This is a genomic window from Nocardia canadensis (genome assembly GCF_032656385.1).
Lineage (GTDB): Bacteria > Actinomycetota > Actinomycetes > Mycobacteriales > Mycobacteriaceae > Nocardia > Nocardia canadensis.
Genome location: NZ_JAVCWB010000010.1, coordinates 2,058,724 through 2,106,583 on the forward strand (window position 1 = coordinate 2,058,724; position 47,860 = coordinate 2,106,583).

Annotated in this window: 54 protein-coding genes, 1 pseudogene and 1 riboswitch (1 of these 56 cut by a window edge); of the genes and pseudogenes, 26 read left to right on the top strand and 29 right to left on the bottom strand. The window is 69.5% G+C overall.

Translation table 11 applies throughout. The features are described from left to right. The 4 genes from Q7X29_RS32745 to Q7X29_RS32760 form a co-directional block, all read left to right on the top strand. Positions 1–37 carry the 3' end of an HAD-IIA family hydrolase gene (locus tag Q7X29_RS32745; RefSeq protein ID WP_255588796.1) on the top strand. Its footprint begins 722 nt before the window's first position, so only the last 37 of its 759 coding nucleotides appear in the window; its start codon lies beyond the left edge, outside the window; its stop codon occupies positions 35–37. A gap of 88 nt (positions 38–125) precedes the next feature. Further along, positions 126–1,217, top strand: a complete 1,092-nt coding sequence (locus tag Q7X29_RS32750) for an LLM class flavin-dependent oxidoreductase (protein ID WP_218722178.1) — start codon at positions 126–128, stop codon at positions 1,215–1,217. Next, a complete protein-coding gene (locus Q7X29_RS32755; RefSeq protein ID WP_218722179.1) occupies positions 1,214–1,834 on the top strand; it encodes an FMN reductase in 621 nt (206 codons plus the stop codon). The genes Q7X29_RS32750 and Q7X29_RS32755 overlap by 4 nt, the downstream gene beginning before the upstream one ends. A gap of 25 nt (positions 1,835–1,859) precedes the next feature. Next, the gene (locus tag Q7X29_RS32760) at positions 1,860–2,408 is read left to right on the top strand and encodes a YceI family protein (protein ID WP_218722180.1); all 549 of its coding nucleotides are present in this window, start codon (positions 1,860–1,862) and stop codon (positions 2,406–2,408) included. Positions 2,409–2,483: 75 nt separating this feature from the next. Here the strand turns inward: Q7X29_RS32760 and Q7X29_RS32765 are convergent, their stop codons facing one another. Together Q7X29_RS32765 and Q7X29_RS32770 are read right to left on the bottom strand one after the other, a co-directional pair. Further along, a complete protein-coding gene (locus tag Q7X29_RS32765; RefSeq protein ID WP_218722181.1) occupies positions 2,484–2,936 on the bottom strand; it encodes a MarR family winged helix-turn-helix transcriptional regulator in 453 nt (150 codons plus the stop codon). After that, the gene (locus Q7X29_RS32770) at positions 2,933–3,556 is read right to left on the bottom strand and encodes a DJ-1/PfpI family protein (RefSeq protein ID WP_374104931.1); all 624 of its coding nucleotides are present in this window, start codon (positions 3,554–3,556) and stop codon (positions 2,933–2,935) included. Before Q7X29_RS32770 ends, Q7X29_RS32765 begins: the two co-directional genes overlap by 4 nt. A gap of 120 nt (positions 3,557–3,676) precedes the next feature. Here Q7X29_RS32770 and Q7X29_RS32775 point away from each other — a divergent pair, with 120 nt between their 5' ends. The 3 genes from Q7X29_RS32775 (at position 3,677) to Q7X29_RS32785 (ending at position 5,436) form a co-directional block, all read left to right on the top strand. Continuing rightward, positions 3,677–3,898 carry a hypothetical protein gene (locus Q7X29_RS32775; protein ID WP_218722183.1) on the top strand — a complete coding sequence of 74 codons (222 nt, stop codon included), beginning with the start codon at positions 3,677–3,679 and terminating at the stop codon, positions 3,896–3,898. A 2-nt stretch (positions 3,899–3,900) separates the two neighbouring features. Beyond that, a complete protein-coding gene (locus Q7X29_RS32780) occupies positions 3,901–4,998 on the top strand; it encodes an SPFH domain-containing protein (RefSeq protein ID WP_218722184.1) in 1,098 nt (365 codons plus the stop codon). A gap of 90 nt (positions 4,999–5,088) precedes the next feature. Next, the gene (locus Q7X29_RS32785) at positions 5,089–5,436 is read left to right on the top strand and encodes a hypothetical protein (protein WP_218722185.1); all 348 of its coding nucleotides are present in this window, start codon (positions 5,089–5,091) and stop codon (positions 5,434–5,436) included. Positions 5,437–5,448: 12 nt separating this feature from the next. On the opposite strand, the gene Q7X29_RS32790 is transcribed toward Q7X29_RS32785, so the two are convergent. Beyond that, positions 5,449–5,988 (bottom strand): hypothetical protein, encoded by a 540-nt coding sequence (locus tag Q7X29_RS32790; protein WP_316576315.1) that lies wholly within the window; start codon positions 5,986–5,988, stop codon positions 5,449–5,451. 38 nt (positions 5,989–6,026) lie between these two features. Here Q7X29_RS32790 and Q7X29_RS32795 point away from each other — a divergent pair, with 38 nt between their 5' ends. The 3 genes from Q7X29_RS32795 to Q7X29_RS32805 all read left to right on the top strand — a co-directional run bounded on the left by Q7X29_RS32795 (position 6,027) and on the right by Q7X29_RS32805 (position 7,790). Continuing rightward, positions 6,027–6,467, top strand: a complete 441-nt coding sequence (locus Q7X29_RS32795) for a hypothetical protein (protein ID WP_316576316.1) — start codon at positions 6,027–6,029, stop codon at positions 6,465–6,467. Positions 6,468–6,570: 103 nt separating this feature from the next. After that, positions 6,571–7,278: a hypothetical protein gene (locus tag Q7X29_RS32800; RefSeq protein ID WP_316576317.1), complete on the top strand. Its 708-nt coding sequence runs from the start codon at positions 6,571–6,573 to the stop codon at positions 7,276–7,278. Then, positions 7,275–7,790 carry a hypothetical protein gene (locus tag Q7X29_RS32805; protein WP_316576318.1) on the top strand — a complete coding sequence of 172 codons (516 nt, stop codon included), beginning with the start codon at positions 7,275–7,277 and terminating at the stop codon, positions 7,788–7,790. The genes Q7X29_RS32800 and Q7X29_RS32805 overlap by 4 nt, the downstream gene beginning before the upstream one ends. Positions 7,791–7,861: 71 nt before the next feature. Here Q7X29_RS32805 and Q7X29_RS32810 read toward each other — a convergent pair whose 3' ends face one another. From Q7X29_RS32810 to Q7X29_RS32820, 3 genes are all read right to left on the bottom strand, one after another. Further along, the gene (locus Q7X29_RS32810) at positions 7,862–9,070 is read right to left on the bottom strand and encodes an O-succinylhomoserine sulfhydrylase (protein WP_218722191.1); all 1,209 of its coding nucleotides are present in this window, start codon (positions 9,068–9,070) and stop codon (positions 7,862–7,864) included. 10 nt (positions 9,071–9,080) lie between these two features. Next, positions 9,081–9,497, bottom strand: a complete 417-nt coding sequence (locus Q7X29_RS32815) for a rhodanese-like domain-containing protein (RefSeq protein ID WP_218722192.1) — start codon at positions 9,495–9,497, stop codon at positions 9,081–9,083. 18 nt (positions 9,498–9,515) lie between these two features. Continuing rightward, positions 9,516–9,633, bottom strand: a riboswitch (SAM riboswitch). 46 nt (positions 9,634–9,679) lie between these two features. Continuing rightward, on the bottom strand, positions 9,680–10,138 hold the full coding sequence (locus Q7X29_RS32820; RefSeq protein ID WP_218722193.1) for an Rv0361 family membrane protein: 459 nt from the start codon (positions 10,136–10,138) through the stop codon (positions 9,680–9,682). A 189-nt stretch (positions 10,139–10,327) separates the two neighbouring features. On the opposite strand from Q7X29_RS32820, the gene Q7X29_RS32825 reads away from it, so the two are divergent. Beyond that, on the top strand, positions 10,328–11,716 hold the full coding sequence (locus Q7X29_RS32825) for an FAD-dependent oxidoreductase (RefSeq protein WP_316576319.1): 1,389 nt from the start codon (positions 10,328–10,330) through the stop codon (positions 11,714–11,716). 57 nt (positions 11,717–11,773) lie between these two features. Beyond that, positions 11,774–12,640 carry an amidohydrolase family protein gene (locus Q7X29_RS32830; RefSeq protein ID WP_218715886.1) on the top strand — a complete coding sequence of 289 codons (867 nt, stop codon included), beginning with the start codon at positions 11,774–11,776 and terminating at the stop codon, positions 12,638–12,640. A 1-nt stretch (position 12,641) separates the two neighbouring features. On the opposite strand, the gene Q7X29_RS32835 is transcribed toward Q7X29_RS32830, so the two are convergent. Further along, entirely contained in the window at positions 12,642–13,124 is a 483-nt protein-coding gene (locus Q7X29_RS32835) for a DUF456 domain-containing protein (protein WP_218715887.1), read from the bottom strand. A 208-nt stretch (positions 13,125–13,332) separates the two neighbouring features. Between Q7X29_RS32835 and Q7X29_RS32840 the strand changes: the two genes are divergently transcribed. Then, positions 13,333–14,427, top strand: coding sequence for a CaiB/BaiF CoA transferase family protein (locus tag Q7X29_RS32840; RefSeq protein ID WP_218715888.1), 1,095 nt, complete (start codon positions 13,333–13,335; stop codon positions 14,425–14,427). A 90-nt stretch (positions 14,428–14,517) separates the two neighbouring features. After that, positions 14,518–14,862, top strand: a complete 345-nt coding sequence (locus tag Q7X29_RS32845) for a hypothetical protein (RefSeq protein WP_316576320.1) — start codon at positions 14,518–14,520, stop codon at positions 14,860–14,862. Between the two features lies 1 nt (position 14,863). Here the strand turns inward: Q7X29_RS32845 and yczR are convergent, their stop codons facing one another. After that, entirely contained in the window at positions 14,864–16,366 is a 1,503-nt protein-coding gene (gene yczR / locus Q7X29_RS32850; protein ID WP_218715890.1) for a MocR-like transcription factor YczR, read from the bottom strand. A gap of 61 nt (positions 16,367–16,427) precedes the next feature. Here yczR and Q7X29_RS32855 point away from each other — a divergent pair, with 61 nt between their 5' ends. The 3 genes from Q7X29_RS32855 (at position 16,428) to Q7X29_RS32865 (ending at position 18,288) form a co-directional block, all read left to right on the top strand. Continuing rightward, a complete protein-coding gene (locus Q7X29_RS32855) occupies positions 16,428–16,712 on the top strand; it encodes a hypothetical protein (protein WP_218715891.1) in 285 nt (94 codons plus the stop codon). 47 nt (positions 16,713–16,759) lie between these two features. Next, positions 16,760–17,323 (top strand): methylated-DNA--[protein]-cysteine S-methyltransferase, encoded by a 564-nt coding sequence (locus Q7X29_RS32860; protein WP_218715892.1) that lies wholly within the window; start codon positions 16,760–16,762, stop codon positions 17,321–17,323. 146 nt (positions 17,324–17,469) lie between these two features. Next, positions 17,470–18,288 carry an alpha/beta fold hydrolase gene (locus Q7X29_RS32865; RefSeq protein ID WP_316576321.1) on the top strand — a complete coding sequence of 273 codons (819 nt, stop codon included), beginning with the start codon at positions 17,470–17,472 and terminating at the stop codon, positions 18,286–18,288. A 74-nt stretch (positions 18,289–18,362) separates the two neighbouring features. On the opposite strand, the gene Q7X29_RS32870 is transcribed toward Q7X29_RS32865, so the two are convergent. The 3 genes from Q7X29_RS32870 to Q7X29_RS32880 all read right to left on the bottom strand — a co-directional run bounded on the left by Q7X29_RS32870 (position 18,363) and on the right by Q7X29_RS32880 (position 21,073). After that, a complete protein-coding gene (locus Q7X29_RS32870; RefSeq protein ID WP_218715894.1) occupies positions 18,363–18,656 on the bottom strand; it encodes a hypothetical protein in 294 nt (97 codons plus the stop codon). Positions 18,657–18,756: 100 nt separating this feature from the next. Then, positions 18,757–19,629, bottom strand: a complete 873-nt coding sequence (locus tag Q7X29_RS32875; protein WP_316576322.1) for a hypothetical protein — start codon at positions 19,627–19,629, stop codon at positions 18,757–18,759. 154 nt (positions 19,630–19,783) lie between these two features. After that, entirely contained in the window at positions 19,784–21,073 is a 1,290-nt protein-coding gene (locus Q7X29_RS32880; protein ID WP_218715864.1) for an adenylosuccinate synthase, read from the bottom strand. Positions 21,074–21,346: 273 nt separating this feature from the next. On the opposite strand from Q7X29_RS32880, the gene Q7X29_RS32885 reads away from it, so the two are divergent. The 3 genes from Q7X29_RS32885 to Q7X29_RS32895 are packed head-to-tail and all read left to right on the top strand — an operon-like array spanning position 21,347 to position 23,659. Further along, the gene (locus Q7X29_RS32885; RefSeq protein WP_218715865.1) at positions 21,347–21,976 is read left to right on the top strand and encodes a hypothetical protein; all 630 of its coding nucleotides are present in this window, start codon (positions 21,347–21,349) and stop codon (positions 21,974–21,976) included. Next, a complete protein-coding gene (locus Q7X29_RS32890) occupies positions 21,973–22,761 on the top strand; it encodes a site-2 protease family protein (protein ID WP_218715866.1) in 789 nt (262 codons plus the stop codon). Before Q7X29_RS32885 ends, Q7X29_RS32890 begins: the two co-directional genes overlap by 4 nt. Before the next feature lie 43 nt (positions 22,762–22,804). Continuing rightward, positions 22,805–23,659, top strand: a complete 855-nt coding sequence (locus tag Q7X29_RS32895; protein ID WP_218715867.1) for a glycosyltransferase family 2 protein — start codon at positions 22,805–22,807, stop codon at positions 23,657–23,659. Positions 23,660–23,663: 4 nt separating this feature from the next. Here Q7X29_RS32895 and Q7X29_RS32900 read toward each other — a convergent pair whose 3' ends face one another. The 3 genes from Q7X29_RS32900 to Q7X29_RS32910 form a co-directional block, all read right to left on the bottom strand. Then, positions 23,664–24,830, bottom strand: a complete 1,167-nt coding sequence (locus tag Q7X29_RS32900) for an FUSC family protein (protein WP_218715868.1) — start codon at positions 24,828–24,830, stop codon at positions 23,664–23,666. 25 nt (positions 24,831–24,855) lie between these two features. After that, complete coding sequence (locus Q7X29_RS32905; protein ID WP_218715869.1) at positions 24,856–25,290, bottom strand: DUF3151 domain-containing protein; 435 nt, start codon at positions 25,288–25,290, stop codon at positions 24,856–24,858. A 127-nt stretch (positions 25,291–25,417) separates the two neighbouring features. Then, positions 25,418–25,606 (bottom strand): hypothetical protein, encoded by a 189-nt coding sequence (locus tag Q7X29_RS32910; RefSeq protein ID WP_316576323.1) that lies wholly within the window; start codon positions 25,604–25,606, stop codon positions 25,418–25,420. A gap of 847 nt (positions 25,607–26,453) precedes the next feature. Between Q7X29_RS32910 and Q7X29_RS32915 the strand changes: the two genes are divergently transcribed. Continuing rightward, on the top strand, positions 26,454–28,634 hold the full coding sequence (locus tag Q7X29_RS32915) for an Rv0361 family membrane protein (RefSeq protein ID WP_316576324.1): 2,181 nt from the start codon (positions 26,454–26,456) through the stop codon (positions 28,632–28,634). Between the two features lie 98 nt (positions 28,635–28,732). After that, positions 28,733–29,791 (top strand): fused (3R)-hydroxyacyl-ACP dehydratase subunits HadA/HadB, encoded by a 1,059-nt coding sequence (locus Q7X29_RS32920; protein ID WP_218716176.1) that lies wholly within the window; start codon positions 28,733–28,735, stop codon positions 29,789–29,791. A gap of 31 nt (positions 29,792–29,822) precedes the next feature. Here the strand turns inward: Q7X29_RS32920 and Q7X29_RS32925 are convergent, their stop codons facing one another. Both Q7X29_RS32925 and fbaA read right to left on the bottom strand, forming a co-directional pair. Continuing rightward, the gene (locus Q7X29_RS32925; protein ID WP_218716177.1) at positions 29,823–30,941 is read right to left on the bottom strand and encodes a BTAD domain-containing putative transcriptional regulator; all 1,119 of its coding nucleotides are present in this window, start codon (positions 30,939–30,941) and stop codon (positions 29,823–29,825) included. 36 nt (positions 30,942–30,977) lie between these two features. After that, on the bottom strand, positions 30,978–32,015 hold the full coding sequence (gene fbaA / locus Q7X29_RS32930; RefSeq protein ID WP_218716178.1) for a class II fructose-bisphosphate aldolase: 1,038 nt from the start codon (positions 32,013–32,015) through the stop codon (positions 30,978–30,980). A gap of 167 nt (positions 32,016–32,182) precedes the next feature. Between fbaA and Q7X29_RS32935 the strand changes: the two genes are divergently transcribed. Both Q7X29_RS32935 and Q7X29_RS32940 read left to right on the top strand, forming a co-directional pair. Beyond that, positions 32,183–32,845: a DedA family protein gene (locus tag Q7X29_RS32935; protein ID WP_255586704.1), complete on the top strand. Its 663-nt coding sequence runs from the start codon at positions 32,183–32,185 to the stop codon at positions 32,843–32,845. Between the two features lie 4 nt (positions 32,846–32,849). After that, positions 32,850–33,548, top strand: a complete 699-nt coding sequence (locus Q7X29_RS32940) for a DedA family protein (RefSeq protein ID WP_218716179.1) — start codon at positions 32,850–32,852, stop codon at positions 33,546–33,548. A 4-nt stretch (positions 33,549–33,552) separates the two neighbouring features. On the opposite strand, the gene Q7X29_RS32945 is transcribed toward Q7X29_RS32940, so the two are convergent. The 3 genes from Q7X29_RS32945 to Q7X29_RS32955 all read right to left on the bottom strand — a co-directional run bounded on the left by Q7X29_RS32945 (position 33,553) and on the right by Q7X29_RS32955 (position 35,871). Next, positions 33,553–34,644 carry a glycoside hydrolase family 76 protein gene (locus Q7X29_RS32945; RefSeq protein ID WP_218716194.1) on the bottom strand — a complete coding sequence of 364 codons (1,092 nt, stop codon included), beginning with the start codon at positions 34,642–34,644 and terminating at the stop codon, positions 33,553–33,555. A gap of 200 nt (positions 34,645–34,844) precedes the next feature. After that, positions 34,845–35,528: a TrmH family RNA methyltransferase gene (locus Q7X29_RS32950; protein WP_218716180.1), complete on the bottom strand. Its 684-nt coding sequence runs from the start codon at positions 35,526–35,528 to the stop codon at positions 34,845–34,847. A 25-nt stretch (positions 35,529–35,553) separates the two neighbouring features. Then, the gene (locus tag Q7X29_RS32955; protein WP_218716181.1) at positions 35,554–35,871 is read right to left on the bottom strand and encodes a DUF4190 domain-containing protein; all 318 of its coding nucleotides are present in this window, start codon (positions 35,869–35,871) and stop codon (positions 35,554–35,556) included. Between the two features lie 85 nt (positions 35,872–35,956). On the opposite strand from Q7X29_RS32955, the gene Q7X29_RS32960 reads away from it, so the two are divergent. Then, entirely contained in the window at positions 35,957–36,427 is a 471-nt protein-coding gene (locus tag Q7X29_RS32960) for a hypothetical protein (protein WP_218716182.1), read from the top strand. Positions 36,428–36,506: 79 nt separating this feature from the next. On the opposite strand, the gene Q7X29_RS32965 is transcribed toward Q7X29_RS32960, so the two are convergent. From Q7X29_RS32965 to clpB, 8 genes are all read right to left on the bottom strand, one after another. Then, the gene (locus tag Q7X29_RS32965; protein WP_218716183.1) at positions 36,507–37,445 is read right to left on the bottom strand and encodes an alpha/beta fold hydrolase; all 939 of its coding nucleotides are present in this window, start codon (positions 37,443–37,445) and stop codon (positions 36,507–36,509) included. A 68-nt stretch (positions 37,446–37,513) separates the two neighbouring features. Further along, positions 37,514–38,212, bottom strand: a complete 699-nt coding sequence (locus Q7X29_RS32970; protein WP_316576325.1) for a lysoplasmalogenase — start codon at positions 38,210–38,212, stop codon at positions 37,514–37,516. A 1-nt stretch (position 38,213) separates the two neighbouring features. After that, a complete protein-coding gene (locus Q7X29_RS32975; RefSeq protein ID WP_218716185.1) occupies positions 38,214–39,272 on the bottom strand; it encodes a beta-ketoacyl-ACP synthase 3 in 1,059 nt (352 codons plus the stop codon). 68 nt (positions 39,273–39,340) lie between these two features. Then, a complete protein-coding gene (gene pyrE, locus Q7X29_RS32980; protein WP_316576326.1) occupies positions 39,341–39,904 on the bottom strand; it encodes an orotate phosphoribosyltransferase in 564 nt (187 codons plus the stop codon). A 76-nt stretch (positions 39,905–39,980) separates the two neighbouring features. Beyond that, positions 39,981–40,787: an SDR family NAD(P)-dependent oxidoreductase gene (locus Q7X29_RS32985; protein ID WP_218716186.1), complete on the bottom strand. Its 807-nt coding sequence runs from the start codon at positions 40,785–40,787 to the stop codon at positions 39,981–39,983. A gap of 60 nt (positions 40,788–40,847) precedes the next feature. Continuing rightward, positions 40,848–41,999: a type III secretion system chaperone family protein gene (locus Q7X29_RS32990; protein ID WP_316576327.1), complete on the bottom strand. Its 1,152-nt coding sequence runs from the start codon at positions 41,997–41,999 to the stop codon at positions 40,848–40,850. Positions 42,000–42,067: 68 nt separating this feature from the next. After that, positions 42,068–42,850 (bottom strand): DUF5666 domain-containing protein, encoded by a 783-nt coding sequence (locus Q7X29_RS32995; RefSeq protein ID WP_218716188.1) that lies wholly within the window; start codon positions 42,848–42,850, stop codon positions 42,068–42,070. Between the two features lie 62 nt (positions 42,851–42,912). Further along, on the bottom strand, positions 42,913–45,486 hold the full coding sequence (gene clpB, locus Q7X29_RS33000; RefSeq protein WP_218716189.1) for an ATP-dependent chaperone ClpB: 2,574 nt from the start codon (positions 45,484–45,486) through the stop codon (positions 42,913–42,915). Positions 45,487–45,693: 207 nt separating this feature from the next. On the opposite strand from clpB, the gene Q7X29_RS33005 reads away from it, so the two are divergent. Beyond that, the gene (locus Q7X29_RS33005; protein WP_316576328.1) at positions 45,694–46,683 is read left to right on the top strand and encodes an NADP-dependent oxidoreductase; all 990 of its coding nucleotides are present in this window, start codon (positions 45,694–45,696) and stop codon (positions 46,681–46,683) included. 97 nt (positions 46,684–46,780) lie between these two features. Here the strand turns inward: Q7X29_RS33005 and Q7X29_RS33010 are convergent, their stop codons facing one another. Then, positions 46,781–47,539: an ESX secretion-associated protein EspG gene (locus Q7X29_RS33010; RefSeq protein ID WP_316576329.1), complete on the bottom strand. Its 759-nt coding sequence runs from the start codon at positions 47,537–47,539 to the stop codon at positions 46,781–46,783. Positions 47,540–47,573: 34 nt separating this feature from the next. Further along, positions 47,574–47,860, bottom strand: a pseudogene (locus Q7X29_RS33015) (WXG100 family type VII secretion target); the annotation flags it as partial.

Here is a 47,860-nt window from a genome sequence, read left to right on the forward strand (position 1 = left end):
CCTGATCGGCCGCACCCGCTCCCCCTTCCCGGAGTAGCTGCATGTGAGCTGCCTCACAGTGGAATAGGTTCCCGCCCTCGCCGGTTATAGTTGCCATGGCAACCAAAGCGAGTCGAGGAGGGCCCGTGCAGTTCGGAATCTTCACCGTGGGCGATGTGACCACCGACCCCACGAACGGCCGCACCCCCACCGAGGCCGAGCGGATCAAGGCGATGGTCGCGATCGCGCAGAAGGCCGAGGAGGTGGGACTCGACGTGTTCGCGATGGGCGAGCACCACAATCCGCCCTTCGTGCCGTCCTCGCCGACCACCATGCTCGGCTACATCGCGGGCCGCACCGACAAGATCCTGCTGTCCACCTCCACCACGCTGATCACCACGAACGACCCGGTCAAGATCGCCGAGGACTTCGCGATGTTGCAGCACCTGGCCGACGGCCGGGTCGACCTGATGCTCGGCCGCGGCAACACCGGCCCGGTCTACCCGTGGTTCGGCAAGGACATCCGCGACGGCATCCCGCTGGCCATCGAGAACTACCACCTGCTGCACCGCCTGTGGCGCGAGGACGTCGTGGACTGGGAGGGCAAGTTCCGCACGCCGCTACAGTCGTTCACCTCCACCCCGCGCCCGCTCGACGACGTCCCGCCGTTCGTCTGGCACGGCTCCATCCGTAGCCCGGAGATCGCCGAGCAGGCCGCCTACTACGGCGACGGCTTCTTCGCCAACCACATCTTCTGGCCCACCGACCACTTCCAGCGGCTGATCGAGCTGTACCGCCGCCGCTACGAGCACTACGGCCACGGCAGCGCCGACCAGGCCATCGTCGGCCTCGGCGGCCAGGTGTTCGTGCGCAAGAACTCCCAGGACGCGATCCGCGAGTTCCGCCCGTACTTCGACAACGCGCCCGTCTACGGACACGGCCCGTCGCTGGAGGAATTCACCGAGCAGACCCCGCTCACCGTGGGCAGCCCGGAGCAGGTCATCGAGAAGACGCTCACCTTCCGCGAGCACTTCGGCGACTACCAGCGTCAGCTGTTCCTGGTCGACCACGCCGGCCTGCCGCTGAAGACGGTGCTCGAACAGCTCGACCTGCTCGGCGAGGAAGTGATTCCGGTGCTGCGCAAGGAATTCGCCGCCGGGCGTCCCGCGCACGTGCCGGACGCGCCGACCCACGCCTCGCTGCTCGCCGCCGAGACCACCACGGAGGTGACCGCATGACCACTCGCATCGCGGTGGTGTCGGCCGGGCTGTCGCAGCCCTCGTCGACCCGGCTGCTGGCCGACCGGCTGGCCACCGCCACCGCACGAGAGCTGCGCGCCGGCGGCGCCGAGGTCGAACTCGACTTCGTCGACCTGCGCGATCACGCCCGCGAACTCGCCGACAACCTGATCACCGGATTCCCCGCGCCGTCGCTGCGCTCGGCGATCGACCAGGTCGTCACCGCTGACGGGCTCATCGCGGTGACGCCGATCTTCAGCGCCTCCTACAGCGGTCTGTTCAAGACCTTCTTCGATGTGCTGGAACCGGATTCGCTCGCGGGCAAGCCGGTGCTGGCCGGTGCCACCGGCGGCACCGAACGGCACTCGCTGGCCCTCGAACACGCGGTGCGTCCGCTGTTCGCCTACCTGCGCTCGATCGTCGTACCCACCGCCGTGTACGCCGCGTCGTCGGACTGGGGCGCCCACGGTGCCGACCAGGCGCTGAACAACCGGATAGACCGCGCCGCAAGCGAATTCGCCACCCAGATCCTCGGCAGGCCCAGCGCCGGACCCGCCGACCCGTACGACGAGCCGACCCCGTTCGCGGATCTGCTCGCCGCCAACCTCCCACGCTAGAACCCCACCCCCACAAGGAGTTCCCATGACCACCGCCATCGCCAACGGCCTCACCGCGGGCACCTGGGCCATCGACCCCGCCCACTCCACCGTCGGCTTCTCCGTACGCCACCTCATGGTGAGCAAGGTCCGCGGCCGCTTCACCGACTTCGACGGCGCACTCGTCATCGGCGAGGACGGCACCGCCTCCGCGCACGCCGAGATCCGGGTCGACTCGCTGACCACCGACAACGCCCAGCGCGACGGCCACCTGCGCACCGCCGACTTCTTCCACGCCGAACAGTTTCCTGTGATGACCTTCAAGTCCACCGGGTTCCGCGGCGAGGGCAGCGACTTCGTCGTCGACGGCGAGTTCACCGTGCGCGGCAACACCAAGCCGGTCTCCCTCGAGGTCGAGTTCCTCGGCGTCAACGAGGGCATGGGCAACGGCCCGGTCGCCGGTTTCGAAGCCAAGACCGTGGTCTCGCGCCGTGACTTCGGCCTCGACATCGACATGCCGCTGCCCGACGGCGGCGCCGTCATCGGCGACAAGATCACCCTCACCCTCGAGATCGAGGTCGGCCTCCAGAGCTGAGCTCCGACCGCACAGTCCGACGCCCCCGTCGCCACTTCGGCGACGGGGGCGTCGGTGTGCCGGCTGCCGACGACCTCACTCCTCGGCGACGGTGATCGCCTCGACCGCGGCGGACAGCCGGGTCAGCGCGGCCACGATCGCCGCGAACTCCACCGGACCGAGCTCGTCGGCGAGGCGGCGAGCGATTCTCGCGTGCTGCGGATTGATGCGCTGAACCGCCGCGCGGCCCGATTCCGTCGCCGCGACCAGCTTCGCCCGCTTGTGCGCGGGGTTGGGCCGGTATTCGCACAGCCCCTTGTCGACGAGCAGGTCGGCGATGCGCTGCACACTCTGCCGGGTGATGCCCATCGCGCGGGCGATGCCCGCGACCGGCAGCGGTTCGGCGAGCACCGCGCCGAGCACCTGCCACCAGGCCGCGGTGAGACCGGCCGGGGCGGCCAATTCCTCGGCGATGGCGAGGAATTGGCCGTTGAGCTTGAACGAGGTGATCGCCGCGGTCGAGAACAGTTCCTGCTCGCCGGCTGTCACGCGTTGGCGGCTTCGTACTCGGCGAGCACCGCGTAGGCCGCCGGGTCGCGGTGCGCGAACAGGGCGTACCAGGCGTCGATGACGTGCGGCTCGGACACCTCGAGGCGGGTGAAGATCTCCCTGGCGAACTCGAACGGCGACATGGCGTCGGCGGTGATCACGTCGCGGTCGGTGACCGCCTGCGCCTCCACATAGTGTTCGGCACCCGAATATCCGCTGTAGACCAGGTATTCGGCCGCGTTGGAGGTGTGCGCGCGATCATCGAGCAGGCCCGCCTTGGCCAATCCGAAGGTGGCGCCGCAGATTCCGGCGACCGGCACGCCCGCGTCGAGGAACTGACGCGCCTTCTCCGCGAACGGCACCAGCTCCTCACCCTCCCACAGATCCGCGCCGGGCAGGATCAGCATCACGCTGTCGGCCGGGTCGAGATCGGCCAGCGCGAGGTCCGGGGTGACCCGCAGTCGGCCCATCGTGGTGATCGGTTCGGTGCTGAGCCCGACCGTCTTCACCTCGAACGTGCCCGGCTCGCGATGCCAACCACCGTTGGCGATGTGCGCGGTGGCGGCGCCCACCTCCCAGTCGGCGAGAGTGTCGTACACGGCCATGTGAACTGTTCGCATCGTCATGACAGTATCCTGTCATAATTGACAGCAAGCTGTCAATAAGAATATTGAAACCCATCGGCAGGCCGCGCATCGTACGCTGACGTCATTCGATGCGAGACAAGGAGACTCAGCGCGATGACCGACCCGGTGCACGGCCTCACGGGCACGCTCACGTCACCGATCCGGGCCGCGGGCGCGCTGGGCGAAGTACTCGTGGCGATCCGCGGGGGAACCGAGACCTACCTCGCGCGGGCCGACGAGCCCCTCCCGGCCGGTGCCACCGTTCTGATCGTCGCGGTGCATCCCGGCCGGCTGGTCGACGTCGTCGCCTGGATTCCGCTCACCAAGGAGGACTGAACATGCTGGGTTATCACGTTCCCGATCCCGACGAGGCGATGCTGGTCAGCGGCGCCAAGACCAAGGACAACGCCCCCTTCAAGGTGGTCATCGGCCGCGGCACCTGGGTGGTGCCGCTGTTCCGCAAGGTCCGCTACCTGTCGCTGGCCATGTTCGAGTCCGAGATCAGGGAACGCTGCGTCACCAAGCAGGCCATCCAGCTCGATGTGCGCGCGGTGATCGCGTTCAAGGTCGCCAACGACACCTCCTCGATCGTCAACGCGGCCCAGCGCTTCCTGTCCGAGCAGGAGCAGGAGATGTCGGTGCTCACCGGCCGCATCTTCTCCGGTCACCTGCGCTCCATCGTCGGCTCGATGACAGTCGAGGAGATCATCCGCGAACGCCAGAAGCTGGCCGACGAGGTGCTGCTCGCCTCGAAGGTGGAGATGAGCAATATCGGCCTGTGGGTCGACTCGTTCCAGATCCAGTCCATCGACGACGGCAACCTGGGCTACATCAATGCCCTGGCCGCACCGCACAACGCCGCCGTGCAGCGCGATGCCCAGATCGCCCAGGCTCAGGCCGCCCAGCGCGCCGCCGAGGCCGAACAGGAATCGCTGCGCCGCCGCGCCGAGTACGAGCGGGAGACCGCGATCCTCAAGGCGCAGTACCAGCGCGACATCGACAAGGCCAATGCCGAAGCGGCCCAGGCGGGTCCGCTCGCCGACGCCATCGCCCGCCAGGAAGTCCTCACCGCCCAGGCCGAGCAGGCCCGCAAGAACGCCGAACTGCGCGAGCAGGAACTCCAGGCCGAGGTCGTGAAACCCGCGCTGGCCGAAGCGGAACGCGTCCGCATCCTCGCCGAGGCCGAAGCCGACCGCACCCGCATCCAGGCCGAGGCCGCCGCCTCCAACAACCGGATCGCCCTGGACCAGTTGCTCATCGAGCAACTGCCCGAAATCGTCAAGCAGGCCTCCAACGGCCTCGCCAACGCCAACCTCACCGTCCTCAACGGGCCCGACGGCGTCGGCGAACTGGTCAACGGCATGGTCGGCCAGGGCCTGACCGTCTTCAACTCCTTGCAGAAGGCGTTGTCCAACGGCGAGGTCGACAAGGTCTGAATCCCGGCATCCGGCCGGGCGCCATTAACGGTGCCCGACCGGATGTCGATTCTCTGGCACGAACGCCGGGATCGACGCAAGGAATGACTGATGGGATTGTGGATCGGTAACCCCGAGCTGGGCGCCGCCGAGAAGGTGATCTGGCAGCAGCTCGCCAATCGAACGCAGGGTGGCCGGGCCGTCGGCGGACGCCTCTCCCTGACCGACACCCGCCTGCTCTTCGTGCCCAATCATCTGGACGCGCTCACCGGTGGCAAGCGCTGGGAGATACCGCTGAGCCGGGTGCGTGCCATCGGCCGACAGAGTCCGGACGGTGGACTGTTCAGCGGTGGCCTGCGCACTCGCCTGCGCATCGAGACCGACACCGGCACCGAACTCTTCGTCATAGGAAAGCTCGACGAGGTGCTCGCTGTCCTCGACGCCGCAGTGCCCTCGTAGCGCCGAAGACCGTCACCCCCGCCAGTTCGACGGGGCCTGCCGGAAACCCGGCCGTGGGCTGGCGAAGGTGGCGATCACCGCACGCACGACCCGCACCGCGGCATCGGGCCCGACCTCGGGCCATCGCTCGATCGCCGCGAACTTCACCGCCGCGCTGGCGTAGACGATGAGCTCGTCGGTACGGGCGGGATAGAAGCCGTAGCCGATGCCGTCGGTGGTCTCGTAGTACTCGTGCCGGGTCGAGTAGGCCGAATCGATCCGACCCGGTTCGGGCAGCCGCACGATCCCGTCGGCCACCGCGCGATCGAGAATCTTCCCCATGACCCCGGTGAGGCCGATGGCCGTGGCGTAACCGACCTCCGCGGACCACGGACCCCGGTGCTCCTCGCGCAGTGGCAGCTCGGTGGCGGGTCCGGTGTAGGTGCGGCCTGCCCACGCCTCGATCGAGTCGTCGATCGGGAAGTGCCAGGTCCGCTCGTCGAAGAGCTGTTGCGCCCGCTGCCTGCGGCGATCGTTCTCGGCATAGTAGGCCGCGCGCTCCTCGGCGTTCATCACCCGAAACTAACAGCGCGCCAAGCCATCCGGTAACGATGGCTGTTGACAGCCCGGCACCACGACAAGATCTCGGGGGACGTGTTAGGTTCCCGGACAAGAACGTGATCGAGGCCGGGGGCGGGCGGCTGTTGCAGGCCGATATCGATGAATTGGGCAAGCTGGTGACGGTCCTCGATGACGTCGGTCGAGAGATCGACCAACGGGACGTCCGTTGCGAATCCGATCATCTCGGTACGGCGGTAGCCGGAACCGACGTGGTGGCGGCGTGCGTACAGCTGGGTGAGTTCATCGAAGGCGCCTATTGGCGGGTGACCAATCGGTTGCACGAGATCTCGACGGCGGTGACCGCCACTGCGTCGAGTATTCAGGCCACAGATGAGGACTTCGCGCAGACGGTGCCGCGCTCGCCGCCGCGCTGCGGCGCGGTGATTACACCGAGGCCGCCGCCATCATGGCGCACCGGCCCAAGGGACTGACCACCCAGGAGATCCAGGACCTCGCGGCGGGCAAGAACGTCGCCGGCGTGCCCGCCGATCTGCAGCAGGCGCGGAACGGCGGGGCGTGTCACCGGAGACCATCGTGGAGATCGCCGGCACGCACGGCATCACCCCGGAGGACTTCACCGTGCTCGACGGAATGGAGCCGGTCACCGACAAAGACGGCAAGACCTACTTCATCATGCCTTCCGGCACCAGCGGCGACGATGCGCAGAAGGCGGTGCTCATGACCTACATCCTCAACGCGGGCACCGACTACGACAAGGCCGGCCTGGTACCGGGTGTCGTCAACGACTTCGAGGAAACGCCGTACTCCAGTGCGGAAGTACAGCGGATCATCGACCGGCAGGACAAGAACGACTGGAGCTACGACCAAGACGTAGCGTTCATCGATAGCAACGGTGGGCGGCTCGCAACCACACCCAACGGCATGCTCATGGGACTCGGGGGCAACGAGCTACAGGATTTGTACAGCCAAAAGGGTGGCACCACCTACGGCGACATCTTCATGATGAATCTCGATGACCTCGACGACCCGGCCGGCCAGCTGCGCGAGATCGCCGAATCCGGAAGTAAGTGGTTCGACAACGGGAGCGGACCACAGCAGAGTTCGACCGATCTGGATCGCCTGTTGCACCACGAGGAACGGCACTCCCAGCAGTGGGCGGAGAAGGGATACGCAGGCATGATCGGGTCGGTGGCCTGGTCCGGTCTGAAGGCGTGGTGGACCGACAGTGACGACGAGATCGAAGAAGACGCGGGCCTGCACGACGGGGGATACAAGAAATGATTCGCCGGCCCGCCGTACTCGTCGCCATCGCTGCGCTGCTGACCTCCTGCGGCATATTCGGCAAAGACCAAGTGGACCTGCGGCCAGGACTACCGGATGCCTTCGGCGCGCGGATCACCGATAGTGAATTGCGGATCTGGACCGGATCGCGGTGCCTTGGCGCCGAACGGGCCGTTCTCGCCTTCGAGCCGAGCCACTCCGCGCTCATTCTGGTTCCCGCGAGCGGAGCGGGAACCGATATCGAGTATTTGACAGTCGGACCGAACCCCGGCTGGAAGATCGCGGAGCCGCTCCCTCCTGGCTTCGAGTGGAGAAACGAGAGAAAGCTCTACCTCACGCAGATCGACGCGGGTTCGGGCGTGGCCGCCGACATCGAGACCATTGTGCGGGACTCCGCGGCGCACCCCGCCGATACCTACTGGTTCCAGGGAGTGGGCTGGCTGAACGCGGCCGATGTCGCCGCGCAGGACGGGAAGACCTTCCGCTCCTTCTGCAGTCCCCACCCGCTGTAACAACCGATCGAAAGCCCCAGGACGGCCGGCCGAGTCTCGTTTCGAGAGGCTGACCCGGGGCATTCGCGGACTCAGCGCAGGGCGTGGTCGAGGTCGCCGAGGAGGTCCTCGATGTCCTCGAGGCCGATCGAGATGCGGACCACGCCGTCGGAGAGGCCGATCGAGGCGCGGCCTTCGGGGCCCATCGCACGGTGGGTCGTCGTGGCGGGGTGGGTGATCAGGGTCTTCGCGTCACCGAGGTTGTTGGAGATATCGATGATGCGCAGGCGGTTGAGGACCTCGAAGGCGCGCTTCTTGCCGTCGTCGCCGGCCAGTTCGAAGGTGACGACCGTGCCGCCGCCGGACATCTGGGCGGTGGCGAGGGCGTGCTGCGGGTGGGACTCGAGGAAGGGGTATTTCACCCAGTTGACCGACTTGTTCGTCTCCAGGAACCGGGCGACCCGCAGCGCCGACTCGGTGGACTGGCGCACACGCAGCGGCATCGTCTCCAGGCCCTTGAGCAGGGTCCAGGCGTTGAACGGGCTCAGCGCGGGGCCGGTGTGGCGCATCAGGTTCTTGACCGGGCCGTCGATGTAGTCCTGGGCGCCGAGGATTGCGCCGCCGAGCACGCGGCCCTGGCCGTCGATGTGCTTGGTGCCGGAGTAGACCACCACGTCGGCGCCGAGTTCGAAGCCGCGCTGCAACAGCGGGGTGGCGAAGACGTTGTCCAGCACCACCTTCGCGCCCGCGGCGTGCGCGAGCTCGGTGACCTTGCGGACATCGACGAGGGTCTGCATCGGGTTGGCCGGGGTCTCGAAGAACACGGCCTGGGTGGGGACCGAGAGCGCCTGCTCCCACTGCTCGAGGTCGTCACCGTCGACGAAGACGGTCTCCACGCCCCAGCGCGGCAGGATCTCGTTGCACACCACGAAGCACGAGCCGAACAGGCTGCGGGCCGCGACGAGGCGATCGCCCGCCTTCAGCAGCGCGCCCAGCGCGGTGAACACCGCGGACATGCCGGAGGCGGTGGCGAACGCGGCCTCGGCGCCGTCGAGCAGCCGGATGCGCTCCTCGAACATGGCCACGGTCGGGTTGCCGTAACGCGAGTAGACGAAGTGCTCGACCTCGCCGGTGAAGGACGCCTCGGCGGCCTCGGCGCTCTCGTAGACGAAACCCGAGGTCAGGTACAGCGCCTCGGAGGTCTCCTCGAAGCCGGAGCGGCGCAGGCCGCCGCGGACGCCGAGAGTGGCCGGGCCGACGCCCTCGGGCAGTGGCTTGTCGAACGAACCACCGGTGATCATGCTGTTCTCCTTATGCCTGACGCCACGGCAGGCCGACCGCGCGCCAGCCGACGCTGCCGCGCTGCCCGAACGCGTCGGGACCGCCCTCGAAACCGTCCAGCACGTTGTAGGACGGGGTGATGCCCGCCGCGGTCGCCACGGTCGCCGCCCCGATGGAGCGCTGGCCGGAGCGACACAGGAACACCACCGGCGCGCCGTCCGGCCGATCACCCAGCGCCTGCTCGAGCTGCGCGCCGAAGTTCGGATTGCGGGTTCCGGTGCCGTCGACCCACTCGATGAAGTGGGCCGGGCGCTCGATCGAACTGGTGTCGGGGATACCGATCTGCGCCCACTCGCCTTCGGTGCGCACGTCGACCAGCACCGCGTCGGGGTGCTCGGTCAGGATCTCCCACGCCTTCTCAGGGGTGATGTCGCCGGCGTAAGTCATGTCGAAACCTCCTGCGTGAATCCGCTCTTGCCGTGCCGGTTGTCCGGGCACACGGCCAGGTCGTCACCCGGAGCACCCCACCGCGGAGGAGGGTTGCCGACCAGCGAGCCGGGGCTTGGCGCTGGTACTCATGACCTTGCGATCTGAGATTGCCCCGGCACAGGTCACCGTGTCAAACAGTGCTACGGAGTGCAGACCAGCCAGGTGCCGTCCACCCTGGTCAGGTTCCAGGTGCTGGTGGCGGACGTGTCGCCGATCTGCACGGTGGCGTCGATCTTGGCCCGGTCGCCGTTCACCGTCGCCTTGTCGAAACTCTTCTTGTCGATCGTCACTGCCGATTTCGGGCCGCCGAGCCGCTCCGACAGGCCGGATTTCTCCTCGTCGAAGCCGGGGCAGGCGACACCGGCCGGCGGACGCAGCTCGCTGCGCGAGCGCGCGTCGATATAGTTGGTGACAGCGGCGGCGAGACGGTCGGCCTCTGTGACATTTTTCTCAGCGGGCGAGAGCAGACCGCCGAGCACGATGCCGATGAGCACGATGACCGCGATCACCGCGGCCGCGACGAACGGGACGATGGAACGCTTGTCGGTCTGATCCACCACGATGGGCTGGTCGTCCGAGCCTGTCTGCTCCTCGTTCATGCTGTAATCCTGACAGACCCGGTGCGGGCAACCACACCGCACGCCGGGTGGCCACAACGCCGCAGATAGAATCGCCAGAATGCGGTGCGCTGCCGACTCGGAAGGCAGCTGCCAGCAGCCGGATCGTCAACTTAGCCTAAGCTAAATCGACGCCGTCAACAGTTCTCGACCAAAGGGTGCGCGTAGAAAATGACCGAACAGAGTGCAGCGACCCGCCCGCTCCGCATTGCGATCGTGGGCGCAGGACCGGCCGGTATCTACGCCGCCGACGCATTGATGAAGTCCGATGCCGATGTCAGCATCGACCTCTACGAGCGCATGCCCGCGCCCTTCGGCCTGATCCGCTACGGCGTCGCCCCCGACCACCCGCGCATCAAGGGCATCATCACCGCCCTGCACAAGGTCCTCGACAAAGACCAGGTCCGCCTGCTCGGCAACATCGACTACGGCACCGACATCACCCTCGACGACCTGCGTCAGTTCTACGACGCGGTCATCTTCTCCACCGGCGCCAACGCCGACCGCGCCCTGCCCATCCCCGGCATCGACCTCGACGGTTCCTACGGTGCCGCCGACTTCGTGTCCTGGTACGACGGGCACCCCGACGTGCCGCGCTCGTGGCCGCTGGACGCGGAGAAGGTCGCCGTGCTCGGTGTCGGCAACGTCGCCCTCGACGTGGCGCGCGTGCTGGCCAAGACCGGTGACGAGCTGCTGCCGACCGAGATCCCGCCGAACGTCTACAAGGGGCTCAAGGCCAACAAGGCCGTCGAGGTCCACGTCTTCGGGCGCCGTGGCCCCGCCCAGGCCAAGTTCACCCCGCTCGAGCTGCGTGAACTCGACCACTCGCCGACGATCGAGGTCATCGTCGATCCCGAGGACATCGACTACGACGAGGGCTCCGAAGCCGCCCGCCGCAACTCCAAGCAGGTCGACATGGTCGCCAACACCCTCGAGCAGTGGGCGATCCGCGACCAGGGCAACCGCCCGCACAAGCTGTTCCTGCACTTCTTCGAGTCCCCGGCCGAGGTCATCGGCGAAAACGGCAAGGTCGTCGGTCTCAAGACCGAACGCACCCAACTCGACGGCACCGGCAACGTCAAGGGCACCGGCGAGTTCAAGCAGTGGGACGTGCAGGCCATCTACCGCGCCGTGGGGTACCTGTCGCAGAACATCACCCAGCTGCCGTTCGACGACCAGGCGGGCACCGTGCCCAACGAGGCAGGCCGCGTGATCTCCGACGAGACCGCCGAAGGCTCGGCCCGCTTCATGCCCGCCACCTACGTGACCGGCTGGATCAAGCGCGGCCCGGTCGGCCTCATCGGCCACACCAAGGGCGACGCCAACGAGACCATCGCCTGCCTGCTCGACGACGCCAAGGACTTCACCCCGGCGCCGCAGCCCGAGCTGGACGCGGTCACCACGTTCCTCGAGGGCAAGGGCATCCCGTTCACCACGTGGGCGGGCTGGTACCGCCTCGACGCGCACGAGCGCGCGCTGGGCGAGCCGGAAGGCCGTGAGCGCGTGAAGGTCGTGGAGCGCGAGGACATGCTGCGCGCTTCCGAGCCCAACAAGGTCTAGCCTCGGACGTCGGAGCCGAACTGTTCCATTCCGCCGAACTCGAGGCATTCTGTACAAGTGTTCGATGCCCACGTCCACATCATCGATCCGCGGTTCCCGCTGATCGAGAACGAAGGCTACCTGCCTGACCCCTACACCATCGCGGACTATCGAAAGCGTATGGAGCACTTCCATGTTCGCGGTGGTGCGGTGGTCAGCGCGTCGTTCCAGGGGTCCGACCAGTCGTATCTGAAGGCCGCGCTGGCGGCCCTCGGGGACGGCTGGGTGGGGGTCACCCGACTGGATCTGGATGCCACCGACGACGAGATCATCGAATTGGATCGCGCCGGCGTGCGCGCGCTGCGGTTCAACCTCAAGCGCGCCGCCGCCGACATCACCGAGATGACGTTGCAGGCGCTGCGCGCGCACGAGCTGGCCGGCTGGCACGTGGAGCTCTACATCGACGGCCAGATGCTGGCCTCGCTGCAACCGGTGATCTCCAAGCTGCCCGCGCTCTCGATCGACCACCTCGGCATGTCCGAGGAGGGCCTGCCCTACCTGCTGGACCTGGTCGATCGGGGCGCGCGGGTGAAGGCCACCGGTTTCGGCCGGGTCGACATGGACGTGGCCGAGACGCTGCGCCGGATCCACGCCGTCAACCCGGGCGCGCTGATGTTCGGCTCCGATCTGCCCGGCACCAGGGCGGGCAGGCCGTTCCGGGACGCCGACGTGGAACTGATCTGGCAGGTGGTCGGCGCCGACCTGCACGCCGTGCTCGAGGACAACGCCAGGGAGTTCTACCGGCTGCCGGTCGCGGACCGGCCCGCGGCCGATCCCCTGCCGACCACGCCGATCCCGCGCACCGACAACCCGACGGTGCCGATCCCCCGCGACGAACTGCCCGGCGCGGGCGAGCACACCCGCCCGCTGCCGGTCATCGAATAGCTCAGGCCAGGATCGCGCCGGTGAACCAGACACCGGCGGCGATCAGCGCGCCGAACAGCTCGACCAGCATCGACAGGCCGACGCCCTTGAGCGCGTGTAGCGTCGCGGGCCAGGCCAGGTCGTTGGTCTTGAGCCGGTACAGCTCGGCCAGGTACACACCGAGCACGAAGCCGATGAACAGGCCGACGATCGGGATGACGAAGAACCCGGCCACGCCGAGGATCGCGCCGCACAGCAGCGCCTTGTTCGACACCCCCGCGTCCCGCATCCGCCTGCCGGGCCAGGTGTACTTCACGACGCCGGAGATGACCAGCGCCACCGTGGCGATCGCGAGCACCGTCCATGCGGCGCTACCGCCGGTCATGAAGGCCCACACCGCGATTGCCGCGAAAATCAGGATGACGCCTGGCAGGATCGGAACGATCACACCGACGAGGCCGACCAGAATGACGAGGCCTACGATGACCTCACCCCACACGCTCACTACCGGGTTCCTCCCATTGTGACGCCGAGTCGCGCCACCCGGGATTCTCGCCCATGCCCTACCCGGCTCGCCATCCCGACGCTATTGTCGGAGTGTCAATACCGTTCGACGATGAACAGAGGTCAGGTGTGAGCGAGCCTTGGCGAGCGAACCAGAAGCACAGCGCGCGATCGCGCATGACGAAGCCGAGCGCCGGCGAGGTGCAGTCGTGAGCGAGTCCACCGCCAAGCAGGGGCCCCTCGCGGGTATCAAGGTCATCGAGCTGGCCGGCATCGGGCCGGGTCCGCATGCCGCGCTACTGCTGGCCGACCTCGGCGCCGATGTGGTCCGCGTGCAGCGTCCCGGCATGATGCCCGGATTCATGGAGCGCCCGCAGTGGCGTGGCCGCACCATCGTCGAGGCGAATCTGAAGGATCCCGCCGACGTCGCCAAGATCCTCGACCTGGTCGAGCGGGCCGATGTGCTGCTGGAAGGCTTCCGCCCCGGCGTCACCGAGCGCATGGGCCTCGGCCCCGACGACGCGCTTGCCCGCAACCCGCGCCTGGTCTACGGCCGGATGACCGGCTGGGGCCAGTACGGTCCGCTCGCCGATCGCGCGGGCCACGACATCAACTACATCTCGCTGACCGGCGTGCTCAACGCCATCGGCCGCAAGGGTGAGCGGCCGGTGCCGCCGCTGAACATGGTCGGCGACTTCGGTGGCGGCTCGATGTTCCTGGTGTTCGGCGTGCTCGCCGCGCTGGTCGAGCGGCAGAGCTCCGGGCAGGGCCAGGTGATCGACGCCGCGATGATCGATGGCGCGCTCGCCCTGTCGCACATGATGTGGGGCATGCGCGGGGTCGGTCTGTGGTCCGACGAGCGCGGCACCAACCTGCTCGACACCGGCATGGCCTTCTACGACACCTACGAGACCTCCGACGGCAAGTACATGGCCGTCGGCGCGATCGAGCCGCAGTTCTACGCCCAGCTGCTGGCCGGGCTGGAGATCGACCCGGAGGGTCTGCCGATGCAGCTCGACCCGAACGGGCAGGACCAGCTGCGCAAGCTGTTCGCGGACAAGTTCAAGACCAAGACCCGCGACGAGTGGGCGGCGATCTTCGACGGTACCGACGCCTGCACCACCCCGGTGCTCACCTTCACCGAGGCTACCGAGAATCCGCACATCGCGGCCCGTACCGGCCTGATCGAGATCGAGGGCGTCGTCCAGCACGCGCCCGCGCCGCGCTTCTCCCGCACCCCCGGTGGCGTGCCGACGCCGCCGCCGTCGGAGACGACACCGATCGAATCGGTCTGGGCTGACTGATTTCCCGGCCTGTCGTCGGTAGTCTCACCGACTATCGACGACAGGCCACGGATCCGAACCGGCCACCGGCCACCGAAGGTGCTCACCGCGTTGATCGCGGTCACCACCTTCGGCGCCGCGCTGCTCGCCTTCGCGGTGGCCGAGGCGCTGCTCGACGATCGCCAGGCGCAGCTCGCCGAATCCCGTTGCCGCAGTGACGCGCCGGTCCCCATCACGGTCAGTCTGCTCAACGGCCTGGCGGCCGGGCTGCTGGCGGCCACCACGATCGCGCTGGTGTGCCTGCTGATGCTGCTGTTCCGCTATCCGTCCCCGCGCGCCGCCGCCGTGCCGCTCACCACCGTCGCGATCGTGATCTCGACGCTGTTCATGCTCGGTGCCGGGTACGAGACGGTGCGTCCGCATCCGGCCACATACTACTCGTGCGGGTTCGGCTGACTCAGTAGCAGGTGAGCGGCTGTAGCGGATCGGCGGCGCGCGGGGTCAGCGCGTCGTAGGCGGCGGCGATCGACTTCACCGCCAGGCGCAGTTCGGCCTCGGGATGGGTGAAGGGCAGGCGCAGGAACCGCTCGAACGCGCCCTGGACGCCGAAACGCGGTCCGGCGGCGAGCAATACACCGTGATTGGGCGCGGTGGCCGCCAGGGCCGTGGAGACCGGGCTCGGCAGCTGCGCCCACACCGACATGCCACCGGCGCCGGGCACGATGTGCCAGCCGGGAAGATCCTCGGCGACCGCGTCCAGCAGGGCGGTGCGCTGGGCGCGCAACTGCTCGCGCCGCCGCTCCAGGATGGGCTCGGCGTGTCCGAGCAGGTGAACGGTGGCCAGCTGGTCCATCACCGGCGTGCCGAGGTCGACGGTGGCGCGGATGCCGAGCAGCTTGGTGATCAGCGCCTGGTTGGTGCGGATCCAGCCGACCCGCAGACCGCCCCAGAACGACTTCGACGCCGATCCGATGGTGATGATCTCCGAGCCCTTCGCGAACGCGGCGACCGGCGGCGGCATGGCGTCGTCGGACAGGTTCAGCTCGCTCATCGACTCGTCGACGACGATGGTCATCCTGGTGTCGCGCGCGATGGCGGCCAGTTCGGCGCGGCCGTCGGCGTCGAGCAACAGGCCGGTGGGGTTGTTGAAGTCGGGGACCAGGTAGGCCAGCGTCGCCGCGGTCTGCCGGGCGGTGCTGCGCAGCCCGTCGAGATCCCACCCGGCGTGCGGCAACTCGGGCCGCAGCGGCACCGGGATCGGGCGGGCGCCGACATCGCGGATGGCTTCGATGGCGTTCGGGTAGCTGGGGTGCTCGATCAGCACGCGCGCGGCGGGCGAGGTGAGGACGTTGAGCAGCAGCCGCAGGCCGTGCTGGGCGCCGAGGGTCACCAGGATCTGGTCGGGCTCGGTGGGCAGGCCGCGGGCGGTATAGCGGCGGGCCAGCGCCTCGCGCAGCGCCAGCACGCCGACCGGGTCCATGCCGTGCGTGCCGAGAAAGGCCGGAATGCCTTGCAGCGCGGCCGAATACGCGTCGTGCAGCTCCGGCGGCGCCGACATCGCCGCGTAGGTCATGTCGATGGTCGGCAGTTCGGGCTGCGCCATCAGCGCCATGATGCCCCGGGTCGGCTTGGAGCCGTCGTGCTGGATGGCGGGCGGCAGCGCCACCGTGCTGCGCGAGCCCTGTCGGCTGATCAGGTAACCGTGCTCGCGCAGCAGCGAGTACGTGGAGGTGATGGTGGTGCGGCTGACGCCCAGGGTGGCGGCCAGATCCCGCTCGCTGGGCAGCGCGACGCCGAGCGGGGCGCGGCCGTCGTGGATCAGCAGCCGGATGGCCTCGGCCAGGGCCAGATAGGCGGGCCGGTGCGGACGGCGCTCGGGAGCGTCGCCGTCGGTTTCGGGGTCACGCCACCGCCCGAGGTCGCGGGCCAGGCCGGACGCGCCGATCACTCTTGTCGCCATGAAGTCCAGTATTCCGTAAGTGGATATTTCTCGGCAAGGCCAGTCGGAGGATTCTTACGTCATGACCACTTTCCTCGCCCTCGCCGTCGCCGCAGCCTTCGGGTACGCGGTCTACCACTTCTCCCCGAAACGCGGCGAACTGCCCTTCTGGCCCTTCCAGTACCTGCCGCACGACAGAGCCTTCGGCACCTACGATGAGCAGCGACTTTTCCGCGATCTGGACGCCGCGCGCGTGCACGAGGAGGAGCCGGTCGTCGAGGCGGCCGAGGCCACCGACGCCGATCCAGTCCAGTTGCCGAAAACTGGCCTTCTCTCCTCCGGTGAGCGCGGGCCACTCGCCGCGTGACCGGGGGCAGCCCCGAATCTGTCACCGGGTCGGCGCACACTGTGCTCATGAGTTCCGGAACCCGGACCGAACCGGTGGCCGCGGCACTGTTCGACACCGCGATCGGCCTGTGCGCCATCGCCTGGCACGGCGACACCGTCGTGAGGTTCCAGCTGCCCGAGGCGAGCGAGGAGGAGACGCTCGCCCGGATCACCAGACCGCTGGCCGGCGAGCCGGTCGTCGAGGACGAACCGGGACCCGTGATCACCGCGGCGATCACGGGTATCCGCGCGCATCTGGCCGGCACCCTGGACGCGCTGCGCTGGATCGACGTCGACCTGGGCGGAGTCCCCGAGTTCTACCGGGGCGTCTACGCCATCACCCGCGACATCGACCCCGGTCACACCCTCAGCTACGGCGACATCGCCACCCGTCTCGGCGCCCCCGGCTCGGCCCAGGCCGTCGGACAGGCGTTGGGCCGCAATCCCATTCCGCTGATCATCCCCTGCCATCGGGTCCTCGCCGCCGACCACGCGCTGCACGGCTTCTCCGCACCCGGCGGCATCGGCACCAAGGCCCGCCTGCTGGAGATCGAGCGCACGCCCGGCTTCGGCGAGCCGATGCTGTTCTGAACCGATGACTTCCTGAGTCCCGCCCCGTCTGCATGATCGGTGCCGCAACGCTCGGCACCCGGGGAAACCCGTGCCGACCTGCGATGGACCCGATCGCGTACCGTCGAGTCCGGTGGTCACACGGCCCGAATGCGAGAGGAACCACGATGCAGACTGTGACGTCGGCCGACGGCACCACGATTGCCTACGACCGGGTCGGGGACGGCACGGCGGGCACCGTCATCCTGATCGGCGGCGCGTTCAGCTTCCGCGAGTACTCGACGATGGTCGAGCTCGCGCAGACGCTGGCGACCGACTTCGATCTCACGGTGCTCAACTACGACCGGCGCGGGCGCGGTGACAGCGCCGACTCCCCCGGCGTGTACGACGTGGCCAACGAGATCGCCGACATCGCCGCGCTGGTCGAGGTCGCGGGCGGGAAGGCGGCGCTGTTCGGCTGGTCCTCGGGTGCCGCGCTGGCGCTGCTGGCCGCGCGCGAGGTGCCGGGGGTGACCGAGGTGGTCGCGTTCGAGCCGCCGTTCGTCGTCGATCCGAAAGACCATGTGCCGCCGAAGGATCTGGCGGGCAAGCTGCATCCGATGATCGCCGCGGACAAGCGGAACAAGACAGTGCGGTACTACATGACCAAGGCGATGGGCATGCCGTGGCTGATGGTCGGCGCGATGCGGATGACGCCCTTCTGGAAAAACCTTGCCGCGACATCGAACTCGACGGCCCACGACTGGGCGGTGATGCAGCCGTACATGCGCGGCAAGTCGCTCGATCCCGCGGACTGGAGCGACGTGCGGGTCCCGGTCCTCGTCCTGGCCGGCGACCGCACCTCCCCGATGCTCACCCGGGGCGCCAAGGCGGCCGCCGCGGCGCTGCCCTCCGCGACCTTCGCCGAACTGCCCGGCGTGAGCCACAATCCGAAGGTCTCGATCCTCGCCCCGGCCATCGGCGAGTTCCTCACCACCGCCCGCTGAGCGCGATCACGTCTCGATGCGGGTGTCGCGCGAGAGCGCACCCGCACCACCGCGTGGTGATCAGCCGTGGCTGATCACGGTGGCGGCGGGTGGTCGCGGTAGAACTGGCACGGCTCGCCGGTGAGGTAGCCGTCCATACAGGCGAAGTAGGTCTGGACGCAGGCGTTGCTGGTGCAGCCCGCGGTGTACAGCATTCCCCGGATGCGCTCGTTGCGTTGCTGCGAGGGGGCCAGGGTCTGGGCGGGCGGGAGTACCGAACTCACGGGCGCGGGACTGGGTGGCGGGGTGGTTTCGCTCGGCGACGCACAGCCGGACAGCACGGCGATCGTCAGCAGCGCCGACGAGGCCAGACCCGCGCGCACCGTCATCCGTCACCTCCGTCCGAACCCGCCTCGACCGTACTACCGACGCGTCCGTGCTGCCCAGGCGGCCGCGAGCGGCGGCCCCGTCCCGATGGCCGAGTCCCGATCAGAGCGTGGCGCCGTAGCCGCTGCCGAGCACGCCGCCGACAACGGCGCCGCCGGCCGCGGCCGGAATACCGAGAGCCGCGGCCCCGGCGGCCGCTCCGACACCGGCACCGATCGCCGCGCCGGCACCGGTCGTCGCCGCGGCGATCGGCCACGCCGCGGCGAAACCGGCGCCGATGGTGCCCAGCGCACCGACACCCGCCGTAGGAACAGCCGAAGCGCCGGCGAGGATCGCGGTCGCGCCCGCGGTACCGGCCGCACCGACCGCGAAGCCGACACCGGCACCGATGCCCGCGCCGATGAGCCCACCACCGACGGCGCCGACGGCCGCCGCCGGGGCACCGACGATGGCGGCACCGGCCAGTGCGCCGCCGACCGTCGCGGCGGCGATCTTGTCCGAGCGGCTGGGGTTGATGCCGATCGAGCGGCCCTGGGTCGCGATGGCGGCCTCGACGTCGGCGGCGGAGTTGTTCACGCCGTCGAGGACCTCGCCCGGGACCTCGTCGGGTACCGGGCTGGTGAAGTCACCGACGCGCAGCGTGCGCGGAGGCGGGGCGATGGGCGCGACCGGCTCGACGGGCTCGGGGAGGTGCAGCTCCTCGATGACGATCGGCGGGGGCGGAGCGGTGTATTCGGGCACCGGGCGCGATTCCGGACGTTCGGGCGCGAGACGCTCCAGCGTGTCGGGAGCGTCGAACGTCGCCAGATCGGACCGGCCCTCGTCGGCGGGCGCCGGCGTGTTCACGCCCGGCTGCTCCGGGTTGATCCCCGGCTGCGGCACCGCGATCGCGACGCCGGCGCAGGCCACGGCCAGCGCCATCGGCAGCACGCCGACGAGCGGACGGGCGACTCGCCGCGCCGTCGAATAGTTCACATCATCGGACCGACGGATCACGCCGAACACCCACTCACACACTCGACACCATGCGGCACGTCCCCGCGTACCGCGCAGCGACGATAGCGGTAGCCGAGCGGATGCTGTCAAATCGATAGCGAGTCGACATCACTCGCGCGTGTCAGCGCTCAGCTCACCCCAGCACGTCGTGGCGCACGATCGTCTGATCGCGGCCGGGGCCCACACCGATGCACGAGATCCGCGCGCCCGAAAGCTCTTCCAGCCGCAGCACGTACGCCTGCGCGTTGGCAGGCAGCTCCTCGAAGGTGCGAGCCTGCGAGATGTCCTCCCACCAGCCGGGCATCTCCTCGTAGATCGGCTTGGCGTGATGGAACTCGGTCTGGGTGGTCGGCATCTGCTCGACCCGCTCGCCGTCGATCTCGTAGGCGACGCAGATCGGCACGGTGTCCAGACCCGACAGCACGTCGAGCTTGGTGAGGAAGTAGTCGGTGATGCCGTTGACGCGGGTGGCGTAGCGGCTGATGACCGCGTCGAACCAGCCACAGCGACGGGCGCGACCGGTGGTGACGCCCACCTCGCCGCCGTTCTTGGCCAGGAACTCACCGAAGTTGTCGAACAGCTCGGTCGGGAACGGGCCGGAGCCGACGCGGGTGGTGTAGCACTTGAGGATGCCGAGCACCGTGTCGATCTTGTTCGGGCCGATGCCGGAACCGACCGCCGCGCCGCCCGAGGTCGGGTTCGACGAGGTGACGAACGGGTAGGTGCCGTGGTCGACGTCGAGCAGAGTGCCCTGCGAACCCTCCAGCAGGATCGTGTCGCCGCGCTCGAGCGCCAGGTTCAGCTCGAGCCGGGTGTCGGAGATGCGGTGTTTGAACGACTCGGCCTGTTCGAGCACCTCGTCCACCACCTGCTGCGGGTCCAGCGCGCGGCGGTTGTAGATCTTCACCAGCACCTGGTTCTTGAATTCCAGGGCGGCCTCGACCTTCTGGGTGAGGATCTTCTCGTCGAGCACATCGGCGACGCGGACGCCGACGCGGGCGACCTTGTCCTGGTAGCAGGGACCGATGCCGCGGCCGGTGGTGCCGATCTTGCGGCTGCCGAGGAAGCGCTCGGCGACCTTATCGATGGCCACGTGGTACGGCATGATCAGGTGCGCGTCGGCCGAGAGCAGCAGGCCGGAGGTGTCGACGCCGCGCTCTTCCAGCCCGGCGAGCTCGTCGAGCAGCACGCCGGGATCGACCACGACGCCGTTGCCGATGACGTTCTTCACGCCGGGGGTGAGGATGCCGGACGGGATCAGGTGCAGGGCGAACTTGTCGCCGTTGGGAAGCACGACCGTGTGGCCTGCGTTGTTGCCGCCCTGGTAACGAACGACCCACTGCAACCGCTCACCGAGCAGATCGGTAGCTTTGCCCTTACCCTCGTCGCCCCACTGGGCGCCGATGAGGACGATTGCCGGCATTTCGCGTCTCCTACAGATCGACGGCAGCACACGGTGTACTGCAGCTACCTGCCGAATTGAGGCGGTGGCCGGAGACACAGTCTAGCCGACCCCTGATCAGGACCCTCCGACCTGCCCTGTCCGAGCACGCCGACCCCGGACCGCTGCGGGTGCCACGATCGGTTACGGTTACTTGCCGGCAGGGGGTTTGCCGTGTTCGAGGGCGACAAACCGTCGACCCGACCGAGGAGGGTGTACCGCAGTTTGAGTACCCACGTTCTCCGATGTGGTGACATGCCGGTCCCGATCGCGCTGGCCTCGCAGCCGACCACGCAGACCGGGCCACAGCCCGACACCGGCGTGATCGACGAACTGCTGCCGGTGCTGGCCGCCGACAGCCTGCCGCGCCTGATCGTGCTCGGCTCCGACGCCGCCCTGGCCACCGTGCTCACCCATCTGATGCGCACCGAACGCCTGCACGTCGAGGTCGGTTTCGTGCCGACCGAGACGACCTACGCCTCGCGGGTCTATCAGACCGCGACCGGCAACGCCGCCGCCAAGATCGCGCTCGAGGGCCGGGCGATCGAGACGCCGCTGATCCGCGACGACACCGGCACCGTACTCGTCGGCCGGGCCAGCATCACCGGCGTCGACGGCGCCAAGCTCGAGGGCGAGGCCTACGTCGACGACACCCTGCTGTTCACCGGCACGGTGACCACGATGCTGATCTCACCGACCATGACGATGCCCGGCGTCCGCGCCAGGGTCCGCAAGGGTTTGCGCAAGCGCCCCTGGGTCGCCGGCCGCGCCGCGCAGCTCGGCACGCCGGGCGCGATCGTCACCCGCGACGGGATCACCACCGACCGCAAGGTGCCCCGCTCGACCTTCTATCGTTTCGAACAACCCTGGCTCCTGGTGCGATGACCTCCTCCTTCCCCACCGGCAGGCGGGCAGGCCACAGTGCCGTCCGCCCCAGCCCGGTCTTCCTGCTCATCGTGCTGATCACCGTGCTCGGCGGCGCGCTGGCCTGGGACGCCGACATCGAGTCGGTGCGCGCCAAGGTCGGTGTGTTCGTGCTCGTGGTGTTCGGCTGGATCATCAGCCTGTGTCTGCACGAGTTCGCGCACGCCTATGTCGCGTGGCGGGCCGGTGATCATGAAGTGGAAGTGCGGGGATATCTCACCCTGAATCCGCTGAAATACAGCCACCCGGTGCTGTCGATCGGATTACCGCTGATTTTCATCGCGCTCGGCGGTATCGGATTGCCCGGTGGCGCCGTGTATGTCGACACCACGCGATTCCGGTCCGGGGTGCAGCGGCTGGTCAGCGCGGTCGGTCCGGCGTCCAATCTGCTGTGCGCGGTGGTGCTGCTGGTGGTGGTGCGCGCGTTCGGGACGATGCAGGAGCACGCCGCGTTCTGGTGCGGGCTCAGTTTTCTGGCGTTCCTGCAGATCACCGCGTTCCTGCTGAACATCCTGCCGGTGCCGGGCCTGGACGGGTTCGGGATCATCGAGCCCTCGCTGAGTTACGAGACGCGCCGGTCGCTCGACCAGATCAAGCCCTACGGAATGCTCGTTCTTTTCGCTGTCATCTTCTTCACACCATTGAGCCAGGTGTTTTTCGACGCTGTTTACGCTTTGTTCGAACTTTCCGGGGTACCTGACGGGTGGGCTGCCTACGGTAGCCACATGACCCGGTTCTGGCGTTGATAGCCTGTCGCGGGTCAGCCTCGACTCAGGAACGGAAACTCGTATGGGCACCACCGAACCGCCCGTAGTTCTCTCTGTCGTCATCCCGGCGCTCGACGAAGCCTCGGTCATCGCCGCCTGCCTAGACCGGCTGGTCGGCCAGGACGCCATCGACGAGATCATCGTCGTCGACAACGGCAGCACCGATCGCACCCGGGAGATCGTCGCCGAGCTCGCCGCCCGACATCCGAAGATCGAACTGATCGACGAGCCGAATCCCGGCGTCGCCCATGCCCGCAATACCGGCTTCGACAAGGCGCGCGGCGACTACCTCGGCCGCATCGACGCCGACACCCTCGTCGGACCCGACTGGGGCGCCACCGTGCGCGCCCACCTCGACGCGCATCCGGACACCATGGCGGTGACCGGCATCAGCACCTACCACGACTCCCCGATCGGCTTCTTCCTCGCCGCCGCGATCGGCGGCCAGGAGCGCCTCGGCCTGATCAAACACCAGCCGGTCGGCAACGTGCACGGCGCCAATATGGCGATCCGGCGGACCGCGTGGGAGCAGGTGCGCGAGGCCACCACCACCCGTCGTGACCTGCACGAAGACCTCGACCTCGCGCTCTGCCTGACCAAGGCGAAACTGCGCATCGACCAGCTGCCGCGGCTGCGCGCGGAGATCTCGGCGCGTCGCCGCCAGACGCCGCCGAGCATCTGGTGGAAATACCAGTTGCGCGGCCTGGAGACCATCGCCAACCAGGGCTACAACGTGGTGGGCTTCCACCGCGCCGTGATCACCGGGGCCTGGGTGATGCACACCTCGCAGTGGCCGATCTACCGGGTGTGGGACTTCGACCGCAAGCGATTCTCGCTGCGGCCCGGCCGCCCCAGGGTCTCCCCCGTCGGCGACTGAGCCGTCACTCCTCGGGCGTCACATACGGATTGGGCACGGTGGGCGGGAGCAGCGCCATCGCCGAGATGCGCTGCATCCCGCACACGACCATCAGATCCACCACGATCGACCGGATCTGCGCGAACACCACATGCGCCGAAAGACCGGCACCGGCAACGAGTTCGGGGCGGGCCTTCTTGGCGACGCTGCGCAGCGCGCGGGTGGCCTCGGCCTGATCGGGCTGCTCGCCCGGGTCCGCCAGCATCATCTTGCGGACCACATCGGTGGCATGGCCCAGCTGATCGACCAGGTCGATCAGGCGCGGATCGAGCACCTCGTCGTCGCGGACCAGGGTCAGGGAACGGCGCAGCAGCACACGGGTGTTGCGGACGGCGTTGTCGAGCGGATCGGCCGCCGAATGAATGCGCGCGAGGCGTTTGCGGGAGTTCCAGTACAGCGGCGAGATCCGGCTGACCTCGCGGCCGCCCTCCAGCGCCGAGCGCAGGGCGTCGATCTGCTTCTGGGTGGCGCGCACCGCCGAGAGGGCCTCGTGCACCTTCTCCGAGTTCTGTTCGAGCAGGCCGTCGGCGCAGGTGATCATCGACTTGCTCATCACCGACAGCACGTCGGCCGCGTGCTCGCGGGCGCGGCGCACCGGGTGCAACGGGATCAGCCCGACCATGAGCACCCCGACCAGGCCACCGACCAGTGCGTCGATCATCCGGCTCGGCCCGGCCCCGGACGACTGACTCAGCGTCGAGACCAACACGGCCGAACCCGCCGCCTGGATGGTGATGATCGAGCCGCCGTCGAGGAACACCGAGCACGCCATCGCGGCGGCGACCACCAGGCCCACCTGCCAGACCCCGGTGCCGACCTGCGCGATGAACAGGTCACCGATGCCGATGCCGACGGCAACGCCGACCACCAGCTCCACCGACCGGCGGATCCGGGCGCCGAAGGAGATGCCGATCGAGACGATCGCCGCGGTCGGCGCGAAGAACGGGTCGGGGTGCCCGATGACGTTGTGCGCGATGAACCACGCCAGTGCCGCACCCAGTGAACACTGGATGATCGGGATCATCGACAGCCGCAGGCGCACCGCCGACGCCTTCACGCGATCGACGGTGCTGTCCTTGGCGGCGGCGACGACCGGGCTGGCCGCGGCGACGACGGGATGGGGATCGCTCACCTACGACTCGGATCCGGCCGCGGGCTCAGTCCAGGCCGAGTTCGGCTGCCGCGTGCGGATCGCAGTCCTCGAGCAGATCCAGGCAGCGTGCGTATTCCTCGGTCTCACCGATGGTCTTGGCCGCCCTGGCCAGCGCGCCGACGCTGCGCAGGAAACCCTGGTTCGGTTCGTGATTCCACGGGACGGGGCCGAAGCCCTTCCAGCCGTTGCGGCGCAGCAGGTCGAGGCCGCGGTGGTAACCGGTGCGGGCGAAGGCGTAGGCGGCGACGGTGTCGTGGTTGACCTCGTCGCCCGCGCGCTCGAGCGACGCCTCGGCCAGCTGCGCCCACGCGATCGACGCGGCCGGATGATCGGCGGCGACCTGGACGGGATCGGTGCCCGCCGCGATGGCGTCCTCGGCGTCGATCAATTCCGGAAGGAGGACCGGCTGCGGTCCGAGCAGGTCACCGAAGGAGGTCATGGGTTCATTGTGCACCGAGGCCCGTGACGTCGTCGCCCGGCCCGCCGCGAGGCGATCGGCGAACCCCTCGGCGCGGCGCGCACTAGGCTGTGGCGCGAGTGGAACGTTCGAGCCTGAGCGAGGGGTACTAGGTGTCCGACCCGACCGACGAGAACAACGCGGCAGCCGAATCTGCCGACCCCGGCGCGACCGCCCAGCGCGGCGCCGATTCGTCGAACACCGCGCCGTCGACCGGCGCGCCCAAGTCGACCCCCGAAGCGGTGACCGAACCGGGCAGGCCGACCGTTCCCCCCGGCAACGCGGAGACGGTTGTCATCCGCCGTGGTGAGCTGCCGGGCGCTGCCGGCGCCGGCGACCAGTCGACCGAGCGACATACGAACGCACCCGGCGGACGCTCGCCGTCCGAACGCCCGGCGAACGCGCCCGGTGGTCAGCAGCCGTCCGGGCGACCGGGCGACGGCCTCGGCACTGCGCCTGGCGGACAGCGCCCTTCGGGCCCGGGGAATTCCTCGGCCGGAGGCCCCGTCGGCGGCGGCCCGCGTCCACAGGGCGGCCCCGCCGCGCCGCCCCCGCGCCGCGCTCAGCCGGTCGGCCGATCGGCGAACCCGGCTGCCGGACAACAACCTTCCGGCCCCGGCGGTCCGGGCAACCAGCCCGCCGGCCCACGTCAGGGCGCACCCGGTGCGCCGATGGGCCGCCCCACCGACACCCCCGGCGGCCGTCCGGCACCAGGCCAGGGCCCCGGCCCGCAAGGCGGTCCCGGTGGCCACGGCCCGCACAGTGGTCCCGGCGGCGGTCCGGCGTCGGGTCCGGGTAACGCTCCCGGCCCGCAAGGCGGATTCGGCGGCCGCCCGGCACCGGGTCCGGGCAGCGCTCCCGGCCCGCAAGGCGGATTCGGCGGCCGCCCGGCATCGGGTCCGGGCGGCGCTCCCGGCGCGCCAGGTGGCCCCGGCAGGCCCTTCGCTCCCGGCAATACGCCCGGCGGGCAACAGAACTCAGGCCCCGGCAGCCAACGCGTCGCGGGTGGTCCCGGTACCCCGCCGCACGCGGGGCAGCCCGGCTCCGCTCCTGGCGGACGTCCCACGGGCCCGGGCGGGCCGCAGGGGTTCGGACCCGGCAACGCGCCTGGCCGACAGCAGTCTTCGGGTTCGGGTGCGCCACAGGTGAATCGCACGCCGGGCGCGCAAAGCGCTGCGCCGCAGCAGGGCTCCAAGGCGGGCACCTCGCCGCTGGCGGGCCTCTCGCAGGGCCTGCCTGGCGACGATCGCGCGGAACAGATCAGCCCGGACGCCACGAGCCGTGGCGGCGAGCCCCCGGCCGACCTCGCCGGACCGAACGCGCCGACCGCGGCGATGTCGATCCCGGGCCGGAAACCGGCTGGTGCCCAGGCCTATTCGGCCGACGACCGCACCGTCAAGGTCCCGAGCGCGCAGTCCAAGGCCGCCCAGGCAGACATCTCGACCGCGGAGATGAGTCAGGCCGACCGCCCGTCGAAGTCGGACACGAAGGCAGGCAAGGGAACCGCCGCGGCGGTGGGTGCCGCGGCGGCCGGTGCGGCCGTCGCAGGAGCCGCCGCCGCGGGCGCACGCGCGTCCGACGAGAACCAGGCGGCCGACGCGACCACAGGCACCGACGCCGCCGAAGGGCCGGCGCAGGCGGACCGGGGCGCCACCGGCGCCGCGGCGGCGACCGACACGGGCAGGGGCGTGGACGCACCGGACGCCGGACCCGCGCCGGGCACCGATGCCGCAGCGGGCGCCCGGGCGGCCGGACCGGGCTCCTCCGCCGACTCGACCGCTACCACCAGCTCCGCGGCAGACCACGGCGCCGCGGCGACAGCAGGCTCCGCGGCAGCGAGCGGCCCCGCGCGCGCCGATGCCACGGCAGCAGACGCTCCCACGGGCGCGGGTGCGGCGGTGGATGCCGCGACTACCGCTGCCGGGGGTACCGACGCGACCAGCTCCACGGCAACAGACCGCGGCACCGCGACCGAGCCAGGCTCCGCAGCAGCGAGCCGTATGCCAGGCACCCTCGCAGGCGGCACGGCAGGCAACCCCACAGGCAACGCGGCGAACTCCTCCGCAAGCGGTGTGGCGGCGGGCGCTGCGGCAGCCGCCGGCTCGGCCGCAACCCAGTCGGCTCGCCCGGCCACCGGCACACCGGTGGAAGACGCCGCGGCGGCAGCCGGTGGCGGCTCCCAGGCCGTGGGCGCTGCCGGCGGCACGGGTGCGAGCCCTGCGGGTTCGCGGGACTCCGGTGCCGCGCAGCCGGGCTCCGGTGATGCCGACGCGCCCACCGTGTCCGGAGTCGTTGCCGGCAAGGATGTTTCGCGGTCGGGCGAGGCCGACGCGACCGAGAAGTTCCAGACCGGAGCGGGTTCCGGCGGCCAGGGCACGTCAGCGGGCCGTCCCGGCGGGGAGGCGCGCGGCGCGGGTGATCGGCCGGGCGCGGCGGCCGCCGCTGGAGCGGCTTCGTTGCGGAAGGGCGGGGGTGAGGTGCCCGCGTCGGAGGATCAGACCATCGCGATGCGGGTGGTGAATCCGGCGGACGCGCCGACCACCGCGATGCCGGTGCAGCGGCCGCAGAGCACGGATCGGGTGGTGCCGTCCGCGGGTGGCAGGCCGATGACGCCGCCGCCGAATACGCCACGGGGTCCCGCGGGGCCTCGGCAGGCGGGGCATCAGGGGCCCGCCGGGCCGCATGGGCCGGGGATCGAGGAGACGCAGCCGTCGCCGCCGCGTGGACCGAGCGCGCCGCCCAAGCAGGCGTCGGCACCGTCGCCCGCCGACATCCAGCCGACCCGGCCCGCGCAGCAGCTGGCCGAGGGCAAGCGCCAGGACGCGCCGCGACCGGTCGCGCCCCCGCAGCGGATCGAGGCGCCGCAGGAACCGGCGGCCGACAAGCCCGCGCGTTCGAAGCGCTGGCTGCTGGCCGTCGCCGGCGCGGCGGTGCTGGTCATCGCCCTGATCGCGACCGTGGTGGCGCTGATGACCGGCGGGGACAACTCGCCGGAGGGCCAGGTCCGCACCGCGATCGGCGACTACGCCGACGCGCTGCGCAGCGGTGACCTGGACAACCTGCGGTCGAGCACGTGCGGCCAGCTGCACGACTTCTATCAGGGCATCACCGCCGACCAGTTCAAGGGCGTGCATCAGCTCTCGACCGAGCGCGGTTCCATCCCCGTCGTCGCGAGCGTGGATGCGGTGCGCATCACAGGCGACACCGCGCTGGCCGAGGCGACCGTCTACACATCGGCGGATCCGTCCAAGCGGACCGCGCGGACCTTCGACCTGCAGCGCACCGACGGAAACTGGAAGGTCTGCGACCCCGCGGGCACCCCGTAGCGGCGTGTCGACCCGTCGTAGCGGCAGTTGATGACCGCTATGACGGGTCACACATAACTGGTCATCCGGTTGGGTACTCGAGTAACATTTTCCGGATCATGAGCAGGGAACAGACAGTGTCGCAGCCGGGCACCGAAGCTGTGGTCCCGGATGCGTCGCTGGTCGGCCAGCGCTTCGGTTTCCGCGATCACTACGAAGTCGGCCGCGAGAAGATCCGGGAATTCGCCAGGGCCGTGCAGAACACGCACCCCGCCCACCACCAGGAAGTCGACGCGCGCAAGCTCGGGTACGACGGCGTCATCGCGCCGCCGACCTTCGCGTCGGTGATCGGGATGAGCGCCACCAGGGCGCTGCTCGACAGCGTGCTCACCGAGTACGACCTCTCCCAGGTGCTGCAAACCGACCAGGTCTTCGAGATCTACCGGCCCATGCTGGCCGGCGACCGGATCCGGACCGAGATCGAGATCGAGTCGATCCGCCAGTTCGGCGACAACGACTTCGTCAACGTCGGCTTCACGCTGGTCAATCAGGACGACGAGATCGCCGTGCAGGGCACCACCACCATCGTGGCCCGCCGCGGTGTCGAGGTGGACCCCAACATCGTCGAGGCCGTCGAGAACATCAGCATGCACGCGCGCCCGGCCGCGATCGCCGGGGTCGACACCGACGACATCCTGATCCGCCGCACCGGCCCCGCGCCGGTCGCCCCGGCACGCGAGTTCGCGCCGGTCAACACCGTCCCCGAGTTCGGCTCGGTGGCCAAGGGCGACGAGCTGCCCGCGGGCATCGCCAAGGTGACGCGCGGCGACCTGGCCAACTACGCCGGTGTCTCCGGCGACCCGAACCCGATCCACTTCAGCGATCGCGCCGCCGAACTGGCCGGCCTGCCGACGGTGGTGGCCCACGGCCTGCTCACCATGGGCCTGGCAGCCCAGTACCTGAGCGACTGGCTCGGCGACCCGACCGCGATCGCGAAGCTGGCCGTGCGCTTCTCCGGTTTCGTCCCGGTGCCGCCTGCCGCGGCGGGCGTCATCGAGTTCTCCGGCAAGGTCAAGTCGATCGACCCGCAGCGCCGCGGCGCCACCATCCTGTTGAGCGGAATCTCCGAGGGCCGCAAGCTCTTCGGCCGCGCCGTCGCCGAAGTTCGCCTCACCTGAGACGTCGTCGCCGGTGGCCGGGGCGAAACGCCTAGGCCACCGCGATGAACGTCAGAATCGTCGCCCCGATGCGGATGAGGTCGCCGTCGGCGAGCAGCGCGCCGCTGTCGATCGGCACCTCGTTGACGTAGACACCGTTGGCCGAGTGCAGATCCTTGATCAGCAGGCCGGCGCGGCTGGGCATGATGTGGGCGTGGTAGCGGCTGGCCTTCGGATCGTCGAGGACCAGCTCGTTGTCGGTCATCCGGCCGATCCGCAAGCCGCCGTGCGGAATCGGGATGGTGCGACCGTCGGCGAAGCGCAGGTTGCCGTTGCGGATCGAGCGCGGCACCTCGGTGACCGTCTCGGTCATCGCCGCCGCGAGCTGCTCGGAACGCTTGGCCTCCACCACATTCAGCGGTTCCTGCCGCAGCACCCGCTGTTCCAGCTCGATCAGCGCGGCACCGGGATCGATGCCGAGTTCCTCGGCCAGCACATTGCGCACCCGGCGGCACGCTTCCAGCGCGTCGGCCTGGCGGCCGGACAGGTAGAGCGCGGTGATCAGCTGACCCCACAGCGGCTCGCGCAGCGGGTGCTCGTTGGTCATCGAGACCAGCTCACCGATCACCGAAGACGCCCGCCCGCAGGCGATTTCGGCGTCGACGCGGGCGGAGACGGCCAGCAGCCGCTCCTCGTCCATCGCGGTGGCGAAGCCGTCGGCGAATTGCAGACCGGCCAGGTCGGCCAGCGCGCGCCCGGACCACTCCCGCAGCGCGGCGCCGAAGAGGTTGGCCGCGCCGGGGTGATCGCCTACCTCCAGGCAGCGGGTGCCCGCCTCGCGCGCGTTCTCGAACCGGCCGAGATCGCACGCGGTGTCCGGGATCTCGAGCCGATAGCCCGCGCCCTCGGTGCGCAGGACCTGAGCCGAGTCGATGCCCGCGTTGCGCAGGGCCTTGCGGATGTTCGAGACGAACACCTGCAGGCTGGCGGCGTAGGAGTCCGGCGGATCCTCGTTCCAGACCATCTCGGCCAGCACGGCAGAAGACACCGCGCGCCGTCGGTTGACGGTGAGCGCGGCTAGCAGAGCGCGCGGCTTGGGCCCGCCGACCGCCACCGGCTCGCCGCCGACCAGCAGTCGAACGGGCCCGAGCACACGGACATCAAGACTCATGAGCTCGGGCCCCGTTTGATTGTCGCGAAAGGCCGATCAGGAACCGCTGACGGAACGACCGGCCGACTTCAGGTCGTTGCACGCCTCGACGACGCGCGCGGCCATCGAGGTCTCGGCCTTCTTCAGGTAGCTGCGCGGGTCGTAGACCTTCTTGTTGCCGACCTCACCGTCGATCTTCAGCACGCCGTCGTAGTTGGCGAACATGTGGCCGGCGACCGGACGGGTGAAGGCGTACTGGGTGTCGGTGTCGACGTTCATCTTCACGACGCCGTAGCGCAGCGAGTCCTCGATCTCGGACTTCAGCGAGCCCGAACCACCGTGGAAGACGAAGTCGAACGGCTGCGAGCCCTCGGGCAGCGCCAGCTTGGCGGCCGCGACGCGCTGGCCCTCGGCCAGCACCTCGGGCTTGAGCACCACGTTGCCCGGCTTGTACACACCGTGCACGTTGCCGAAGGTGGCGGCCAGCAGGTACTTGCCGTTCTCACCGGCGCCGAGCGCGTCGATGGTCTTCTCGAAGTCCTCGGGCGAGGTGTAGAGCTTGTCGTTGATCTCGGCCTCGACGCCGTCTTCCTCGCCACCGACGACGCCGATCTCGACCTCGAGGATGATGTTGGCGGACTTCGAGAGCTTCAGCAGCTCCTTGGCGATCTCGAGGTTCTCGTCGATCGGGATGGCCGAGCCGTCCCACATGTGCGACTGGAACAGCGGGTTCTGGCCGTTGTTCACCCGCTCCTGCGAGATCGCGAGCAGCGGACGCACGTAGGTGTCCAGCTTGTCCTTGGGGCAGTGGTCGGTGTGCAGCGCGATCGTCACGTCGTACTTCGCGGCGACCACGTGCGCGAACTCGGCCAGCGCCACCGCGCCGGTGACCATGTCCTTCACGCCCAGACCGGAGCCGAACTCGGCGCCACCGGTCGAGAACTGGATGATGCCGTCGCTGCCCGCGTCCGCGAAGCCCTTGATGGCGGCGTTGATCGTCTCCGACGAAGTGCAGTTGATAGCCGGGAATGCGAACGAGTGCGCCTTGGCCCGGCCGAGCATCTCGGCGTAGACCTCCGGAGTCGCGATAGGCACAGCAGTGACCTCCGTGTGTGGGGAGCGAAAAACCAATTCTGTCAGGCGTCAGCCTACTGTGGGCCACTCATGTCACAGATTCGCCCGGTACTGTGGGGGCCGTGACTTTGCTGGCGGTATCCGATGCGGTGACGAACAACCTTGCGTTGACCCAGTTGCTGGACCCGATGTATCTGCTCCAGGAGACCTGGCTCAAGAACGCGGTCCTACCCGCCATCCTGGCCATCGTCTTCATCGAGACCGGCCTGCTGTTCCCGTTGCTGCCCGGTGACTCGCTGCTGTTCACCGGCGGCATGCTGGCCGCGCAGCCGAACCCGCCGGTCTCCATCTGGGTGCTGGTGCCCCTGGTGATCCTCGTCGCCTTCGCCGGCGACCAGTGCGCGTATTGGATCGGTCGCAAGATCGGCCCGGCCATCTTCAAGAAGGAAGACAGCCGCTTCTTCAAGAAGCAGTACGTCATCGAGACGCACGAGTTCTTCGAGAAGCACGGCCCCAAGACCATCATCCTGGCCAGGTTCGTGCCGATCGTGCGCACGTTCATGCCGGTGCTGGCCGGTGTGTCGAAGATGAGCTACCGCAAGTACGTGGCGTTCGACATCGTCGGCGCGGTGCTGTGGGGTGGCGGTGTCACGGTGCTCGGCTACTTCCTGGGCAACGTGCCGTTCATCCGGGACCACATCGAGGGCATCTTCCTGCTGATCGTGTTCGTCTCGATCCTGCCCGCGATCATCACCGTCGGTAAGAAGGTGCTCGACAAGCGTCGCGGTACCGCGCCCACCGAGGACGCGCCCGCCGCCGAGCTGGCCGCTTCGGCGAACGAGATCCGCTGAGCAAGTGACCGCAGTACCGTCGACCCTGGCACTGGGCAGCTTCGAGCCACTGATCTCGGCAGGCCCCGCCGTGGTCTGGACGGTTGTCCTCGTCTTCGTCTTCCTCGAATGCGCGTTCATCATCGGGCTGTTCCTGCCCGGTGACTCCATGCTGATCACCGCCGGCATCGTGATGGCCTCGCACGCCAACGGCGAAGCGCAGGTCTGGGCCCTGTCGGTGGGCACCATGGTGGCCGCCATCGCGGGTAATCAGGTGGGCTATGTCGTGGGCCAGCGCACCGGGCACCACCTGGTCGCGCGCAAGAACGGCCGCTATATCAACACCAGGAATCTGGCCAAGGTCACCGCGCTGCTGGAGAAACACGGGTTCCTCGCCGTGCTGGTGGCGCGCTGGATTCCGTGGGTGCGCACGCTGTGCCCGATGGTCGCGGGCGCGGCCAAGATGGATCACCGCCGCTACACCATCGCCAGCACCCTCGGCGCGATCATCTGGGCCCCGGTGCTGCTGTTGATCGGCTACTACGCGGGCGAGTTCCTCGAGCAGGTGCCGTGGCTGATGCCCGCGGTGATCGGCACGATGATCGTCGGCCTGATCATCGGCACGATCCTGGGCCTGCGCCACTACCGGCAGGAGATGGCCAAGCCGGCCGAGGACTTCGATATCGACCGGGCGCCCAGCGTCGTCGGCGAAGCCGAGCGCTGACAGCTCACAGCCCGGCCGCGGTGACCTGGTAGGCGGCTTCCATCAGCATCCAGCCGGACAGCTGCACCGACAGATCGCGTTCCGGCACGACCGAGGCCGTCACGGAACCGCCCGCCGTGAACTTGCCCGCACCGGCCGTGCCGCCGGGTAAGCGGGCGGGTTTGCTCCAGTCGTGGCCGAACAGCGGCTCGCCCTCGACCTCGAGGCGATTGGCCCAGGCCGCGGTCGCCGACGCCTTCACGATGGCCGCCGCGGTCCGCCGATCGGTCTCCTGCTGCTTGCCGTCGCCGGGCAGCATCAGGGCGACGACCGCCAGATAGCGGGCGAGGATGCCGTTGAACAGGCCGCCGTCGCCGCCGCCACCACCGGAGATCACCAGGCGGGTGGTCATGTGTTCCTCGACGGCGGCCAGCAGGCGGCCGACCCGCGCGAGGTGCCGCTCGTCGTCGTCGATACGCACGGCCAGCTCGGTCTCCAGGCCGAGCACGACGCCCTGGCAGTAGCTGAACACCGGGCGCTCGATCTCGCCGGACGGCAGGTGGATGCCGTCGAGAATCAGGCCGGACTCGGGGTCACGCAGGGTGGCGTCGATCCAGTCGGCCATCTGCTGCGCGCGCTCGACCCGGCCCAGGCGCAGCAGCGCGATGCCCGCCGGGCCGTTGGCGGGGGCATTGAAGAAGTCCGAGCGGACCCGCCACGGGATGCCGCCGCCGGTCTCCGGGTCCCAGGCGCCGTAGAGCTGCTGTTCGAGCGCGACGAGGGCACGGCGGGCGGTGGTCAGCTCCTGGGTGCGCTCGGCGCGTTCCAGCGCGATCGCGAGCCAGGCCATGTCGTCGTAGTAGCGGTTGGTCCAGCCGGTGATGTTGCGGAGCCGGATGGCGCGGGCGATCGCGCCGATCCGCCGCCGCCGCGCGGGCGTGGGGACCCGGTTGGCGGCGTCGACCGCGATGTCGAGCAGATGCGCCTGCCACCAGTAGTGCCAGCCGGCGAAGCCGCGTTCACGCCGGGTGGCAGGCCAGCCGACGACTCCCAATTCCGTTCCGGGACAACCCCACAGCATGCGCAGGTGCCGCGAGATGATCGCGGACTCGGCCATGTCGGCGCGCTCGGACCACAACGCCGGTGTCGGCACGGATCCGGCGCGTTCTGTGGGCTGTGGGCGCCGGCCGCTGCGCGAGGTCATAGGACCATGGTGCCAGTTGCTGCCCGGTTTCCGCGCCCGTTCTGTTACCGATTCGAGGCTGATTCGATCACAACCGGGCCGATACACACATCAAGACGGTCAGGAACCGACCGCTACCAGGCCAGCGACAGGTCGGCGTGCTGCCTGATCCAGGCGTGCATGGCGATCCCGGCGGCGACGCCGGCGTTGATGCTGCGGGTCGAGCCGAATTGGGCGATCGAAACCGTCAGCGCGGCAGCGTCTTTCGCATCGTCGCTGACACCGGGGCCTTCCTGGCCGAACAGCAGCAGGCAGTCGCGGGGCAGTTGCGCGGTCTCCAGCGGGACCGCGCCGGGCACATTGTCGACCGCGACGACGGCCAGTCCCTCGGCGTCGGCGAAGGCGCGCAGCTCGGCCAGATCGCTGTGGTGCACCAGGTGCTGGTAGCGGTCGGTGACCATCGCGCCACGCCGGTTCCACCGCCGCCTGCCGACGATGTGCACCGCGGCCGCGGCGAAGGCGTTGGCGGTGCGGACCACGGTGCCGATGTTGGCGTCGTGCCCGAAGTTCTCGATGGCCACGTGGAAGGGAAAACGGCGCGCGTCGATGTCGGCGACGATCGCCTCGCGGGTCCAGTAGCGGTACGCGTCGACGACATTGCGCCGGTCACCCTCGGCCAGCAGCACCGGGTCGTAGCGTTCGTCGGTGGGCGCCGGGGTGCCGTATTCCTGTTCCCACGGCCCGAGCCCGTGCGGATGCTCGCCCCATTCGGTCGGACCCGCGACCTCGACCTCGGGCGATGGCACTGACTCGTTCACCCGGAGAATGCTAGGTGGGCCCGGGTTACGCCGACGATTCGGCTGCCCCCACGAGCAAGAACACCACCACGCTCGCCACACCGACGAGCAGCGACACCGCCAGCACCACGGTGCCGACGATCCCCATGATGTAGCCCGCGTAGGCCTGCGAGCGCCCGCCCGTCCGGCCCTGCGACGCGTCGATCTCACCGAGCACGGTGCGACCCTTGGCCCAGGCGAACGGCGCGAGGATGCCGCACAGCGCCAGTCCGAGGATGCCGAGGATCAGCACCGTGGTCGCCTGCGGATGATCCGGCGGCGGCCCGTAGCCGGGATATCCCTGGGGCGGGGGCGGAGTGCTCATGCGCGAATCGTAATCGCGGACGCCCCGAACCGGGTGGTGACGCGACCTATCCTGGAGGGCGTAGGGCTCACGGGTGGTTGTCGGTATGGAGCACACGCGCATTGTTCAGGCGCTGAGCTGCGTCGTCGCGATGTATGTCGTCGCGCTCGCGGTCTGGCTCGGCTGGCTCGCCCCGCATACGCCGCCGGGGACGATGCCCTACCAGGTCCTCATCATGGTCGGGTTGTTCGGTTCCGGCGCGGGCATCGCCATGGCGATCGCCTCCATGCCGACCAGGGCCGACCGCAAACTGCGCAGGCACGGGCTGGAGGGCTGGGCGCGTATCGACGGTATGCGCGCGCTGGCACGCACCGACCATTCCAGTGAACTCACCGAATTCGACGTCGAACTGACCGTGCCGGGGTCCGACACGTATCACGGCACGATCGTGGTCGACGTGATGCCGGTGGACAGACCGCGCATGACGATCGGTCAGACCATTCCGATCCGCGTCGATCCGAGGAACCGCGACCGCATCATGCTCCTTCCGCCTTCCCGCGATTCCGGCCAGACGTAGGACGGTCGTCGGCTGAGCAGGCGGCTGCCGGTTCGGCGTGGGGTCGGGTCAGCCCGTGCCCGGCGAGTTACCCAACCGGTCAGCCGGGGGCCGCGTTTGCCGAGGGCAGGGCCACTATCGGGCGGCCGCGACGCAAGGTCCGCTGCCAGCGCTGGGGGTCGAAGATCGCCGGTTCGGTGCTGTCGATGAAGGCCCGGATCAGTTTCACGAAACGGTCCGGGTCGAAATGGTGCGGGAAATGTCCGGCGCCGTCGAAGATCTCGAGCATCGAGCCGGGAAACGCGCGGTGCGCGCGTTCGGCGTGGCCGGAGGGGATGACGGTGTCGCGGGTGCCGCCGATGATGAGCGTCGGCAGGTGCGCGGCCAGGTAGCCTCGGTCGAGCATGGTGATGGACTGACCGCGCCGATCGGCGGCGGCCCGGATCGTGCGCAGGAACGCGTTGCGCGCGGCGGTGTCGGACAGCTGGCCGTAGAGGCCGAGCACGTAGTCGACGTCCGGGCCGAGCCCCAGACCGCCCAGGCTGTTGACCACCGGGATCGCCGCGCGCACGACGGTGCGCACCGGCCAGCTGGTCACGGCCATCAGCCCGGGACCAGCGCCGGGCAGGGTGGCCAGCCGGAACGCCGGATGCACCCCCGCGCCCATTCCCGCCGGGCAGACCAGCGCGAGCCGCTCCACTTTCTCCGGGAACTGGTAGGCGAACTGCATCGCGACCCCGCCACCGAGCGAGTGCCCGACCACGGTGACCCGCTCGATACCGAGCACGCTGAGCAGGTCACGCATGCCGTTCGCGTAGGCGGCGACGGCGTAGTCGGCGCGGGGCTTGTCCGATTCGCCGTGGCCGAGCAGGTCGGGCGCGAGCACGGTGAAGTGCTCGGCGAGCGCGTCGAACACCGGCGCCCAGGTCCCCGAACTGTCGGAGATGCCGTGAATGAGCAACAGCGGCGGCCCCGACCCCGCCATCCGGAACGCGCGGCGATAGCCGTGCACCTCGATGAACTGCACTTCCCCGGTCATCTTCGAAGCGTGCGCGGCGGGTGTTGCCGCCGGAGGACACCCAGGTAAGCGCTGTGTGACAGGGAGTATCAGGCACCGCGGCGGGGCGTGCCCACCGCGGGATCGGTCAGCAGATACTGCGCCGCGGCGTAGGTCGCCAGGATGACGCCCTCGCTGATCCGGCGGGTCCGCTCCTCGCGCGCGAACAGGCGACGCAGCACGATCAGCCCGTCCGACACCGTGAACAGCAGCGCGCCGAGACCGAGCCGACTGCGCGGGTCGCCGTTCGGGATGTTCAATCCGGCGATATTCCGGGCGCCCGGCGCTAGCGCGGGGTCCGAGGCCAGGGTCGCGGCGGTGCCGAGAGTGGCGCCGTAGGCGGTCAACGGCACCGCCAGCACCGGGGCCTTGGCCCGCAGCAGACCGGCCGCGCCCGCCCACGCCACCAGCCGGGGCGCGGCGATCGCGGCCCGCGGCCGGGCACCGCGCCGCCACCACAGCAGCGAGTAGCCGGTCTGCATGACGGCGAACGAGGAGGCGCCCGCGATCAGGCGCTTGTCGTCGTCGGGGTCGATCAGCAGCACGTCACCGACGGTGGCCGCGGCCAGCGAGCCGAGCAGGATCCGGCGTTCGGCCGGGTCGAGCTCGACACCGCTGGTGACGGTGTCGGCCGCCAGCAGCGGCATCAGCAGCGGCTTGGTCAGCCATTGCAGCCGTTCGCGACCGGTGACGGCACCGAAGACGGTGACCGCCGCCGCCGCGAGGTATCCGGCGCGCAGCGGTCGCACGTCAGAAGCTCGTTTCTTTCGGGGCGGGCGGCAGGGTGACGACCTGGCCCGCGTAGCTCAGCCCGGCGCCGAAGCCGAGCAACAGCGCCAGCTGACCACCCTTCGCCTTACCGGTGACCAGCATCTCCTCCATCGCCAGCGGGATCGAGGCGGCCGAGGTGTTGCCGGTGTTCTCGATGTCGTTGGCCATCGGGATGCCCTCGGCCAGGCCGAGGTTCTTCTTCATCAGCTCGTTGATCCGGGCGTTGGCCTGGTGCGGGATGAACACCTCGATGTCCTCCTTGGCCACGCCGGAGGCGTCCAGCGCCGCCGACAGCGCGCGCGGCAGAGTCACCGCGGCCCAGCGGAAGACCTTCGGGCCCTCCATGTGCAGCGACATCCGGCCGATCGGCTCGACCTCGGGATCGGTGCCCTGCATGGCCTGGGCCTTGTTCATGTACGCGAGGAAGTCGACATCCTGGGCGATGGCCTCGGCGTTCTCGCCGTCGCTGCCCCACACCGTCGGCGAGATGCCGTTCTCCTCGGCCGGGCCGACGACCACGGCGCCCGCGCCGTCACCGAAGATCATCGCGGTGCCGCGGTCGGTCGGGTCGAGGCCGACGGTCATCGTCTCGGCGCCGATCACCAGCACGTAGTCGGCCGAACCGGCGCGGATCAGGTCGGCGGCGACGCCGAGGCCGTAGCCGAAGCCACCGCAGCCGGAGGTGAGATCGAAGGCAGCCACACCGTTGAGGCCGAGATCGGAGGCCACCGACGGCGCGCCGTGCGGGGTGAGCTTGAGCCAGCTCGACGTGCACAGGATGACCGCGCCGATCTGGGCGCGCTCGATCGGGGAGTTCTTCAGCGCGCGGTCACCGGCGGCCGCGGCGATCGACCGGATGGTCTCGTCGCCGCTGATCCAGCGACGGTTGTGGATACCGGTGCGCTCGAAAATCCACTCGGGCGTCGAGTCGAGCTTTTCGCACACTTCAGCATTGCTGACGATGCGCTGCGGTCGGTACGCACCGATCCCGAGCATCGCAACGTTGTCGCGACTCTTGTTAACTGCAATGCTCACCACAGGTGACTCACACGTCCTTCAGACTTACCGGACGACCACATCGTCATCCAGGTTTGGCGTTGTTCAGGCTAACCCAGAGCAAGGTCATCGAGCCCGAGGATGGACCGATACTCCAGCCCCTCCGCGGCAATGACCTGGTCAGCACCGGTTTCCCGGTCGACGACAGTAGCGACGCCGACCACGATCGCGCCCGCGTCGCGCAGCGCGCGAACCGCGGTCAGCGGCGAGTTGCCCGTGGTGGTGGTGTCCTCGACGACCAGCACCCGCTTGCCCACGATGTCGGGGCCCTCGATCTGGCGCTGCATACCGTGCGCCTTGGCCGCCTTGCGGACGACGAACGCGTCGATCGGGCGACCCGGCGCGTGCATGACCGCCATCGCGACCGGATCGGCGCCCATGGTGAGTCCACCGACGGCGTCGAAGTCCCAGTCGGCGACCAGTTCGCGCAGCAGCGAACCGATCAGCGGGGCGGCCTGGTGGTGCAGCGTCGCGCGGCGCAGGTCGACGTAGTATTCGGCCTCCTTGCCCGAGGACAGCGTCACCTTGCCGTGCACGACCGCGAGCTCGCGCACGAGCGCGGCCAGCTGGTCGCGATCCGCCTCGGTGAGCGCCTGACGTGCCTGGTCGATCATCGTTTGCGTGTCCTTTCGGTCATGAGCCGGGCCGGTGCTAACGCTACGCGCCGCGTTTCGGCCCAGCGCTCATGGCCTAGGTCCGTCCGCGCGCGTTGAAGAGTCCGCGATTGAGGCGCGTCACCAGGGTTCGTGGGACGAAACCCGCCACCGCGGTGAGCACCTTGTACTGCACGCCGGGCACGCTGATGACCTTGCCGGAGTCCAGATCCTGCAGGCACCCGTCGACGACCTGGTCGACGTCGAGCCACAGGCGCTTCGGCAGCGAACCCATCTCGATGCCCGCGCGCTCGTGGAACTCGGTGTGCACGAACCCGGGGCACAGCGCCTGGACGCGGACACCCGTGCCCGACAATCCACCCGCCAGCCCCTCCGAGAAGGATACGACGTAGGCCTTGGAGGCCGAGTAGGTCGACCCCCGACCGGGGATCAGCCCGGCTACGCTCGCGACATTGACGATCGACCCGGAGGCCGCGGCGATCATCGCGGGCAGCGCGGCCCTGCACAGCTGCAATACCGAGGTGACGTTGACGTCGAGCTGGGCCTGCAGCTCGGCGGGCTCGATGGTCCAGAACTCCCCCGAGTGCGCGAAACCCGCGTTGTTGACCAGGAATTCGAGACCCTGGGCAGCGCGGTCGGCGACCCGGGCGCGGTCCTCGTCGTCGGCGAGGTCGGCGACGAGCACCTCGGCGGAGGTGGCGTAGCGGCGGCCGAGCTCGTCGGCGAGCGCGCGCAGCCGCTCCTCGTTCCTGGCGACGAGCACCAGGTCGTAGCCGAGGCTGGCGAGACGGTGGGCGAAACCCTGGCCGATCCCGGACGTCGGTCCGGTGATCATGGCCACGGGACGGTGCACGCCGGGTAGGCGCACTGGGCTGTCAGTCATCGCAGGTCGATTCCGGTCGAGACGAGTAGGCTGCCGCGGCGCCGATCGCCGCGGCACTGGTCACTTCGGTACCGGCCCCTGGTACGGGCGGAAACCGGGGTGGAAGGGGCCGCCGGGCTGTCCGGATTCGGACTCCTCGGCATGCGGCAGCGGCGGTTCTACGCGCGGACGCGGTTCGGGGACCACGGCCAGCGACGGCCGCTTCGGAGGCTCGCCGAGCGGGCGGCGGCCCGGCGCCGGCTGATCCTCGAATTCGGGATCGTCGAGGTCGGGGTCGTAATCGTCGGCGGTGTAGGCGGGCCTGCCCGCCGGGCGACGGCTGTACTCGGCGTAGTCGTCGGGCTCGCCGGCCGCCTGCGGGGCGGCGCCGCGGGAGCCGAAGCCCGGCTCGTCGCGGTAGCGGTCGTCGGCGTCGAGTTCGTCGTCCGGGCCGGGGAACCGGGTGCGGCCGTGGTCGGAGTAGTCCGCGGTGACCGGGCGGGCGGGCGCGAATTCGCCGGACGCGCGGTCGTCGTCGACGTCGTCCTCGTCGTAGACCGGCCGCGGGCCCGTGCCCAGCGGCTGGTCGGCATTGCTGCGCGGCCGGGTGAACTCGCTCGGCTCGGCGACCGGCGGCAGCACGTGCAGCAGGCCGGACAGGCGCAGCACCGCGTCGATCGCGGTCTCCCAGTCCTTGGCGCCGCTGCCGACGGGCAGCATGCCGAGGGTCCAGTTGCCCTCGCTCCACAGCATCTGCACGGTGTCGGTCAGCGACTCGATGAAGCCGACCATCCGCTGATCGACCGCGTGCCTGGCGATCTCGGGATCGGTCGCGAAGACGACCCGGTCACCGATCGCGCCGAGCAGTTCCAGATCGTGGTCCTTCGGCGGCGACGCGGTCTTGAGCCGCATGTCGACGTCGATCTCGGAACCGATCTGCCTGCGCACCGCCACCAGGGTGGCCGCGTCCTCCAGATCGAAGAGCACGAACTTCTCGCCCTTGCGGATGCCGGAGACCACGTCGACTGCCGAGAGATAGCCGAGCTTGGCCAGTGCGCCCCGACGCCACGTCGAGGCGAGCGCGGGCTCGACCGAAACATAGGTATAACCCTGGGACTTCGCCCAGACCTGGCGGGCGTGCCCGGTCCGCTGTCGCTGGACCCGATCGAAATACAGCAGTACGACCGCACCCACGAGTGCGATCGCCGCTAACCCGAACCACATAGCCGTCATCGTCGCCTAGCCTATCCAGCCGTCGCCGTGATCGCCCGGCAGTGCCGGGCTTTCGACGCGCGGGTCGCTCATCGGGGGCCGCCTGGCAACGCCGTACTGATGATGATCTTGGCGTGGATCGACCCGTCTGGGTTCTTGTCGCCCTGCACCATAACCATGTCGCCGACGGGCAGCTCGCTCGCCTTCGTGCTGGTCAGCGAGATCACCTGGGTGGCATCGTCGATCAGCACCCGAACTGTCGACCCGCCGAGGGTGCTCATGGTGATCTCGGTGCCGGTGTTGGCGGTGATGCTGCCCATCGTGGCACCGAGATCGTCGCCACCGCCGAGACCGGGCAGCCCGGGCAGGCCACTCGCGCTGGGCGGCACGACCGGAGTGGTCTGCCTGCTGGTCGGCGGCGCCACCTGGCTGGTGGTCAGCCCCGACGCGGTGGTGTCGTCATCGGAGGAGTTGCCGCTGAGCACCAGGCCGGCGAGCACACCGCCGACCGCGATCAGCGCGAGCACGCCCAGGCCGAGCGCGATCCACAAACCGGTGTGCCGCTTCGGCGGTTCGCCCTGGTCACCGTCCTGCGGCCGGGGCGGGTAGCCCGGAGGCGGCGGGGCCGGATAGCCCTGGTCGTAGCCGGGGGGCGGCTGGTGTGGTGGCGGTTGCGCTGCGGGATAACCGCTTTCGTAGGCGCCCCACTGCGCGTCGTGCGGAGGCAAGGCCTGCGTCGGGTTCGACGGCTGCCCCCACTCGTCGAATCCACCGCCTCCGTACGGCTTGGTCGAATCCATGCCCGGCGAACCCAACCGTTCGGTCGGCGAATCCTCCGGGCGTTGCCCCCACGGATCGTTCGGGTTCGTCATGAGCTCCAGCGTAGGTCAGCGCGGTGCGTTGGGAGGTCCCTACGCACCGCGCTGTGGATATTTCACGAGCTGTGGACAGCCTCGCGACCGACGACCAGCGTGTCGGTGGCGTCGTCTACGCTCACCCGCACCGTGTCGCCGTCGACGACCGCGCCGGAGAGCAGCTCCTTGGCCAGGCTGTCGCCGATGGCCTGCTGGATCAGCCTGCGCAGCGGCCGCGCACCGTAGGCCGGGTCGTAGCCGCGCACCGCCAGCCACTGCTTGGCCTCGTCGGTGACATCGAGGGTCAGCCGCCGCTGCGAGAGCCGCTTCTGCAGCTGCCGCAGGTTGATGTCGACGATCGACTCCAACTGCTTGGCGTCGAGCGCGTGGAACATCACGACGTCGTCGAGCCGGTTGAGGAACTCCGGCTTGAACGCGCGCCGCACCGCCTCCATCACGTGCTCCCGATCGCCGCCCGCACCCAGGTTGGAGGTGAGGATGAGGATCGTGTTGCGGAAGTCGACCGTGCGGCCCTGGCTGTCGGTCAGCCTGCCCTCGTCGAGAACCTGCAGCAGGATGTCGAAGACGTCCGGGTGCGCCTTCTCGATCTCGTCGAACAGCACCACCGAGTACGGCCGCCTGCGCACCGCCTCGGTGAGCTGGCCACCCTGGTCGTAGCCGACGTATCCGGGCGGCGCGCCGACCAGACGAGCCACCGAGTGCTTCTCGCTGTACTCGCTCATGTCGATGCGGACCATGGCGCGTTCGTCGGCGAACAGGAAGTCCGCCAGCGACTTCGCCAGCTCGGTCTTGCCCACGCCGGTCGGACCGACGAACAGGAACGACCCGGTCGGGCGATTGGGATCGGCGACCCCGGCCCGCGCCCGGCGCACCGCGTCGGACACCGCCTGCACCGCTTCTTCCTGCCCGACGACGCGCCCGGCGACCTCGGTCTCCATCCGCAGCAGCTTGGCGGTCTCGCCCTCGAGCATCCGGCCGACCGGCACACCCGTCCACGACGACACCACGTCGGCGATGTCGTCGGGGGTGACCTCTTCGTTGAGCATCACGTCGCCGTCCGGCGCCGCGCCGCTGACCTGCTCGGCCGCGGCGAGCTCCTTCTCCAGCGCGGGGATCCGGCCGTAGCGCAGCTCGGCGGCCTTGCCCAGGTCACCGTCGCGCTCGGCGCGCTCGGACTCCCCGCGCAGCGCCTCGAGCTGCTCCTTGAGCCCGCGCACCGAGTCGATCGCGTTCTTCTCGTTCTGCCACCGGGTGGTCAGCTGGCTGAGCTTCTCGCGGTCGTCGGCCAGTTCCTGCCGCAGCTTCTCGAGCCGCTGCTTGGAGCCCTCGTCGGTCTCCTTCTCCAGCGCGACCTCCTCGATCTCGAGGCGGCGCACAGCCCGCTCCACCTCGTCGATCTCGACCGGCCGGGAGTCGATCTCCATGCGCAGTCGCGAGGCCGACTCGTCGATCAGGTCGATCGCCTTGTCGGGCAGGAACCGGGAGGTGATGTAGCGGTCCGACAGGGTCGCGGCAGCCACCAGCGCGGAATCGGTGATCCGCACGCCGTGATGCACCTCGTAGCGCTCCTTGATGCCGCGCAGGATGCCGATGGTGTCGGCCACCGACGGCTCACCGACCATGACCTGCTGGAACCGGCGCTCGAGTGCCGCGTCCTTCTCGATGTACTTGCGGTACTCGTCGAGTGTGGTCGCGCCGACCAGGCGCAGTTCACCGCGCGCGAGCAGCGGCTTGATCATGTTGCCCGCGTCCATCGCCGAGTCGCCGGTGCCGCCTGCGCCGACGATGGTGTGCAGCTCGTCGATGAAGGTGATGATCTCGCCCGCGCTGTTCTTGATGTCGTCGAGCACGGCCTTGAGCCGCTCCTCGAACTCACCGCGATACTTCGCGCCCGCGACCATCGCGCCCAGGTCGAGCGAGACGACCTTCTTGTTGCGCAACGACTCCGGGACGTCGCCCTCGATGATCCGGCGCGCCAGACCCTCCACGATGGCGGTCTTGCCGACGCCGGGCTCGCCGATGAGCACCGGGTTGTTCTTGGTGCGCCGCGAGAGCACCTGCACGACGCGGCGGATCTCGGTGTCGCGACCGATCACCGGGTCGAGCTTGCCCGCGCGGGCGGCCTCGGTGAGGTCGGTGGAGTACTTCTCCAGGGCCTGGTAGCTGGCTTCCGGGTCGGGATTGGTGACCCGCGCGCTGCCGCGCACCGTGGTGAAGGCATCCCGCAGCGCCTCGGGGCTCGCGCCGTGCCTGCGCAGCAGCTTGGCCACCTCGGAGTCGCCGTCGGCCAGGCCGACCAGCAGATTCTCGGTCGAGACGTACTCGTCGCCCAGCTCGGTGGCCAGACGCTGCGCGGCGGCCAGCGCCGCCAGTGCCTCGCGGCCGAGCTGCGGTGTGGTGGTCGCACCGGTCGCGCGCGGCAGCCGGTCGGCGATGTCGCCCGCTTCGCGCTCGACGGTCGCCGGGTCGACGCCGATGGCCTTCAGCAGCGGGGCGGCGATGCCATCGGTTTGATCCAGCAACGCCACCAGCAAGTGCGCCGGACGGATCTCCGGGTTGCCTGCCGCCGAAGCGGCCTGAAGGGCGGCGGTCAGCGCCGCCTGTGTCTTGGTGGTGGGATTGAACGAGTCCACAGATCTCCTCGGGTAGGTCAGGTATCGACTGGTTCAACGCTCACAAAGTTGAGTCTGTTCCACTCAACTCCAACTTTTTCCGGTGGGCACCGAATCGGTCTTCACGCTACGCCGCGACACCACCGAAGACGATCAATCACCGCACGTCGCAAGGCTGTCCGCCTAGGATTGCCGTGCCCGGACCACCCGAGGAAGAGGAGCCGACCGATGCGCGCGATCGTGGTTCAGAAGTTCGGTGCCACTCCCGAACTGGCCGAGATGCCGGTGCCGGAGCCCGGGCGCGGGGAGGTGCAGGTCGCGCTCGACGCCGCCGGGGTCAACCCGTTCGACCTGAAAATGGCCGACGGCCTCCTCGAGGGCAAGATGCCCACCGACTTCCCGATGATCCTCGGCGTCGACGGCGCCGGCACGATCTCGGCGGTCGGCGCGGGCGTGCGCTCGTTCGCCGTCGGTGACCGGGTGGTCGGCAAGTTCCTCACCGCACCCGCCGGGCACGGCAGCTGGGCGCAGTACGCGACCCTGCCCGAGGACGCCACGCTGGTGCCGATCCCCGAGGGCGTCACCTCGGTCACCGCCGCCGCCCTCCCGGTCGCGGGCGTCACCGCCCAGGACCTGGTCGACACCGCCCGGATCCGCCCCGGGCAGACGGTGCTGATCGTCGGCGCGACCGGCGGTGTCGGCTCCTTCCTGGTCCAGCTCGCCAATATCGCCGGCGCCCACGTGATCGCCACCGCCCGCGGCGACGCCGCCGACCAGGTCGCCCGCCTGGGCGCCGCGGAAACCATCGACTACACCCAGATCCGCCCCGCCGATCCCACTGTGGTCGACCCCGACCCCGCCACCCAGCGCGACTCCAGCATCACCGGCGCCGTCCGCTTCACCCATCCCGACGGCATCGACGTCCTCTTCGACCTGGTCAGCAGCCCCGCCGATTTCGCCACCCACGCCACCCTCGTCCGCCGCGGCGGCCGCGCCTACTCCACCGTCTGGGCCGCCGACGAGCCCACCCTGCGCGAACACGACATCGCCGGCGGCAACTTCGAATCCAAAGGTCGCGGACCCGAACTGAGCCGCCTGCTCGCCCGCGTCGCCTCGGGCGACGTGGTCGTTCCCGTGGAAGCCACCGTCCCCCTCGAAGCCGCCCCGGCGGTCCTCGGCGCGGGCAGCGCTCGCGGAAAGACTGTCCTGGCCATCTGATTCCAGCCGACGAAGGCGATCCATCGATGTATCCGGCCGCAGATCATTCGGCTGTCGAGTGGCGCGGTCGGGGCACCGGCGGCGAGCACTGGCGAGGTCAGCGGGGGCGGTAGATGCCGGATCTGGCCCTGGTCGCGGTGGTGGTGAGGATCGTGGCGAGAGTCGAATGGAGGCGGGTGGGGGTGGTCGGTTTGGCGATGAAGGTGGTTTCGCCGTAGAAGACGTAGCGGCCGTCGTTGGTGAGGTCGTGGAGCTGGAAGTCGTCGCGGCCCTCGGTGTGGCGGTTGTCCACGCTGGCGTGGGCGTAGACGCCGATGTGGGTGAGGGTGTCGGTGGGTTTGGCGAGGAAGGTTTCGAGTTGTTCGCGCGGGGTGGGGTTCCACAGGTCGCGGACATGCGGGCGGGGAGCGGCGAGTTCGGCTGCGGTGACCTTGATTTCGCGGCCGGAGCCGGGACCGACCTTCGGGAGGGTGGACAGGACCGCGGCGGCGAGGTCGTCGGGGGCCATCAAGTACAGGGCGATGTCGCCCGGGTCCGAGTCTTCGCCGGGGGCCTGAACGGCCAAGGCGGCGTAGGTGTCCCGGGTTCCACCGTGTGCGCGGATCGTTCTCGTGCTGCCGGAACCGCCCGCCACTTCGACGCGCGCGTGCGGAGCCAACAGCGCGGCCATGGCGGCGTCGAGGTCGCTGTCGAACTCGGCCATCATGTTCTCGGCGGCCTTGCCGCGCAGCCGGCGGACCTCCGCCCGGGATTCGACACCGACGTGGCGGTGGTGCAGGGGGTACGGCAGCACGTCGCGTCCCGCCGCCTCCCAGAGGGTGCGGAAGTCTAGAGCGGTGAGATGCCAGGTGCACACGGGGGATCTACTCTGTTCCATCAGGTTTCGCGATTCAGTCGGCGCCGATGACGGGCGGCACCAGCTTGGGCGGATTGTCCAGACCGGTGAGTTCGTCACCGTGTTCCTGGGTGACCAGGTAGTCGGGAATGCCCTTGGTGGATTCGTCGTCCTTGCCCGCGCCCCTGCCGCCGGGGACGCCCATGCCCGGCATGCCCGCCCGGCCCGCGGCCCCGCCGCCCGCGCCCGCGGCCCGCGCGCCCGCCGCCGTGGTCCCGGCGGCCGCGCCGCCACCGGGGACCGCGCTGCCCGCAGCGGGCGAACCCGGCGAGCCGGAGCCGG

Coding starts and splice junctions, on each gene's coding strand:
- Q7X29_RS32755 (WP_218722179.1), top strand. CDS start 1,214: ATGACCACTCGCATCGCGGTGGTGTCGGCCGGGCTGTCGCAGCCCTCG.
- Q7X29_RS32760 (WP_218722180.1), top strand. CDS start 1,860: ATGACCACCGCCATCGCCAACGGCCTCACCGCGGGCACCTGGGCCATC.
- Q7X29_RS32770 (WP_374104931.1), bottom strand. CDS start 3,556: ATGCGAACAGTTCACATGGCCGTGTACGACACTCTCGCCGACTGGGAG.
- Q7X29_RS32775 (WP_218722183.1), top strand. CDS start 3,677: ATGACCGACCCGGTGCACGGCCTCACGGGCACGCTCACGTCACCGATC.
- Q7X29_RS32780 (WP_218722184.1), top strand. CDS start 3,901: ATGCTGGGTTATCACGTTCCCGATCCCGACGAGGCGATGCTGGTCAGC.
- Q7X29_RS32785 (WP_218722185.1), top strand. CDS start 5,089: ATGGGATTGTGGATCGGTAACCCCGAGCTGGGCGCCGCCGAGAAGGTG.
- Q7X29_RS32790 (WP_316576315.1), bottom strand. CDS start 5,988: ATGAACGCCGAGGAGCGCGCGGCCTACTATGCCGAGAACGATCGCCGC.
- Q7X29_RS32795 (WP_316576316.1), top strand. CDS start 6,027: ATGGCTGTTGACAGCCCGGCACCACGACAAGATCTCGGGGGACGTGTT.
- Q7X29_RS32805 (WP_316576318.1), top strand. CDS start 7,275: ATGATTCGCCGGCCCGCCGTACTCGTCGCCATCGCTGCGCTGCTGACC.
- Q7X29_RS32810 (WP_218722191.1), bottom strand. CDS start 9,070: ATGATCACCGGTGGTTCGTTCGACAAGCCACTGCCCGAGGGCGTCGGC.
- Q7X29_RS32815 (WP_218722192.1), bottom strand. CDS start 9,497: ATGACTTACGCCGGCGACATCACCCCTGAGAAGGCGTGGGAGATCCTG.
- Q7X29_RS32820 (WP_218722193.1), bottom strand. CDS start 10,138: ATGAACGAGGAGCAGACAGGCTCGGACGACCAGCCCATCGTGGTGGAT.
- Q7X29_RS32825 (WP_316576319.1), top strand. CDS start 10,328: ATGACCGAACAGAGTGCAGCGACCCGCCCGCTCCGCATTGCGATCGTG.
- yczR (WP_218715890.1), bottom strand. CDS start 16,366: ATGGCGACAAGAGTGATCGGCGCGTCCGGCCTGGCCCGCGACCTCGGG.
- Q7X29_RS32855 (WP_218715891.1), top strand. CDS start 16,428: ATGACCACTTTCCTCGCCCTCGCCGTCGCCGCAGCCTTCGGGTACGCG.
- Q7X29_RS32860 (WP_218715892.1), top strand. CDS start 16,760: ATGAGTTCCGGAACCCGGACCGAACCGGTGGCCGCGGCACTGTTCGAC.
- Q7X29_RS32865 (WP_316576321.1), top strand. CDS start 17,470: ATGCAGACTGTGACGTCGGCCGACGGCACCACGATTGCCTACGACCGG.
- Q7X29_RS32870 (WP_218715894.1), bottom strand. CDS start 18,656: ATGACGGTGCGCGCGGGTCTGGCCTCGTCGGCGCTGCTGACGATCGCC.
- Q7X29_RS32880 (WP_218715864.1), bottom strand. CDS start 21,073: ATGCCGGCAATCGTCCTCATCGGCGCCCAGTGGGGCGACGAGGGTAAG.
- Q7X29_RS32885 (WP_218715865.1), top strand. CDS start 21,347: ATGCCGGTCCCGATCGCGCTGGCCTCGCAGCCGACCACGCAGACCGGG.
- Q7X29_RS32890 (WP_218715866.1), top strand. CDS start 21,973: ATGACCTCCTCCTTCCCCACCGGCAGGCGGGCAGGCCACAGTGCCGTC.
- Q7X29_RS32895 (WP_218715867.1), top strand. CDS start 22,805: ATGGGCACCACCGAACCGCCCGTAGTTCTCTCTGTCGTCATCCCGGCG.
- Q7X29_RS32905 (WP_218715869.1), bottom strand. CDS start 25,290: ATGACCTCCTTCGGTGACCTGCTCGGACCGCAGCCGGTCCTCCTTCCG.
- Q7X29_RS32910 (WP_316576323.1), bottom strand. CDS start 25,606: ATGACAACCGTCTCCGCGTTGCCGGGGGGAACGGTCGGCCTGCCCGGT.
- Q7X29_RS32920 (WP_218716176.1), top strand. CDS start 28,733: ATGAGCAGGGAACAGACAGTGTCGCAGCCGGGCACCGAAGCTGTGGTC.
- Q7X29_RS32925 (WP_218716177.1), bottom strand. CDS start 30,941: ATGAGTCTTGATGTCCGTGTGCTCGGGCCCGTTCGACTGCTGGTCGGC.
- Q7X29_RS32935 (WP_255586704.1), top strand. CDS start 32,183: ATGTATCTGCTCCAGGAGACCTGGCTCAAGAACGCGGTCCTACCCGCC.
- Q7X29_RS32945 (WP_218716194.1), bottom strand. CDS start 34,644: ATGGCCGAGTCCGCGATCATCTCGCGGCACCTGCGCATGCTGTGGGGT.
- Q7X29_RS32955 (WP_218716181.1), bottom strand. CDS start 35,871: ATGAGCACTCCGCCCCCGCCCCAGGGATATCCCGGCTACGGGCCGCCG.
- Q7X29_RS32960 (WP_218716182.1), top strand. CDS start 35,957: ATGGAGCACACGCGCATTGTTCAGGCGCTGAGCTGCGTCGTCGCGATG.
- Q7X29_RS32965 (WP_218716183.1), bottom strand. CDS start 37,445: ATGACCGGGGAAGTGCAGTTCATCGAGGTGCACGGCTATCGCCGCGCG.
- pyrE (WP_316576326.1), bottom strand. CDS start 39,904: ATGATCGACCAGGCACGTCAGGCGCTCACCGAGGCGGATCGCGACCAG.
- Q7X29_RS32985 (WP_218716186.1), bottom strand. CDS start 40,787: ATGACTGACAGCCCAGTGCGCCTACCCGGCGTGCACCGTCCCGTGGCC.
- Q7X29_RS32990 (WP_316576327.1), bottom strand. CDS start 41,999: ATGACGGCTATGTGGTTCGGGTTAGCGGCGATCGCACTCGTGGGTGCG.
- Q7X29_RS32995 (WP_218716188.1), bottom strand. CDS start 42,850: ATGACGAACCCGAACGATCCGTGGGGGCAACGCCCGGAGGATTCGCCG.
- Q7X29_RS33005 (WP_316576328.1), top strand. CDS start 45,694: ATGCGCGCGATCGTGGTTCAGAAGTTCGGTGCCACTCCCGAACTGGCC.